Below are 57,671 nucleotides of genomic sequence, written 5' to 3'. Positions count from 1 at the left end.
CCAGCGTGACATGACCGGCCCGGCCCGTCCGGGCGGGTGCGTCGGTCGTCAGGGGCGCGACGGCCCGTAGCACGACATCGAAGCAGCCCTCGTCCACGGGTGCCGTGACCCAGGTCAGACGCCGACGGAGGGCGAGGTCCTCCAGCGCGGCGCACACGGTCGGCGCTGCGACGGTGACAGATGCACCCTCACGCAGCAGCGCAGCGACCGTGGCAATGGCGCGCGGGCCCCCGTCGAGGACGAGCACGCTGCGACCGGTGACGTTCAGTTCCATGCGACGGTGAGTCCCAACGTGGTGAGCAGATGGCGGGTGGCGGCCGGCTCGCGGACGGCGATGCGCGCCCACGAGCCGTCGAGACCGGGGAAGACGTCGGTCCGGCGCACGGCCACGCCCGCGTCCCTGAGGCGCGCGTGCGCTCCGGAGCCCAGACGGGCGAGGACGAACGGGGCGTTGGACTCCGCGACCGTCAGGCCGAGCTCGCTCAGCCCGTCCACGAGCGTGCGCCGCTGCCGCACGCACAGCGCGGCCCGGCGCCCCGCCTCGGCCTCGGCCTGCGGCCCGGTGGTCGCGACGACGGCATGCAGCGCCGGGGTGCCGATCGACCAGGGCGGTTGCTGGGTTCGGAGGTCGGCGACCACGGCGGCGTCGCCCACGACGTACCCGGCGCGGATGCCGGGAATCGACCACAGCTCGGTCAGGCTCCGCACCACGACCAGCCCGGGTAGCCGGTGCGAGGTGAGCGTCTGCGGCTCGCCCGGCACGAAGCCCATGAACGTCTCGTCCACGACGACAATGCGTCCGGGGCGGCACAGGGTGCGCAGGGTCGCGGCGGCGTGCAGGCGTCCGGTCGGGTCGGCGGGGTTGCCCACCACGACGAGGTCCGCGTCGTCAGGGACGGCGCCGGGATCGAGGGCGAAGTCGTCCTCGGTCCGGCACAGGACATGGGTGACGGTGTGGCCCGCGGCGCGTAGCGCGACGTCGGGCTCGGTGAACTGGGGGTGCACGACGACCGGGCGTCGCCAAGGACGTGCTCGGGCGAGCAGGAAGAACGCCTCGGCGGTGCCGGCCGTGACGAGCACCTCGGACTCGTCACGGCCGTGGCGACGCGCCACAGCGACGTGAGCCGCGGTGGCTTCGGGGTAGGTGTCGGAGGTCGCGATCGCGTCGCGCAGCGCCCGCTCGAGCCACTCCGGGCGGGGCAGACGGCTGACGTCGACCGCCAGGTCCAGCAGATCGGCGGACAGCTCCAGGTCGCCGTGGTGGCGCAGCGGGGCTGCGGGCGGTTCGGGACCCAGCGGCACGGCGACGGCGTGCGTCCGTGGCACACCAGGTGCCGCGATTGCGTCCGCCTGGTGCACCGCGTCCGCGAACGACTGGGCCAGGCGCGGGTGCCCGGCCCAGTGCACGTGCAGATAGGACGCGCTGAGCGTCAGGCCCGCGAACCCGACGTCGCCGCCTTCCAGCGTCCACGCGGGACGCTCGCCGTGCACGGGAGTGACCATGGTGCGGTGGAATTCGTGCGCCGTGGCACCGGTCCCACGTGCGCCGAGGAGCTGGTCCGAGCCGAGTTCGGCCCGGCGGTACGCGAGGGTGAGCCGGGGCGTCATGACCGCGTCGGCGTCGAGCGCCCCGACCATGGGGTACCCGTCGACGGAGCGGCACAGGTACAGCAGTCCGGCGCACTCGGCCACCGTCGGGACGCCGTCGAGGACGGCCTGACGCAGCTCGTCGCGCAGGGCCGTGTTGGTGCTCAGCGCGGCCGCGTGCACCTCGGGGAAACCTCCGCCGAGATACAGACCGCGCGTCCCGGCGGGAAGCCGCTCGTCCCGGGCCGGGTCGAACGGCACGACGGTGCAGCCCGCCGCCTGCAGCAGCTCGGTCGTCTCGGCGTACCGGAAGGTGAACGCACGCCCGGCCGCGACCGCGATGATCGGGGACCCGGTGCCGGAGGATCGGACGTGCGCGGCCGGGTCCCACGGCTCGGAGTCGAGGTCGGGCGCGGTGTGCGCCACCTCCAGCACGGCGTCGAGGTCGACGTGGCGGGCGACCTGCTCGGCCAGCCTGTCCAGCGAGGCGGCGGCTTCGTCGCGCTCGGCTGCGGGGACGAGCCCGAGATGGCGCGAAGGCGCGCTGACACCATCGTCGCGCTGCAGGATCCCGAGCACGGAGACGCCGACGGACTCCACCGCGCGTGCCACCTCGGAAGCGTGGCGGGGGGAGCCGGCCTTGTTGAGCACGACACCCGCGATCGTGATGCCGGGCTGGAACGTCGCCATCCCGTGCACGACTGCCCCCACGCTGCGCGAGGCGTGTGAGACGTCCACTACCAGGACGACCGGCGTCCGGGTGAGCGTCGCGACGTGGGCGGTGGAGGCGAACCCGTCGCCGCCGATGCGGCCGTCGAACAGACCCATGACCCCCTCGACGACCGCGACGTCCGCGTCCTGGGCGCCGTGAAGCAGCAGCGGGACCACAAGCGAGGGGTCGGTCAGGTGCGGGTCGAGGTTGCGGCCCGGACGCCCGGTGGCCAGCGCGTGGTAGCCGGGGTCGATGTAGTCGGGCCCGACCTTGTGCCCCGAGACGGCATGCCCGCGGGCGGCCAACGCGGCCATGAGCCCGGTCGCGACCGTGGTCTTGCCGTGGCCGGAGGCCGGTGCCGCGAGCAGCACTCGTGGCAGCCTCACCACTCGATGCCTCGCTGACCCTTCTGGCCGACGTCCATCGGGTGCTTGACGTGCAGCATCTCGGTCACCAGGTCGGCTGCCGCGACGAGGCGGGGGTCGGCGCGGCGTCCGGTGACGACGACGTGCTGGCGGCCAGGACGGTTGGCGAGTGTTTCCACGACGTCGTCGACGTCGACCCAGCCCCACTGCATCGGGTAGGTGAACTCGTCCAGGACGTACAGCTGGTGCCGTTCGGCCTGGATGCGCCGCTTCACCTCCGCCCAGCCCTCGGCGGCGTCAGCGGCATGGTCCGCCTCGGTGCCGCCCTTGCGGCTCCAGGACCACCCCGAGCCCATCTTGTGCCACTCGACGGGCCCGCCCTCGCCGGTCTCCTCGTGCAGGCGGCCGAGCCGTTCGAGCACCGTCTGCTCCCCGATGCGCCACTTGGCCGACTTGACGAACTGGAAGACCCCGATGTCCCAACCCTGGTTCCAGGCGCGTATCGCCAGGCCGAAGGCGGCGGTCGACTTGCCCTTGCCGTTGCCGGTGTGGACCATCAGCAGCGGGCGGTTGCGCCGTGCGCGGGTGCTGATGCCGTCGTCCGGGACGACCAGCGGCTTGCCCTGCGGCATCAGGCCACCCCCTCGCGCGGCGCGGTCGCCGTGTGGACGACGCTGGTGAGCCCGTCGGCGGTCACCTCACCGAGCGGCACGTGCTCGGCCTGCAGGTACGCGGCCAGCTGCGCGGCAAGGCCGAGCCGGAACCGTCCGGTCTCGCAGTCGACCACGACGCTCTGCACGCCGGTAGCGGCCAGGTGCGCCGCGGCGCGGTGGGCACGACCGAGCGCGTCCGGCCCGAAGGTCGCACGGCCGTCGGTCACCACGACCAGCAGCGGCCGGCGGGACGGGTCGCGCAGCGCCTCGCGGCGCAGCACCTCCGCAGAGCGCTCCAGGCCCTCGGCGAGCGGCGTACGCCCGCCGGCCGGCAGGTCGGCCAGGCGCCGGGAGGCGACATCGACGGACCCGGTCGGCGGCAGGGCGACGTCGGCGGTGCGCTGGCGGAACGTCACCAGCGCGACCTTGTCCCGGCGGCGGTAGGCGTCCAGCAGCAGCGCGAGCACGGCGGTCTTGACCTGCTCCATGCGACGTCGCGCGGCCATCGAGCCGGACGCGTCGACGCACAGCAGGACGAGGTTCGACTCCCGCCCGACGGTTTCTGCGCGGCGCAGGTCGCCCGGGGCGAAGACGAGACCGCGGCCCTCGGCCAAGCCGCCACGGGAACGCTGGTGCGGTGCCGCCTCGGTGATGGTGCCCGGCAGGTGCAGGCGGCTGGCGACGGACGATCCGCGCTGCTGCCCGACGACCCGGCCCTGAGGTGTGCGGGCCCGGGACCGGCGGCCGGCCTGGCCTTCGCCGGTGCCCCGTACGACGAGCAGGCGGGCGCGTGCCGGCTCGCCGGCGGACGCGACCGATCCGGCAACGGCAGGCTGCGGCGCGTTGTCCGGCGCGGGCGATCCTGCGGCGTGGGAGTCGTGGGCGTCCCGGGACCGGTCTTCCTGTGGGGCGTCGTCCGGCGGCCCGCCGCCGGGACCACCGGGGCCGTCGTCGGGCCCGTCGTCGGGCCCGTCCGGTCCGGGGTCCGGGTCGTCGTTGCCCAGCAGGTCGTCGAGCCGGTCCTCGTCCAGGCCGGGCTCGTCGAACGGGTTGCGGCGCCGGCGGTGCGGCAACGCGAGACGGGCGGCGACGCGGACGTCCCCGCGGGTCACGTGCGCGCGTCCCTGCCAGGCGGCGTGCGCCGAGGCGGTGCGGGCGGTGACGAGGTCCGCGCGCAGGCCGTCGACGTCGAACGCGGCGCACACCTCGGCGATGGTCGTCAGCGTCCGGTCGTCGAGCACGACGTCCGGCACGAGCCGCCGGGCTGCCACCAGCCGCGCGCGTAGGGCGTCCTGCTCGTCGGCCCAGCGTGCGGTGAAGCCCTCCGGGTCGGCGTCGAACGCCAGCCGGCGACGCACGACCTCCACCCGCAGGGAGGGGTCGCGCGGTGCGGCGACCTCGACGGTCAGGCCGAACCGGTCGAGCAGCTGCGGGCGCAGCTCGCCCTCCTCGGGGTTCATCGTGCCGATCAGCACGAACCGGGAGGCGTGCTCGACTGAGAAGCCGTCGCGCTCCACGCTGACCCGGCCGGTCGCCGCTGCGTCGAGCAGCAGATCGACGAGGTGGTCGTGCAGCAGGTTGACCTCGTCGACGTAGAGCAGGCCGCGGTGGGCCCGGGCGAGCAGGCCCGGCTCGAACGCCACTACGCCGTCGCGCAGCGCCGCGTCGAGCTTGAGGGAGCCCGTCACCCGGTCGTCGCTCGCACCGACGGGCAGCTCGACGAGCCGCACCGGCCGCTCGACGACGGGCGTGGACGCGTCGATGGGCCCGTCGGGGCAGACCGCCAGGGAATCGTCCGGGTCGACCGAGAACCGGTCGCCCGCATACGTCCGCACCAGCGGCAGCACTTCGGCGAGGCCGCGCACGGTGGTGGTCTTGGCGGTGCCCTTCTCCCCGCGGACCAGGACGCCGCCGATGAGCGGATCGATCGCGACCAGGGTGAGGGCGAGAGTCATGTCGTCGGAGCCGACGACGGCACAAAAGGGGTACTGCGCTGGCATATAGGGCTCCCGCTCGATCTGCCATGACCGTCCACGACGCGGACGCGTCGCGGCTCGGATCGAGGCCGGTCTTCGGACTTCCCAGGTCTGTGCCTGAGTCACCGCAGCGGGCCCTGTGCCGGATTCTCACCGGCTTCCCAGATTCTCCCCGTGACCATCGGCCGTGGGGCACCTCGAACCTTCGCATCACCCTAGACGCCGTCCTGACGGCCCAGACAGCGGTCCGGCGGCCGGGCGGACCGGGCTAGGGTGCAACCATGGAGGCGCAGGTGACCGTTGTCGGGCTCGGGGCCGACGGCTGGGCGGGCCTGCCGGAGCCGTCTCGGACGCTGGTGCACGGGGCTGCGACGCTGCTCGGCGGGGCCCGGCACCTCGATGCGGTGCCGCCGGTCGACGGCCAGGAGCGCGTGGCGTGGCCGTCGCCGCTGCGGGAGAATCTGCCGGGCCTGCTGGGCGCCGCGCGCAGGCCCGTCGTCGTGCTGGCGTCGGGCGACCCGCTCGTGTCGGGCGTCGGCACGACGCTGCTGGACATCCTGGGCCCGGAACGGGTGACGATCGTGCCCGCGGTCTCCTCCGTGGCGCTCGCTCGGGCACGTCTCGGGTGGCCGGCGGAGTCCGTCACAACGGTGAGTCTGGTCGGCCGGGACGTGCGCCTCGTCGTCCCCGCGCTCGCCCCCGGGCGGCGGCTGCTCGTGCTCTCCAGCGACGAAACGACGCCTGCCGCCGTCGCTGCGCTGCTCACCGGACTCGGCTGGGGAGAGTCCAGGCTGGCCGTGCTCGGCGACCTCGGCGCCGCGGGTGAGTCGCGTGCCGAGTCGACCGCGGCTTCGTGGAACGTCGTGGACGTGCCCCGGCTGAACGTCCTGGCCGCCGAAATCCGGGGCACCGGACCGGGCTGGGCCGCGGGCGGGGTGCTCCCCGACGACGCGTTCGAGCACGCCGGGCAGATCACCAAGCGCGACCTGCGTGCCAGCGCCCTGGCCCGGCTCGCGCCCGCTCCCGGTCAACTGCTGTGGGACGTCGGCGCCGGCAGTGGCTCGATCGGCGTGGAGTGGATGCGTGCGTGGCCGACGGCGCGGACGATCGCGATCGAGTCCCGCGCCGACCGCGCCGCGCTCGTGCGTCGCAACGCCGCCACGCTCGGCGTTCCCGGCCTGCGTCTCGTCGAGGGCTCAGCACCCGACGCCCTGGCCGGTCTCGAGCGCCCTGACGCGGTGTTCGTCGGCGGGGGAGCGACCGTCCCCGGCGTGCTCGAAGCGTGCTGGGACGCGCTCGGCACCGGTGGCCGACTCGTCGTACACGGCGTCACGGCCGAGACCGAGGCGGTGCTGCTCGAGCAGTACCGTCGCCGTGGCGGCGAGCTCGTCCGCCTGCACGTCGAACGCGCCGAGCCGCTCGGCAGCTTCACCGGCTGGACGCCCGCGCGTGCCGTCAGCCAGTGGACCGTCACCAAGGGAGAGTCATGACCGTCCATTTCGTCGGGGCCGGACCCGGTGCCGCCGACCTGCTCACGCTGCGCGCGGTGCGCCTGCTCGAGGTTGCGGACGTGTGCCTGTATGCGGGCACCTACCTCGACGCCGACGTGCTCGGCCACTGCCGCGACGACGCCCGGCTGGTCGACACCCAGCACCTCGACCTGGACGAGATCACCGCCCACCTGGTGCAGGCGCACGCCGACGGGCTGGAGGTCGTGCGGCTGTGCTCGGGCGACCCGTCGCTGTACTCGGCGGTACATGAGCAGGCGCGCCGGCTCGACGCGGCGCAGGTCCCGTGGGACGTCACGCCCGGTGTGCCCGCCTACGCGGCTGCCGCGGCGATCGTCGGCGCCGAGCTGACCGTCCCCGAGCTCGCCCAGTCGGTCGTGCTCACCCGCGCTCAGGCCCGTTCCACGGTCATGCCGCCGGGGGAGCAGCTCGCCGCGTTCGCCGCGACCGGCGCGACCCTGGCCCTGCACCTGGCCATCACCCGCAGCCGCGAGCTGGCCGCCGAACTGGCCGAGCACTACGGCGACGGGTGCCCGGTCGTCGTCGTGTCCAAGGCGACGCAGCCGGATCAGCTCGTCCTGCGCGGCACGCTGGCCGACATCGGCGACCAGGTCGAGGCCGCGGGCCTGCGCCAGGCCGCGGTCATCCTGGTCGGCCCCGCGTTGGCTCCCGACGTCCGCGGCGGTGAGTCGTTCCTGTACGCCGCCAGCCGCGAACGTCGCGCCCGCGGCTGACTAGGCGACGAAGCGCGGGCTCCAGACACGGCCGGCCGCCGTGACGCGCGTCGACGAGGCGCCGACGAGCAGCAGGCACTTCATGTCGATGGTCTCGGGGTCGAGCTCGCCCAGCGTCGTCACGGTGAGGCTCTCCCCGGCGCGGCCGACGTCGCGACCCACGACTACGACGGTCTCGGGCGACTTGTGCTCCAGCAGCACTGCTCGGGCCTGCGCGACCTGCTCGGTGCGCGAGCGCGAGCGCGGGTTGTAGAGGGCGAGCACGAGGTCCGCCTCGGCGACGGCGCGCAGCCGCTTCACCACGACGTCCCAGGGCTTGAGCCGGTCCGACAGGCTCATCACCGCGAAGTCAGCGCCGATGGGGGCGCCGGCACGCGCCGCGACCGCTTGGACGGCAGAGATTCCGGGCACGACGCGCACGGCGACGTCCGCGTAGCGCGGGTCCTCCGCGGCCTCGAACACCGCCGACGCCATACCGAAGATGCCCGCGTCGCCGCCGGAGACGACCGCGACGCGCTCGCCGGCGAGCGCCAGCTCGAGCGCCTCGCGGGCCCGGTCCACCTCAACCGTGTTGCCGGACGCGTGACGCACCAGGCCCGGGCGCTGCGGGACGCGCTGGACATACGGTCCGTAGCCGATGACGTGGCCGACCTCCGCGAGCACCTGCGACGCCTCGGGGGAGAGCCACTGGTCGGGACCGGGACCGAGGCCCACGACGACGACTTCGGCACCGGCGACGGGCTCGGTGACCGCACTCGCCGAGCGGTCGTAGCGCGCCACACCGGGACGGGTGTCGCCGGGGACCAGGACGATCGAGAAGTACGGCACCGTATCGGGGTCCACGTCGGCGACCGGGAGCACCCGCTGGGCGTCCATCGACGCCCGCTCGACGTACCAGGACCCCTCGACGCGTCCGGCCTGTTCGAGCGCCGAGCGGACCTTGGCGAACGTGCGGCCGAGCTTCATGATCACGGCGCCGTCGGTGTCGGCGAGGCGCCGGGCCAGCTCCGGCTCGGGAAGCGTGCCGGGCAGCACGGTCAGCACGTCGGTCTGCCGGACCAGGGGCAGGGCGGTCGTGGCCGTGGCGGCCGCGAAGGCGGGTACGCCTGCGACGACCTGCGTCTCGAACTCGTCCGCGAGCCGGTCGTGCAGGTACATGAACGAGCCGTAGAGCATCGGGTCGCCCTCGGCCAGCACGACGACGTCGCGGCCCGCCCTCAGGTGCGCGCGGAGCCGCTCGCCGCACTCGGCGTAGAAGTCCGCCATCGCGCCGGCGTACCCGCCCGGGTGGTCGGTGGTCTTCGTCGTCACCGGGTAGACGAGCGCCTCCTCGATCACGTCGTCCGGGAGCAGGCCGGCGGCGATGCGGCGCGCGTTGGACTGCTTGCCGACGCCCTGGTGGTAGGCGACGACGTCCGCCGCGCCGATCAGCCGGGCGGCCTTCAGCGTGACGAGCTCGGGATCCCCCGGGCCGACCCCGACGCCGAACAGCCGGCCGCTCACTCCGCCTCCTGGGCCAGGGCGTTGAGCGCCGAGGCGGCCAGCGCCGAGCCGCCGCGACGCCCGGTCACCACGAGATACGGCACGTCGAGCCCGGGTGCCTCGGCGGCGAGGTCGATGAGCGCCTGCTTGGACTCGGCCGCACCGATGAAACCCACCGGCGTGCCGATGATCGCGGCCGGCCGCGGTGCGCCGTCACGCAGCATCTCCAGCAGGTGGAACAGGGCCGTGGGGGCGTTGCCGAACGCGACGACCGCACCCTCGATGTGCTCGGCCCACAGAGACACCGCCGCCGCGGACCGGGTCGTGCCCCACGCGCGGGCGAGCGCCGGGACCTCGGGCTCGCGCAGGAAGCAGCGGACCTCGTTGTCGCGGGGCAGCCGGGCGCGGGTGACGCCGGCGGCGACCATGTGCGCGTCCGTCAGGATCGGCGCTCCCGCGTCGAGCGCCGCCCGGGCCGCCGTCACAAGACCGGGATGGATCACCAGGTCCCGCGTCAGGTCGGTCTGCCCGCACGCGTGGATCATCCGCACCGCGACCTTCTCGGCGTCGGTCGGGACGCGCGTCAGGTCGGCCTCGGCGCGGATGGTGGCGAACGAGTCGGTGTAGATCGCCGCGCCGTCGGTGACGTAGTCGTAGCGGCGCGTCGGTGGGGCGAAAGTCATGCATTCTCCAGATCGGGGACGAGCAGGGTGCGCCGTGGCGTGACGACGAGGTCGCCCGCACCGAGGGCGCGGACCTCGTCCATGAAGCGAGCATCCACCCGGCCGTCGGGGACCGCGAGGTGCAGCGCGACACGGCCGTCGTCCTGCGCGATCCTGCCAAGCGGGGGTGGTGGCGTGCTCACCCGGGTCCCCGCGGCACGCTCGAGCACGGTGCCCAGCACTGCCGCGCCGGAGCCGGGCAGCTCCTCGACGTGCCAGGGAGAGCTCGGTTCGCTACCGGCGAGCCCGGCGAACCGCACGGCGAGTGTCGTCAGCGCCGCAGCGGCCTCGTCCAGCGGGACCACCGGTCCCCACGACGTCCCGGCGCGTAACTGCGCGGTGCTCGCGTCGAGCGCCACGAGACCGAGGTCCAGGTCGCGCTCGACCAGGTCGCCGCGGCCGTCGTCGAGCACGAACAGGAACCGGCCGGCCAGCGCGGCGAGCAGGGGCTCCGCGCACAGCCGGGCGTCGAGGCCAGCGATCACCGGACGCAGGTCGGCGCGGCCAGCGCGGCGTCCGGTGAGCGGTGAGGCCAAGATGTTGCGCACCCGCTCGTGCGACGTCGACGGCACGAGCCCGGTTGCCATGATCACGTCCACGACCGCGTCCGGCAGGCACCCGTCGTCGTGCTCGATGCCGCGCACCTGGAGGTTGGCGCGGCTGGTCAGGTGGACCGCGCCGTCGCCGTGCTCACCCGCCACGCGGACGAGTGCGCCGAGCGCCTCGGTCGTCACGGCGCCACCGGGGACGCGCACCCGGACGAGCGCGCCGTCGTCGGCGATCCAGGGGCGCAGCAGACCGGGACACAGGTCACGGCGGGTCCTCTCGGTCACGGCGCCATCGTGCCAGAGCCCGTCTCGGGCACCGTCGGTCGGCGGTGCTACGTTCGTCACGCCAGCCAAACTCAGCCATGAGCCAGGGAACCCGGTGAGAGTCCGGGACTGACGCGCAGCGGTGAGGGTGACGGGCGGAGCACGACGCCACTGGACCAACGGTCTGGGAAGGCGCTCCGTCCGGTTGATCCCAAGTCCGAAGACCTGCTGGCCGCAGACCCCGTCTGCGACACCTGCCCATCCAGGCCTCGCGCACAGGCCTCCGGACGAAGGAAGACCGTCGTGGCTCGTTATCCTCGCTCGCACCAGACCGGATCCTCCCACCAGGTTCTGCCCAACTGGCTCGTCCGCTCCTGACGTCGTGAGCGTCCTCGTCCACGTCGCGACCGCACTGCCCGACGCCGCCCGATCAGCGGTGCTGCGCCGGGAGGCCGAGGCCGCCGGTGCCCGTCTGGCATTCCTGCAGGTCGGCGAGCCGACACTCACCCACGTGCTCGACCTGGTGCACGCCGACGGCGTCCGAGAGGTTCGCCTCGAGCCGGTGAGCACCGACGACCTGACCTACGCCCGCTCGTGGGTGGGACGCGTCGCCGGCCACTGGCACCGCCAGCAGATCAACCCGCCGGTCATCCGGTTCGGAGAGCGGACCATCACCGGCCGCGAGGCGCCGTTGTCGTCACCGGCGTGGGACGCGCCCCCGCCGTACCGGCACCATCTGCTGCTGTGCCGTGGCCCGCGCTGCAGCGCCCGAGGTGCGGACGAGACCTACCGCGCGCTCGTCGGCGCGCTCGTCGAGCACCGGCTCACTGACTCCGACGTCCTCATGGCGCAGACCGGGTGCCTGTTCCCGTGCAACCACGGCCCCGTGGCCGTCGTCCACCCCGACGGCGCCTGGTACGGGCCGGTACGACCCGGCGACGCGGCACGGCTGGTCCGTGAGCACCTCTGCGCCGGTCGCCCGGTCGACGACCTGCGCCTCGACTCCCGGACCAGCTCCACCGAAGGAGAAGCATGACCCGCATCGCTCTCATGTCCACGTCGGACACCGACCTGTTGTCGGCGCGTGCCAGCGGCTCGGACTACACCTGGGCCAACCCTGCCCGGGTGACCGACGAGCGCCGCGACGCCCTGACCGCCGAGGCGGACCTGGTCGTGCTGCGCGTGCTCGGTTCACCCGAGGACGTGCGGGATGTCGCCGCCCTTGTGCGCGAGGCCGGGCGTCCCCTGGTCGTCCTCGGCGGGGAGCGGACGCCGAACGCCGCACTCATGGAGCTGTCAACCGTGCCGATCGGCGTGTGCGCCGAGGCACACCGCTACCTCGCCGAGGGAGGCGCGGAGAACCTGGGTCAGCTGCACGCCTTTCTCTCCGACACGGTGCTGCTGACCGGCGAGGGCTTCGAGCCGCCGGCCGTTCTGCCCGAGTGGGGCGTCGGCCGGCAGGCAGCCGGGAGCGATGTGCCACGGATCGGCGTGCTGTACTACAGGGCACACGAGGTGAGCGGCAACAACGCGTTCGCGCACGAGCTCGCCGACGCGATCGACGCGACCGGCAAGGCCGTCGGCGTGCCGATCTTCGTCTCCTCGCTGCGGGCGGCGCCCGACGAGCTGTTCACCGAGCTCGCCACGCTCGGCGCGATCATCGTCACCGTACTCGCCGCAGGCGGCTCCAAGCCCGCCACCGCCGGCGCCGGTGGCGACGACGAGTCCTGGAACGTCGAGCGGCTGCGCGCGTTGGACGTCCCGGTGCTGCAGGCGCTGGCGCTCACGTCCAGCAAGGCCGAGTGGGAAGCATCCGACGACGGCGTCACCCCGCTCGACTCCGCGACCCAGATCGCCATCCCCGAGTTCGACGGCCGGCTCATCACCGTCCCGTTCTCGTTCAAGGAGGTCGACGCCGACGGTCTGCCGCGCTACCAGACCGACGCCGAGCGGTGCGACCGCGTCGCGGGCATCGCGGTGAACCACGCGCGGCTCCGACACGTTCCACCGGCCGAGCGCAAGGTGGCCCTTGTCCTGTCGGCCTACCCGACCAAGCACAGCCGCATCGGCAACGCCGTCGGCCTCGACACGCCCGTATCGGCGATCCGGCTGCTGCGCGCGATGCGCGACGCCGGCTACGACCTCGGCGCGCCCGGCGAGATCCCCGGGCTCGACCCGCTCCCGCCGGTCGAGAGGGAGGACCCCGACACGACGGCCGGCAACGCGCTCATCCATGCGCTGATCGAGGCCGGTGGCCAGGACGAGGAGTGGCTCACGCAGGCCCAGCTCAGCGGGTCGCACGTGCGCATCGGCCGCGACGACTACCTGCGCTGGACCGCCCACCTGCCGGACGAGCTCCGTGACGCCATGGTCGAGACCTGGGGCGAGGCCCCCGGCTCACTGTTCGTCGACGACGCCGGTGACATCGTGCTGGCCACGCTGCGCGCGGGCAACGTCGTCATCCTGATCCAGCCGCCACGCGGCTTCGGCGAGAAGCCGGTCGCGATCTACCACGACCCCGACATGCCACCGTCGCACCACTACCTGGCGGCGTACCGCTGGCTCGAGCACGGCTTCGGCGCCGACGCGGTCGTGCATCTGGGCAAGCACGGCTCGATGGAGTGGCTGCCGGGCAAGAACGCCGCGCTCTCGGCCGGGTGCGCCACGGACGCGGCCATCGGCAGCATGCCGCTGATCTACCCGTTCCTCGTCAACGACCCCGGCGAGGGCGCCCAGGCCAAACGCCGCGCGCACGCCACGATCGTCGACCACCTCGTGCCGCCGATGGCGCGCGCCGAGAGCTACGGCGACATCGCCCAGCTCGAGCAGCTGCTCGACGAGCACGCCAACGTCGCGGCCATGGATCCGGCGAAGCTGCCCGCGGTCCGCCAGCAGATCTGGACGCTCATGCAGTCCGCGCAGATGCACCGCGACCTCGGGCTGGAGGAGCGACCCGACGACGAGGAGTTCGACGACTTCCTGCTGCACGTCGACGGCTGGCTGTGCGAGATCAAGGACGTCCAGATCCGCGACGGGCTGCACGTGCTGGGCCAGGCGCCGACGGGGGAGGCGCGGGTCAACCTCGTACTCGCCGTGCTCCGCGCCACGCAGGTGTGGGGCGGCCAGAACCGCGCTCTGCCCGGCCTGCGCGCCGCCCTGGGGCTCGCGGAGGACGCCCCTGTCCCCGCGGTCGACGCCGTGGAGGGGCAGGCCCGTGCCCTGGTCGAGGCGATGGAGAAGTCCGGCTGGGCCGTCGACGCGATCGACGCGCTGCACGACGACCCGGTCGTGCGCGACGTCCTGCGGTTCGCCGCCGAGCAGGTCGTCCCGCGCCTGACCGCCACCACCGACGAACTGACCAACGTCCTGCACGCGCTCGCCGGCGGCTTCGTCGAGGCCGGGCCGTCCGGCTCCCCGCTGCGCGGCCTGGTCAACGTCCTGCCGACCGGTCGCAACTTCTACACCGTCGACCCGCGTGCCGTCCCGTCGCGCCTCGCGTGGGAGACGGGACAGGCCATGGCCGAGTCGCTCGTCGCCCGGCACCTCGCCGATACCGGCGTGCACCCGCGCTCGGTCGGCCTGTCCGTGTGGGGGACGTCCGCCATGCGCACGTCCGGTGACGACGTCGCCGAGGTGCTCGCGCTGCTGGGCGTGCGCCCGACCTGGGATCCGGCCTCGCGACGCGTCAACGGCCTGGAGGTGATCGACCTCGACGAGCTGGGCCGGCCGCGCATCGACGTGACCGTGCGCATCTCGGGCTTCTTCCGCGACGCCTTCCCGCACGTCATCGAAATCCTCGACGACGCCGTGCAGATCGTCGCCGGGCTGGACGAGCCCGACGAGCTCAACTTCGTCCGCGCGCACACCCGCGAGGACCTCGCCGAGCACGGCGACCTGCGGCGGGCCACCACCCGGATCTTCGGCTCGAAGCCGGGCTCGTACGGTGCCGGCATCCTCCAGGTCGTCGAGTCCGGCACGTGGCGCGACGACGCCGACCTGGCCGCGGTCTACACCGCGTGGGGCGGCTTCGCGTATGGCCGCGGGCTCGACGGTGTCACGGCCACCGACGACATGCGCACCAGCTACAAGCGCATCGCCGTCGCGGCGAAGAACATCGACTCGCGCGAGCACGACATCGCCGACTCCGACGACTACTTCCAGTACCACGGCGGCATGATCGCCACGGTCCGCGCGCTGACCGGCGCCGAGCCGAAGGCGTACGTCGGGGACTCGACCACGCCGGACGCCGTGCGCACCCGCACCCTGCAGGAGGAGACCAACCGCGTCTTTCGCTCACGCGTCGTCAACCCGCGCTGGATCGCGGCGATGCAGCGCCACGGGTACAAGGGTGCGTTCGAGCTCGCCGCGACCGTGGACTACCTGTTCGGCTTCGACGCGACCGCCGGCGTCGTCCACGACTGGATGTACGAGTCTCTGGCCCGCGAGTACGTCCTCGACGGGACGAACCAGGAGTTCATGCGCCGCGCGAACCCCTGGGCGCTGCGTGGCATCGTGGAACGGCTGAACGAGGCTGCTGACCGCGGGCTGTGGTCCGACCCGGACACCGAGATCATGGCGGAGATGGCGCGGGTGTACCTGGAGGTCGAGGGCGACCTGGAGGACGACGCGTGACACGACGCCTCGCGCTCGTCGGGCTGGGCCCGGGCGACCCCGAGCTGGTGACGGCCCAGGCCGCCCGGGTGCTCAACGAGGTCGCCTACTTCCTCGTCGCCGACAAGACCGCGCAGCACCCGGGCACGGCCGACCTCATCGCGATGCGCGAGGCGATCTGCGAGCGGCACGTCACAGGGGAGTGGCGGCTCGTGCACGTCCCCGACCCCGAGCGGGACCGTGCCGACCCGGCCGACTACGCCACCGCGGTGCGTGACTGGCACGAGGCGCGGGCGCAGGTCTACGAGCAGGCACTGCTGGACAACCCGGGAGATGCGGCGGTGCTCGTGTGGGGCGACCCGGCCCTGTACGACTCGGCGATCCGGCTGGCGGACCGCATCGTCGAGCGCGGACGCGTCGACGTCGCGGTGGAGGTGGTGCCTGGCCTCAGCAGTGTCCAACTGCTCGCGGCCCGCCACCGACTCGTGCTCAACGCGATCGGCGGCCCGATCACGATCACGACCGGCCGGCGCCTGCTCGAGGACGCGGCAGACGGCGACAACCTCGTCGTCATGCTCGACGGGGCGTTGACCTGCCGCCGGCTGCCCGAGCCCTCGACCTGGCGGATCTGGTGGGGCGCGAACCTCGGCTCGTCCGACGAGCAGCTGGTCGCCGGCCGCCTGGACGAGGTCGCCGACGCGATCTGGTCACGACGAGCGGAGGCAAAGCAGGGGCGGGGCTGGGTGATGGACACCTACTTGTTGCGTCGACACTGAGAAACAAGCGGCCGTGATGCCCCAAACGCCTGCTCTCGGCGGCCGTGCCGATGGCATCTCGTGCCCGCTCGTGACCACTGGGCCGCATGGTTACCGGCCCGCCGATGGCCCAGCTACGGCTGGCCGTGGTGGAGGGCAACAGCTCCCTGCCGGTGGGTCGCCACCGGGTCCCTGACCCGCCGTGCCAGCATCGCCTTGTGCGCAACGAGCAACGCCTACGAACACGGACGCCCGAGTCACGAGCCTTCGCGGAACGCGTACAGCTCGTCATGGACCTGACCTCGCGACTCAACGGGCTGCCGTTCGGCGACCTCGAGGCGCGCAGGACGGTGCTCACCGAGATCTTCGGTCAACCGATCCCTGGCTCTCTGTCCATCCTGCCCCCGTTCTATTGCGACTACGGGCTCGGCGCATCGTTCGGCGAGCGCGTGTTCATCAATCAGGGATGCTTCTTCCTCGACTACGGGGGCATCACCATCGGTGACCGCGTCCTGATCGGTCCCCGAGTGACTCTGAGCACGGCTGGACACCCCGTCGAGCTCGACGAACGGTACGACTTCATCACGCACGCGCCCATCGTCATCGAGGATGACGTGTGGATCGGCGCCGCAGCCACGGTCACCCCCGGAGTCACGATCGGTCACGGCTCGGTCGTCGGCGCAGGCGCCGTCGTCGCGAAGGACGTGCCGCCGCTGAGTGTGGTGACGGCAACAAGCGTTGTCGAGCGGAAACGTCTGAAGCCGGCATCTACTGCAACCGCCTGAGGTCTGCGGGCCTCACCCGCGCACGGCGGCAGATCAGTGCGGCCCGGTCCGGACCGGCGGCGCGCAGTCGCCGCCGTCCGGCGAATGGGCCGGCGCCCGGTGGCGTCGCTTGTCACCGCACCCGCGACAACTGCCCTGGGCGGGCTCGGCAGTGCGCCGAGCCCGCCGCTTCGGATTCACCCGCTCCTGATCGTGAGTCGTGACAACGTGCGCCCGATTCGACACATGCCGTTGCCCGTGATCGTCAGGAACTTCCGGGCCGGACCTGCGTCACGCCATCAGCGCTGTAGCGTCAGCAGACCTGGCCGGTAGGGCAGGAGGCCGTAGTCACCGCCGGAGTTGGGGGAACGTCCCTGGTAGAGGAACTGCAGCTTGCAGGCGTCAATGGTCATGGTCTGGTCTGCGTTGCTGCGAATCAGTTCGCCGTGGCTGATGTCGTTGGTCCAGGTGGCGCCACTGTTGGCCTTGCCGGCGAAGGGGTTGCTCTCGGTTGCGGCCTGCGGGGTCCACGACCCCCCCAGACTGGTGGCCGTGAACGAGCGGAAGTAGCGACCCTGCGAGCCGATCGCCTCGACGATCATGAGGTACTGGTTCTGGCCCTGGACCTTGTAGACCTGAACCGCCTCGAACAGGTTGTTCGTCGTGTCGCTCATGACCACTGTCGACGTCGTGCCGAAGCTGCCGGGGAAATTGCCGATGGGCATGCTGGCCCGGTAGATCTTGCCATTGTCCCCGGCGAAGAACAGATACATGTTGGTGCCGTCACCGATGATGGCCTGGTCAATCGGTCCAGTGCCGGAGCCGGAGATGCTTCCAGAGAAGAGCGTCTGCGGCGAGGACCACCCGTTCGGGTTGGTGGGGTCGCTCGACGTCCGGTAGGAGAAAGCGGACCCACCCCACTGGTACGCGAGCACCCAGATGTTCCTCGGGGCGAAGTAGAAGAGCGTTGGCGCGACAGTGGCGGAAGACATCGGGTTCTGGCTGGCCGTGGCCATGTCGGACCAGTTGGTGAAGAGGCCGAAGTTCATCGAGCCCCACGACGTTCCCGTGTCGTGTGTCGTCGCATAGACGAGTTGCCTGCCGTTGTAGGGCGCGACGGTGAAGTCCTTCAGCGAGACCCAACCCGACCGCGGGTTCGCCAGCGAGCCCGTCGACGTCCAACGGTACGTCGACGGAAGAGTGCACGTGCCGGTAGGAGTCGGCGTCGGCGTCGGCGAGGTGGGAGGTCCGCCGACCCGGACCAACTGCCACTGCTGGTTCGTGCCGTTCCAATCGGTGTACTGCACGACGGGGGCACTGTCAGCGGTGGACGAGTTCTGGACCTCCACCGCCTTGCCGCTGCCCTGGTTGATCAGCCGGACGTAGCCGCCCGTGTCGACCAGCCGGAACCGCTGGTTCGTTCCGCCGTGGTCACCGTACTGCACGATCGCGGCACCGTCCGCGGTCGAGTAGTTGGACACGTCCAGCACCTTGCCCGAGTGCCGCGCCCGGATCCGGTAATAGCCACCACCGGAGTCGACGAACTGCCACTGCTGATTCTGCCCGCCCGAGCGGGCGTACTGCTGAACGCAGGCATTGTCCGCCGTGGACGAGCCACACACGTCCAATGCCTTGCCACTGTTCCGGTTCACCAGTTCGTACCACGCGCCCGGGTCGATGGGCCCCGGCGGCGGTGTGGCCGTGGCCGAGGGGGTGGGAGAAGGAGTCGCGCTGTTCAACGCGTCAAGGGTGGAGGTGTAGGCGGCCTTCTTGTTGCCGTTGCAGTCGAAGAGCAGCGGGGTGCCGCTGGAGCGCCACGAGTCGCAGTCCCGTACACCCCACGCCGTGACACCGTTGCAGCGGGCCACAGCCAGGCAGTCGTTGATCACGTTGCGAAAGGCGGTGGCCTGCGCGCTGCCGGAACCCTCGATGTCCAACTCGGTGATCTGCACGTCCACACCGAGGGCCGCGAAGCTGGACAGGGTGGTGCGGTAGTTGCTCGGGTACGGTGAGTTGGCGTTGAAGTGCGACTGGAACCCGACGCAGTCGATCGGTACGCCACGCTGCTTGAAGTCGCGCACCATGTTGTAGACGGCCTGCGTCTTCGCTTGGGTCCAATCGTCGGTGTTGTAGTCGTTGTAGCAGAGCTTCGCGCCCGGGTCGGCGACGTCTGCGGCCCGGAACGCGGCCTCGATCCAGTCATTGCCGGTACGCTGCAGGTTGGAGTCACGCCGCGCGCCACTGCTGCCGTCGGCATACGCCTCGTTCACCACATCCCAGGCCACGACCTTGCCCCGGTAGTAGGTGGCCACCCGGGTGACATGGTTCAGCATCGCCTGGCGCAGGGCGCTGCCGCTGATGTTCTGCATCCAGCTCGGTTGCTGCGAATGCCAGGCCAGGGTGTGGCCGCGTACCTGCCAGCCCCGGCTGAGGGCATGGTTCACGATCCGGTCGGCATTGGTGAAGGTGAAGTTGTTCTGCTGCGGCTCGGTCGCGTCGATCTTCATCTCGTTCTCGGGAGTGACGCTGTTGAACTCCCGGTTCAAGATCGTTGTGTACGCGCCGTCGCTGAGCTTGCTCGCGGCGACGGCGGCACCGAAGTACCGACCCGACTGGGCCGCAGCCGCACCCAGGGTGGTCTCGGCGGCCTGGGCGAGATTGGGAAGCAGGGACACGACGAGAGCCGCGACGACGGCGGCGATTCCGGAGACCGAGAGCGTTCGAAGCCGACGCCTGGCGGGACGGGTCCGGGAGACCATGCTGATCCTCCAACGGGTGGGTAGGGTAGCTTTCCAGAGCGATTCGGACCATCTCGCCTCAATGCCGGCGTCGGCCTGGGCGCTTTCGCCCAACGTCCGCCCCGGCGACACGACCCATGCCGGGCGCGCCTACCGGGATGCGGTTCGCCCTGGGCTGTGTGACCAGCGAGTACGGCTCGCGGTGAGGGTCCAGCCGCCCGGCCGGCAGGGGTGGTGGCGACGGGCGTCAGGCTCTCCCCGCGTAGTCGACGCGAGTACCTCCCGAGTTCTGTGGGTTGACCGTTACGGACATGGACCGCCTCGCCCGGGCTGTTGGCCGGGAGTCGAGGCGGTACCGCGACTGACCTGGTTGTTCCGTGGTGGGTCCTGGGCCGATCAGTTTGTGTTAGCGTTCACACTCATCGACGGCTATAGGTTTCCAGAAAGTTGCGAGATTCTCAAGCGATAGTTTCGAGATGATCGCCAGATCGTCAACGCAGTCCGGGAACTCCCAGCTCACCGGTGGCCTTACGCCGACGCGGGGCGTTCGCCGGAGGACGAGGATTCCACCAGGATCCGCCGCCCCTCGCGCTGCGCGTCCGACAGCCGCTGCCCCACGACGGGTCAGCCCACCAGGGCCAGGCCGGCCAATGATGTGGCCGCCAGGACGGCAGTACCGATGGCACCGGCACTCACCGCAGAGCGGCCACTGCGGGCGACGGCCCGCAGGTTGACCGCGGCGCCGAGCGCGAACATGGCTGTGGCCAGCAGAAGTGTGCTCGCCGTGGATGCGGCAGTGAGCACTCCGCCGGGCAGCCAACCGGTGGTACGCAGCGCCACCATCGCGAGAAATCCGGCCACGAACCACGGAAGGACTGGTGGAAGCTCAGCGCCGTCGTCCTCCTGCGCCGCCGAACGGCGACCGATCGCGACCGCTGCGACGAGCGGCGCGAGGAGCGCCACCCGGAACAGCTTCACCACCACCGCGGTGGACAACGCGGCCGCGCCAACCGCTCCTCCTATGGCCACCACCTGACCGACCTCGTGCACGCTCGCCCCGATCCACATGCCGAACGTGGCCTCGTCGAGCCCGAGCAGTAGACCCAACACGGGCAGGAGCGCCAGCGACAGTGTGCCGAGCACGGTAACCACGGCGACCGCTGTGACGGCGTCGTCATCCTCTCCGTCGGCAACCTGGTTCATCGCGGCCACCGCCGACGCCCCGCAGATGGCCACCCCCGTCGCGACGAGCAGTGAGCGGGCCGGGGTCAGGCCGAGCCGCCGCCCGACCCAGCGGGTGACGACGAACGCGGTGGCGACACTCACGAGCACCACGACGATTGGCCCGACCCCGAGCCGGTGGATGTCGGAGACGACCAGTTGCAGGCCGAGCAGCACAATTCCGGTACGTAGGAGCGCCGATGAGGCGAGCCGCAGGCCGTCCCGGAGCCGCGGACGGTATCCGCCCAGCGCACTCAGCAGCATGCCGAGCGCGATCGCCACCACCAGCGGGCTGGCCGCTCCGATCCGGTGGTTCACGGCGTACCCGATGGCGGCGGCCGCGCCGGCGACGAGCAGGCCCGGCAGCACGGCGGCGAGCCGGTCAGAGCCTCGCCGAGCCCGGGTACGGTCGTCGCCCGCTCTGGTCGGATTCTTGATCGCCATGAAGACAGCCTGAAGCCAGCGCATCGTGACCAGTAGTCCTCAGGTGCAGTGCACGTCATAGCCTGTGGCTATGAGCCAACTTCCTGATCTGCTGTCGCTCCGCCTCCTGGCCTGGGTGGCAGAGTTGGGCAGCGTCGGCCAGGCCGCCCGCGCGATCGGGATGGCCCAACCATCGGCCACCAAGCGGCTCGCCGCACTGGAGCGCCAGGCCCGGCTTCCGTTGCTCACCCGGACGCCGCGTGGGTCGGTGCTGACCGACGACGGCAAGGTCGTGGTGACCTGGTCACTACGGCTGCTGGCCGCCGCCGACGAGTTCCAGAGCAGCCTCACCGCGATGCGACAGGCGCGGGCGGCCCAGCTTCGCATCGCTGCCAGCATGACTGTCGCCGAGGCGTTGCTTCCCCGTTGGCTGCACAGCCTCGGTCAGCGGGAGCCCGACGTGCGGGTCGGCCTGACCGTCGTCAACTCCGCCGAGGTCGCCCGGATGCTGGTATCCGATGAGAGCGTCGACATCGGGTTCGTCGAAGGCCCGACGGTGCCGGACGGGCTCGACCACCGCATCGTCGGGCATGACCACCTTGTCGTCGTGGTGGCGCCGCAGCATCTGTGGGCTCGGCTCAACCGCCCACTGCGGCCAACTGAGCTTGCGCACACCCGGCTGGTGGTCCGGGAGGCAGGTTCCGGCACCCGCGAAACACTGGAGTTGGCCCTGCGCGACCTGGACCCGCTGCCGCCCCACCTCGCTCTCGGCTCCAACGCCGCCGTCAAGGGAGCCGCCATGACCGGCACCGCGCCCGCAGTGCTCAGCAGGTACGCCGTCGAGACGGAGTTGACCTCCGGCCAACTGGTGACCGTGCCGGTGGACGACCTGCCGCTGAGTCGGACGTTTCGGGCGGTCTGGCCGTCTGGCAGGCGCCTCACCGGGTCCGCGATGGCCCTGTTGCAGGCGATCGACGCGTCGCTCATGGCCCCGTCGCCGGCCAAACCCAGTTGAACGCTTCGGCCATCGGGTTGTCGTAGGAGCCGCCTCTGGACCCGACCGAGGCGACGACACCGGCCTCCGGGGCGGGACACGCCTCGGTCAGGGAGTGATCCCGGCGTCGCGGGCCAGCAGCGCGGCCTGCACGCGGTTGGTGACTTCCAATGCGGCTAGGATGCGGCTGACATGGGCTTTTACGGTGCTTTCGCGCATGGCGAGCCGGACGGCGATATCGGCGTTGGTGTCGCCTTGCGCGAGTAGGGCGAGGACGTCCCGTTCGCGATGGGTGAGCCTGTTGATCCGGTGCTGCGCGGCGGCTGTTTGCGGCTTGGTGGTGGCGTGGTAGCGGTCGAGCAGGCGCCGGGCTGCGGCGGGATGCAGCATGGCCGAGCCGGCCGCGACCACGTGGACGGCGCGCAGGATCTCGGCGGGGTCGGTGTCCTTGAGCAGGAACCCGTCGGCACCGGCCGCGAGCGCGTTGTAGACGTAGTCGTCGAGGTCGAAGGTGGTCAGTGTGATGATCCGTGGTGCTTTGGGGAGGGCCCGTAGCTTCGACACGGTGATGATGCCGTTCATGCGGGGCATGCGGACGTCGACGAGGGCGACGTCAACGCGCTGGCGGGTGGCCTGTTCGATAGCTTCGATGCCGTCGGCGGCCTGGGCTACGACGTCGATGCCGGGGTCGCTGTTGAGCAGGTCGGACAGGCCCAGCCGGACGAGGGCGTCGTCGTCGACGATCATGGCTCGGATCACGGGGTGGGCCTGTTCTGTGTGGTGCCGGTGGGGTGGGGGAGGTGTGCGGTCAGCCGCCAGGAGCCCGCGCCGCCGGGACCGCTGCGCAGATCACCGCCGAGGCCGGTGATGCGCTCGCGTAACCCGATGAGTCCGTAGCCCGACGCGACGGCCCCGGCCGCGGATGTCGCGGCCGCGTTGGTGACCTCGACCCGCGTTGCCGGTGTCCGGTAGTCGATGTGCACGGTCACTGCGGCCCCGGCGGCATGCTTGCGGGCATTGGTCAGCGCTTCCTGGACCACACGGTAGACCGCGAGCCGGTGCGTCGTCGGTACCAGGTCGGGGCTGCCGTCGACGGTGACCTCGACGTCTTGCCCGGCGGCGCGCGCTTCGTCGACCACCTGTTGCACCTGCCCGGGGACTGGCGTCAGGTGGGAAGACATCTTGGGTTGGTGCAGAGCGCCGAGCACATCGCGTAGGTCGGTCAGAGCCTCGGTGGATGCGGCTCGCAGCAGGCGCAGGCGGTCGGTGACCCGCGGGGATAACGCATCGCCGCTCGCGACGAGTACCCCGGTGTGTAGCGCGATGAGGCTCAAGCGGTGCGCCAGGATGTCATGCATTTCCGCGGCGATGCGGGATCGCTCTTTGCTGCGTGCGGCCTCTTCGCGCAACGTGCCTTCGATCTGCAGGTGCTTGACCTGGTCGGCCAGGAGTTGGACCATCCGACGCCGGCTACCACGCCACAGGCCGCTGACGATGGACAGCAGTGACAGCAGCGCCAAGGAACTGTACTGGTCGATCTGCCACGTAGCGGTCGCGAGATCGACGAGCGCCCGAACACCTGCGACAGCGGCGACGCAGCCCAGAGCCACCCGGACGTGTCGATCGACCGCCAGGTCGAAAAGAGCGACACACAGCAGCAGAAAAAGCAGGCCACCCCAAGCCGCTGCGGCAACGGAAACTACGACGGGCGCGACGAACCAGGGAATCCGCCGGGCCAGTAGCACACCGGCACACAAAGGGATGGCGACACAGAGAAGCACCAATTCTGGGCCTTCGGTGATGGTCGCCGCGTTGTGCAACCCGAATACCGCTAGCAAAACCACCAGCACGGCACGCCCGTACCACGTCTGCCGCAGCCCATCGGTACTTCCCACCCTGCCGATCCTAGAGGTGAACACAGCGCCACCGATCCGGCCGTCGACCACGCGTACCCCCTACCAAGGTAGGGGATACGCGTCGTACATCGGCGGATCTGCTGCGCGCCGCCGGCGCATAGCGTCACCGACATGATCGGCTACACCTCTCCGCTCGACCGCCGCACCGGCCGCCGGGCAGACGACCTGACCTTTTTGCGCGAGGCGGCCCGCGACCTGCGATCCGTCGGCGCGGTTGCGCCCAGCACCAAAGTCCTGGCCAGGGCCTTGGTGCGGCCGGTGCGCCGCCATGCTGCCCGGCCGATGGCGGTCCTCGAAGTGGGCGCCGGCACCGGCGCGGTGACGCGTCACCTGCTGCCTGAGCTCCCCCGCGGAAGCCGCCTCGACGTCGTGGAGGCCAATCCACGTTTCACCGGTTCGCTGCATCGGATCAAGCGCGAGAGTTGCCTCCTGGCCGACCGGGTGCTCACCGTGGAAATCCACGACACCGTTGTTGAGGAATTCGATGCCGGCCAGCGCTACGACGTCATCATCTCCGGTCTCCCGTTGACCAATTTCGCGCCTGGTGACGTCGAGGCCATCATGTCCCGGCTCATGGCGCTCCTGCATCGCGGCGGCACTCTGACCTATTTCGCGTATTTCGGAACCCGAACCGCGCGTGCCCTTGTCGGTTCGCGCACGGAGAGGCGTCGGCTTGCTGCGGTCGATGAGGTCATGAACGCCTATCAGCACCTTTATGGTGCCGGTCAGCACAAGGTGTGGGCGAATCTGCCCCCGGCCCGGGTCTGGCGTCTGCACCGGCCGGACAGGGGCCACGCAGAGGGCCTGGATGCCACGGCAGTCCAACAGTAGAGGGCCGGCACCACGATGGGTTGGCTGACGGACGTGCTCACCGCGGTGCCACCACTGCTGGTGTATGCCATCGTGGCGGTGCTGGTCTGCGCTGAGACAGCGCTGCTGGCGGGCGTCGTGGTGCCGACGTTGTCCACCCTGCTGCTGGTGGGGTTTCTCAGTCGGACAGGCAGCCTGGACCTCTGGGTGGCGCTCCTGGTGTCGGTGCTGGCCGGCTTGCTGGGCGATCATCTCGGCTACTGGACGGGACGGCGACAGGGCGTACGGCTGCGCGCCACCGTGCTGGGCAGGCGGATCAGCGCCGGCTTCTGGGATCGAGCCGACGGGATGATCAAGAAGCACGGTGGGCGGGCGGCGTTGGCCGGTCGGTTCGTGACCGTTGTCCGGACACTCGTGCCGCATCTGTGCGGAGCCGCAGGAATGCCGTACCGGTCATTCGCCAGATGGAACCTTCCCGGCGTGGTCGGGTGGGCGAGTCTGGAGATTCTGGCCGGCTATGCCGCCGGCAGTTCCTACCAACAGCTCAGCGACTCCTTCGGTCACGCGACTGGGGCTCTGGCCCTCCTGGCAGCGGTCGGACTGTGCGTCGTGCTGGCCGGGCGGTGGCTGGCGCGCAACCCCGACCCCGTCCGCCAGGCATGGCAGCTGCTGGCGAGTTCGGACGTGGCACGCCGCCTGTCTGACCGTTACGGCAGGGTGGGTGACGGGTGGGGGCCGCGTCGTATCACCGCTCTCACCCTTGGTATCGGGTTGGCTGTCGTGCTGGCCGCCGGCTGGGCGATGACGGAAGTCGCCGTATTCGCCGTACGACTCAGCGGCCTGGACTCGCTGGACGGCCCGGTCGCTGCCTGGTTCGCCGACCGGCAGGAAGTACGGAAAGCGGGATCGGCGATCGCCGTGGGTTCCATGACGGTGACCTGGTTGCTCCTGGTGGGGGCGTTCTTCGCGGCGCTTGTCGTCACCCTGCGCAGACTCGACCGGCGTCCGACGCTGCTTGATGCCCTCGCCGCGCTCGGCCCCGTCATCCCCCTGTTCCTGCTCGACAGAGTCCTGACCCTGACGGAGGACCGCACCGGTCCGACGGTGTTCTTCAGCTTCGATGCCGTGGTCACCGCCGCCTTCGCTCTGCTGGCGTGGTCGTGGCCGCGTGGCACCGGTCGGGTTCGCTCCTTCGCAGTGTGGATCAGCGCCGGGACGGTGCTCCTGGTCCTCACCGGATCGCGCCTCTACGTCGGATGGGGCCGGCTCAGCGAAGTGATCACCTCCCTGCTTCTCGGCTCCTTCTGGGCTGTGGCGACGATCGTCGTCATCAGGATCAGGCAATCCGAAAACGGCTCCTCGGCCCGAGATGTCCAGGACTTGGCTGCACCGGATGCACAGCGACAGGTGTCCCGGCTGCCACGGTGATCGTGCGGGCATGATGAACGCTGTTCTGTATCACCGCGCCGTGCGGACGGTGGAGACTTCTCGGGCAGGGGCCAACCACTCGCGTCGCACTGGGAGTCCGTCAGTCCCACCGTGATCATGCGCTGGACGCACTGCCGGGATGCGGACGTGGTCCCGGGTCTGCGAGAAGCCAGCGATAGCGGAAGCCGCTGCCGAGCAGTTCGACCGGCCCTGCCTGCTCCTGGTGTTGTATCTACGGCCGGCCATCGTCGGCGGCGTGGACGCTGCTGCGCGGCCTGGCCGACACCGGCGTGCGGCTGCTGGTAACGGCAGACAGGGACGCCGCCGGCGGCCGGCACCGGTCGGGTCTCGTCCACGCACGTGTGATCCCCCGCTCAGCGGGCCTTCTTCGTCGCCCGCTTGCGGGGCGGCGTCAACAGGTCGGCTACCGCCGCGATCGCGGACGGCACCAGACGGTAGTACGCCCAGACGCCGCGCTTCTCGCGCTCGAGCAGGCCAGCCTCGGTGAGGATCCGAAGGTGGTGACTCACGGTCGGCTGGGAGAGGCCCAGCGGCGCGGTGAGGTCACTCACGGACGCCTCGCCCTCCGGAGCGGACTGGATCAGACTGAGCAGTCGCAGCCGGGCGGGGTCGGCGAATGCCTTCAGCACTCCCGCGAGCCGCTGGGCATCGGCACGCTTCATCGGCTCGCCGGCAAGCGGCGAGATGGCAGGTGTACCAGTTTTCGCAGTTCCCACGTCTTCTATCGTTCCACCAACACCATCGATAGTCCGGCGGAACCGAAACCCGGGTCACCATCAGTTTGGTCCGTCACCCGTCCGACGCCGACGTCCGGCGGTTCACCATGCCCGCCGGACGGCATCCCGGAACGCTGCCGGTGCTGCCCCTCGGTTCCGACACCCACCACGCCGTCCCGGTCAGGCGGCGCGCCTGGCGAGGCCGCCCATCTTCACCGCGGTGAAAACCGCGGCGGCCAGCGCGACATCGGAGAGCAGCATCAGGCCGATGGCGTAGGAGCCCTGCGACCCGTACACCCAGCCCATCACCAGCGGTGGGACGAAGCCGCCGAGGCCGCCGGCGGCACCGACCAGGCCGGTGACCGCACCTACCTGGTCGGCGGGGGCGACCTTGCCGACGAGGGCGAACACCGCGCCGCTGGCCGCGCCCAGCAGCACTGCCATCCCGAGCAGTGCGACGGTCGCGACGGGCATCAGGGCGGGCTTGAAGGCCTGCACCACCGCGAAGGCGGCCACCCCGCCGAAGCACCACACCAGCACCGGCACCGGGTGCAGCCGGTCGGAGAGCCAGCCGCCCACCGGGCGGGCGAGGACGGCGAGGACCACGAACCCGGCGGTGCGCAACGCGCCGTCCCCGGCGCTGAGGCCGTAAGCGGTGCGCAGGTAGGCGGGAAGGTACACGCTGAAGGCCACGAATCCGCCGAACCCGACGGCGTACAGGAAGCACAGTTGCCAGGTGACGGTCAGCCGGCCGACCGTGGAGAGTCGCTGCCAGGCCGACCCCGCGGGCCGGGCCCGGTCAGGGGCCTCGCGCAGCAGCAGGAACGACAGGGCCGCGTACCCGGCCAGGATCGCGGCGACGAGCAGGAACGGCATCCGTTCCCCGTAGGCGCCGGCGAGCCGGACGGTGGTGAAGTTCGCGATCGCGGTGCCGCCCATGCCGATGCCGAACACGCCGATGGCGAAGCCGCGCCGCTTGGGCGGGTACCAGCCGGAGACCAGGGGCACGCCGACGGCGAAGGCAGTGCCGCCGACGCCGAGGAAGAACCCGGTCACGATCAGCGCGGCGTAGGAGGAGACCACGCTCAGGGTCAGCACGGGCACGATCGTCGCTAGCGTGACCAGTGGGAACACCACCCGTGCTCCGTACCGGTCGGTGAGGGCGCCGACGGGGATGCGGCCCAGCGACCCGACCACCACCGGTACGGCCACCAGCAGGGACTGCGCGGCGAAGCTGAGGTCGAGGCGTTCCTTGATACCCGGGCCGAGCGGACCCAGCAGCGCCCACGCCCAGAAGTTGACCAGGAAGCCGAGAGTCGCCAGGGCGAGCTGGAAGGTGGCCCCGGATCTGTCGGGCGTCGACGTGCTCCGGGCGCTGCCGGAGGCGTCGCCCGGTGCGGGGGTGGTGTCCACGGCCTGGCTGTCACGGGCGATGGTCATCGCTGCTCTCCGTCGGATCGTGGTGCCGAGGCGGGTCGGCCTGAGGGCGTTGCGGATTCGGCTCTACCGGTACGAGCCTCGACCCGCCGATCTGGCCCGGGGAGGGCCGGAAGTCCCGCATCGGCGCGATGTCGGCCGGCCAGGTTCTGCCGGCCCGGGCGGGGGTCATGGCAGGGTGAGCAGGCCCACGCCGTCGCCGGGCTGCCACCCGGGGGGCACGACGGCGAAGGCGTCGGCGGTCGCGGCGGCGCCCAGGTAGCCGGGATGGGCGCCCTCGACGAGCCGCAGTTGTCCGTCCCGGCGTTGTACGGGCACGATGCGGGTGTTCCGGTCGTCCGGACGCAGTGGACCGGCCAGCACCGCCGCGTCGAGCTCGGCCAGCGACCGACCGGCGAGAGCCGCGAGCACGGGGTCGACCAGGGTGAGCGCGGCGACCAGCGCGGCGTAGGGGTTGCCCGGCAGCCCGACGATCCATCTCGGCCCGACCTGCGCCAGGACCTGAGGGTGTCCCGGGCGGCACGCCACGCCGTCGACGTGTACCACGGCGCGGAGGCGTCGCAAGGAGGAGTGCAGTCCGTCCGCGGGGCCCACCGACGACGCCCCACAGACGATCGTCACGTCGGCGTCGGCCGTGCTGTCCGCGATCGCCTCGGCGAACCAGTCGGGGTGATCGCCGACCATCCGGGAGTCCAGCAGAACCGCTCCCCAGGCCGGCACGAGCGGGCCGAGCATCGGTCCGATGGCGTCCCGGACCCGGCCCCACCGGGGCAGACCGGTGTGAACCAGCTCGTCGCCGCTGACCACCAGCCGCACCCGGGGCCGGGCGTGGACAGTGAGCACGTCGAGTCCCACGCTGGCGGCCAGCCCCACCGTCGTCGGAGTGACACGCGAGCCGGCCGGCGCGAGTTCCTGTCCCGGCCGGGCGTACTCACCGGCGTGGCGGATGTGCCGACGGTCGCCCGGGGTCGCGCGCACCACGTCACCGGTCCGGTCGGCGGCCTCGTAGGGCACGACGCGGTCCGCGCCGTCCGGCACCGGAGCGCCGGTGGCGACCTCGACAGCGGTGTGCGCGACCAGGGATGCCACGGCGTGGGTACGCCCGGCGAGAACACGGTCGACGACCCGCCACGGACCGTCACCGCGAACCGCGTACCCGTCCATGGCGGAGTTGTCGAAGCCGGGCAGCGGAACCGCCGCCCGTAACGGAGCCGCCAGGGTACGTCCGGTCGCCGCCGCGAGCGGCACCGACTCCGGCGGCAGGGCAGCCGGCAGCGTGTGCGCCAGCATCCGGGCCGCCGTCCACTGCGCGGCCGGTCGCGCGGGACGGTCGTGGCGAGGGCGGTCAGGTGCGATCGTCACGGCGCCTCCCCGGCCGGTGCGTCCCGCGGAACCAGCGCGGCGACCGCGAGGCGGGCGGCGGTGGGGTCGGCGCCGCGGCCGACGGCCACCCCGATGAGGTACGCGGCCAGCGGCGCCGCCGGCCGCTGCACCCCGTGTGCCACCTCTCGAACGATGTCCAGCACGGCGCGGGTGTCTTCGGTCGACGGCGCGTCGAGGTCGAGCGTCGCCGCGGCCCGGGCGAGCCACTCGTCCAGCCGGAGATCCGGGGTCATCGGTTCCTCTCCTTGGTCAGTGTCGTTCGAGCAGCTCGGCCAGGGGGTGGCCGGATGGCCCTCCGGCGGCGGCCCGGGTGCCGCCGAGGTACCGGACCCGTACGGTGTTCACCGGCGCGAGCGGGGCCGGCCGCCGCGGGGGACGGGCGGCTTCGGCGGGCCCTCCCAGCCGGGCCGGGTCGGCCGCAGCCCGGGCCGGTCGTCCCGGCTCCGGTACACCACGTACGGGCGGGTGGCGTAGCCGACCGGTGCGCTGAAGGCGTGGACGAGCCGGGTGAACGGCCAGAACGCGAAGAGGGCGAAGGCCGCCAGGATGTGGATCTGGAAGCCCACCGGGACGCCGGCCATGATCTCCGGGTCGGGGCTGAGGTAGAACAGCGACCGGAACCACGGGGAGACCGTCTCCCGGTAGTCGTAGCCGCCCCCGGCCGCGTTGGCCCGTACGGTGGCCAGCAGCCCCAGCACGATCACCCCGGCGAGTACCACGTACATGGCCTTGTCGTTGCGGGTGGTGGCGGCGAAGACCGGCCCGGTCCGCCGGCGCCGGACGATCAGGATGCTCAGCCCGATCAGGGTGCACAGGCCCGCCACGGTGCCGATGAACACGGCCATCAGGTGGTACATGTGCTCCGTGATGCCCACCGCCTCGGTCCACGCCTTCGGCACCAGCAGACCGCCGATGTGACCGACCAGCACCATCAGCACCCCGAAGTGGAACAGCGGGCTGCCCCACCGCAGGATGGCGCTCTCGTAGAGCTGGGACGAGCGGGTGGTCCAGCCGAACTTGTCGTACCGGTGGCGCCAGATCAGACCCCCGACCAGGACCGCCATGGCCAGGTACGGGTACACCGCCCACAGCAGCATGTTCATCGGTGCCACCCTTCGTTCGCGACTGCCGTGCTCCGCCGTGCTGCGTTCCTCGCGCTCACCGACGGCCTCCTGTCGTGTCGACGAGCCCGAACGGTTCCAGGCCGACCTGCTCCACCGGCGGGCCGGTGCGGGCCAGGCGGGCCGCCGCGGCGAGGTCGCCGGGCTGGGCGGGCGGCAGCATTTCGCAGACCGCGGCCACCGCCTGCCGGTAGACCGACTTCTCCCGCCCCAGCGCCGCGACCAGCAGGTCGAGGCCGACCCGGTTCTCCCGCAGCAACCGCCACCCGCCGTCGTCGACGGCGGCCAGGTCGAGCACCGCGGGCAGGAAGTCGGGCAGCTCGCCATCGACGACGGTCAGCCCGGCCTGCCTGTACGCCGTGGAGAACCCGACCAGCGCCTCCCCGCGGCGGCGGGTGTCACCGCAGGTGTAGTAGGTCAGGTGCAGACAGCAGCGGCGCCGGAAGTCGAACAGCTGCACGTAGGCGGACCGCAGCTCGACGGGCTCGGTCGCCTCCCGGTGGGTCACCACCTCGCGCAGCGGCGCGGCCACCTGGGCCGGCAGGCCGTCGAGCGCGGCGCGCACGGTGGGCAGCGCCGCGAGCACCTCCTCGTCGGGGTAGCGCAGCAGCAGGGACGCCGCGCGGGCGGCCACCGCCCGCCAGGTCGGCTGGCTCACGGGTTACCTCCGTCGACGTGTCCGGATCCGGGGTGACGAGGCGGGAAGAGCCCCTTCGGGCTGCCCTTGCCGTCCCAGTTGAGCAGGTTGACCCGGCGCGGTTCGTCGCCCGGGTCGGTGAAGCCCTCGGCGGTCTGCCGGTCGCGGAGCATGTGGAAGGTCTCCACCTGCACCGGCACCGGCGTGCCGGACGACTCCCCGAAGGGGCCCTGCCCGTACGGTCCGCCGCCGCCCATCCCGGGGCCACCCTCGTAGTCCAGGCTGCACTCGGTGGCGATCTTCTCCAGCCGGTGGGCGTCCTCGGCGTGCGCGGCGGGGATGACGTAGCGCTGCTCGTACTTGGCGATGGCGAGCAGCCGGTACATCTCGTCCACCTCCGCGCCGGTCATGCCGACCGCGGCGGCGATCGACTCGTCGGGCGCCTCACCCAGGTTGATCCGGCGCTGGTACGCGCGCATGGCGGCGAGCCGGTTCAGCACCCCGCGCACCGGTTCCGGGTCGCCGGCGGTGAACAGCTCGGCGAGGTACTCCACCGGGATGCGCAGCGCGTCGATGGCGCCGAACAGGTTGCCGGCCTCCTCCGCGTCGTGGCCGGTGTCCCGCAGCACGTCGGCCACCGGCGACAGCGGCGGGATGTACCAGACCATCGGCATGGTCCGGTACTCCGGGTGCAACGGCAGCGCCACCTCGTACCGCATGATCAGGTCCCAGACCGGGGAGCGTTGCGCCGCCTCGATCCAGTCGTCCGCGATGCCCGCCTCCCGGGCGGCGGCGACCACCTGCGGGTCGTGCGGGTCGAGGAAGACCGAGCGCTGTGCGTCGTACAGGTCGTGCTCGTTCTCGATGGCGGCGGCCTCGGCGACCCGGTCGACGTCGTAGAGCATCAGCCCGAGGTAACGCAGCCGCCCCACGCAGGTCTCGGAGCAGATGGTCGGCTGGCCGATCTCGATGCGCGGGAAGCAGAAGGTGCACTTCTCGGCCTTGCCGGTGCGGTGGTTGAAGTAGATCTTCTTGTACGGGCAGCCGGTGACGCACATCCGCCAGCCCCGGCAGCGGTCCTGGTCGACCAGGACGATGCCGTCCTCGGCCCGCTTGTAGATCGCGCCGGACGGGCAGGAGGCCGCACAGGACGGGTTGAGGCAGTGCTCGCAGATCCGCGGCAGGAAGAACATGAAGGTGTTCTCGAACTCCTGCTTCACCTGGCCGGATATCTTCGCCAGCACCGGGTCGCCGGCGGCGATCTCGTTGCCGCCGGCGAGCGAGTCGTCCCAGTTGGCGCTCCAGGTGATCTTCGTGTCCTCGCCGGTGAGCAGCGACTTCGGGCGGGCCACCGGGGTGTCCTCCCCGGCCGGCGCGTTGATCAGGTGCTCGTAGTCGTACGTCCACGGCTCGTAGTAGTCCTGCATGGACGGCAGCTTCGGGTTGGCGAAGATGCTGAACATCTTCTTCACCCGACCGCCGGATCGCGGCTTGAGCTTGCCGGAGCGGGTCCGTACCCAGCCGCCCTGCCAGCGCTCCTGGTCCTCGTACGTGCGTGGGTAGCCCTGTCCGGGGCGGGTCTCCACGTTGTTGAACCAGACGTACTCGACTCCCGACCGGTTGGTCCACGCCTGCTTGCAGGTCACCGAGCAGGTGTGACACCCGATGCACTTGTCGAGGTTCATCACCATCGCCATCTGCGCCATCACCCGCATCAGTACTGCACCTCCTGGGAGCGGCGGCGGATCACGGTGACCTCGTCGCGTTGGTTGCCGGTGGGGCCGAGGTAGTTGAAGGCGAACGACAGCTGCGCGTACCCGCCGATCAGGTGGGTGGGCTTGACCAGCAGCCGGGTCAGCGAGTTGTGGATGCCGCCACGGCGGCCGTTGGTCTCCGACTTCGGCACGTCGATCACCCGCTCCTGGGCGTGGTACATGTAGACCGTGCCCTCGGGCATCTTGTGGCTGACCACGGCCCGGCAGACCACGACGCCGTTACGGTTGACCGCCTCGATCCACTCGTTGTCCCGTACGCCGATCTTCTCCGCGTCCGCCTCGCTCATCCACATCGTCGGGCCGCCCCGGGAGAGGGTCAGCATGATCAGGTTGTCCTGGTACTCGGAGTGGATGGACCACTTCGAGTGCGGGGTGAGGTACCGGACGGTGATCTCCAGCTCCCCGTTGCGGCCGAGTCTCGGCTCGCCGAAGAGCTTGTGCATGTCCAGTGGCGGCCGGAAGATCGGCAGCCCCTCGCCGGCCTCGTGCATCCAGTCGTGGTCGAGGAAGAAGTGCTGCCGGCCGGTGAGCGTGTGCCAGGGCTTGAGCCGCTCGGTGTTGATGGTGAACGGGGAGTAGCGCCGGCCGCCGTGCTCGCTGCCCGACCACTCCGGGCTGGTGATCACCGGCACCGGGCGGGCCTGGGTGTCGGCGAAGGTGATCTTCTTTCCCTCGTGCTCGGCGGCCAGGTCGGCCAGGCGTACCCCGGTGCGCTTCTCCACGTCCTGAAAGCCGACGGTGGCCACCCGGCCGTTGGTGGTGCCGGACAGCGCCAGGATCGCCTCGCAGGCGTGCACGTCCTTGGCCAGCGACGGCCGCCCGTCGGCGACGCCGCCGTGCACCTCGCCGTTCTTGCGGCGCAGGTACTCCACCTCCGGGCGGACGTCGACCGAGAAGCCCTTCACGGTGGTGCCGAGGGTGTCCATCAGTGGCCCGAGCGCGGCCATCTTGTCGGCGATCGCGCCGTAGTCCCGCTCGACCACGATGAGCTTCGACATGGTCCGGCCCGGCACCGGGGTCTCGCCGGTGGCCGCCCAGTCGCGGACCCGGCCGTGCGGGGTCGCCATGGCGTCCGGGGTGTCGTGCAGCAGCGGCGCCGCGACCAGATCTTTGCGTACGCCCAGGCGGGTGGCCGCCATCGACGAGAACGCCTTCGCGATGCCGTGGAAGGCGTCGAAGTCCGTCCGGGTCTGCCACGGCGGGTTGATCGCCGGGGTGAAGGCGTGCACGAACGGGTGCATGTCCGTGCTGCTCAGGTCGTGCTTCTCGTACCAGGTGGCGGCCGGCAGCACGATGTCGGAGAAGAGCGTCGTGGAGGTCGTCCGGAAGTCCAGCGACAGCAGCAGGTCGAGCTTGCCCTCCGGCGCCTCCTCCCGCCAGGTCACGTCCTTCGGCCGCAGCTCCTCCGGCGCCTCCTCGGCGCGCAGGTTCGCGTCGGTGCCGAGCAGGTGGCGCAGGAAGTACTCGTTGCCCTTCGCCGACGAGCCGAGCAGGTTGGCCCGCCACACCGTCAGCACCCGCGGCCAGTTCTCCGGCGCGTCCGGGTCGGTGCAGGCGAACTTCACGTCTCCCTGACCGAGCCGCTCCGCCACCCAGCCCGCCGGGTCGTCCGGCCGGGCCGCGAGGGCCTCGTCGGCCAGGTCGAGCGGGCTGCGGTCGAAGGTCGGCATCGACGGCATCCAACCGGCGCGCGCCGACTGCGCCAGCAGGTCCATGGTGTGCTTGCCGGCGAACGCACCGGTGCCGGTGGGGGAGGAGACCACGTCGGCGGAGTACGTGTCGTAGCGCCACTGGCCGGTGTGCACGTACCAGAAGGCGGTGCCGATCATCTGCCGGGGCGGGCGCACCCAGTCCAGGCCGGAGGCGAGCTGCGTCCACCCGGTCGCCGGGCGGCACTTCTCCTGCCCGACGTAGTGCGCCCAGCCGCCGCCGTTGACGCCCTGGCACCCGGTGAGGGTCACCAGCGCCAGGATCGCCCGGTAGGTGGCGTCGGAGTGGAACCAGTGGTTGGTGCCGGCGCCGAGCAGGATCATCGACCGGCCGCCGGAGCGTTCCGCGTTGTCGGCGAACTCCCGCGCCACCCGGGCCACCTGCGCCGCCGGCACCCCGGTGATCGGCTCCTGCCACGCCGGCGTGTACGGCACCTCGCCGTCGTCGTACCCGGCCGGCCACTGGCCGGGCAGGCCGTCGCGGCCGACCCCGTACTGGGCCAGCAGCAGGTCGAAGACGCTCGTCACCAGTTGACCCTCAACCGTCCGGGTCGGCACGCCGCGACGCAGCACCTGCGGGGTGTCGGTGTCGAACCGGGGCAGCTCCACCTCCACCGCGTCGCCCGTCCCGAGGCAGGTCAGCGCCGGCTCCAGGTCGCCCAGGTCCAGGTTCCACTCACCCTGCTTCTCGCCCCAGCGGTGGCCGAGGCTGCCCCGGGGCACGGCGGGCGCGTCGGTGGCGGAGTCCCAGAGCACCGTCTTGAAGGCCGCCTCCTTCCCGGTTTCGCCCAGGTCCTCGGCGGTGAGGAACTTGCCCGGCCGGTACGCCCCGTCGGCGCCCGCCTCCAGGGTCACCAGGAACGGCAGGTCGGTGAAGCGGCGTACGTAGTCGACGAACCTGGGGGTGCGCCGTTCGACGAAGAACTCCTTGAGGACGACGTGTCCCATCGCCATCGCCAGGGCCCCGTCGGTGCCCGGCTGGGCGGGCATCCACTCGTCGGCGAACTTCACGTTGTCGGCGAAGTCCGGGCTGACCACCACGACCTTCTGGCCCCGGTAGCGGGCCTCGGCCATCCAGTGCGCGTCGGGGGTGCGGGTCACCGGGACGTTGGAGCCCCACATGACGAGGTAGGAGGCGTCCCACCAGTCCCCGGACTCGGGCACGTCGGTCTGGTCTCCGAAGACCTGCGGGGAAGCCACCGGCAGGTCGGCGTACCAGTCGTAGAACGACAGCATCGAGCCGCCGAGCAGCGACATGAAACGGGCGCCCACGGCGTGCGACACCATCGACATCGCCGGGATCGGCGAGAAGCCGGCGACCCGGTCCGGGCCGTACTCGGCGATCGCGTGCACGTGCGCGGCGGCGATCATCTCCTGCGCCTCGTCCCAGGAGATCCGCACCAGGCCGCCCTTGCCGCGCGCCCTCTGGTACCGGCGGCGGCGCTCCGGGTCGGCCTGGATCTCCGCCCAGGCGGCCACCGGGTCACCGAGGCGACTTCTGGCCTCCCGGTACATCTCCAAAAGCACGCCCCGGGCGTACGGGTAGCGCACCCGGGTGGGTGAGTAGGTGTACCAGGAGAAGGCAGCCCCGCGGGGGCAGCCGCGCGGCTCGTACTCCGGCCGGTCCGGTCCGACGCTCGGGTAGTCGGTCTGCTGCTGCTCCCAGGTGATGATGCCGTCCTTGACGTACACCTTCCAGGAGCACGAGCCGGTGCAGTTCACCCCGTGCGTGGAGCGGACCACCTTGTCGTAGGACCAGCGGTCCCGGTAGAAGGCATCCGCCTCCCGGCCGCCGATCTGGTGCAGCGTCCGGCCGTCGGCGGAGACCTCGGCCCGGCGCACCAGGCCCCCCACCGCGAGCAGCGCCCGCCCCGCACTATCGGTCGCTCGCGACATACGTCCCATTCCTTCGCTAGACAGCCGTAACGCCCCGCATTTCCTGCAGCCGCGCCGGAGCGCAACTCGCGAGCGGGGCGTCCCGGTCATCGTGCCGACGCGTTACTTCGCGCAACCAGGCCGAAGGTCCCGAGATCATCCGGCGCTGTGTCCGGTCGCCGCCGTGGAGGCCAGCAAAACGGCCAGCACGCGGTCCCAGGTCCCGTCCCCCGCCCACCGGCGGTGGCGCGCCCACACCGTCTTCCAGGACCCGAACCTGCCGGGCAGGTCTCGCCAGGGGATCCCGGTGCGGTACCGGTTAACGATCGCTGCCACGATCCGACGGTGGTCGGCCCAGGGCCTGCCCCTACGTCCGATGTCGCTGGGCAGCAGAGCAAGGATGCGGTCACTGCTCGTCGGTGAGGCGGCCGTGACGGGACATCGGGAACAGGACGCCCGTCCAGGCGAGCGCGCCGGCAGGAACTGCCTGCCGGCGCTCGCCCGGACGGGTCAGTCGATCGCCTTGACCACCCGCGCGGGCACTCCCGCGACCAGCATGCGGGCAGGCACATCACGGGTGACGACAGCGCCGGCTGCGACCACCGAGCCCGCACCGATGGTCACGCCCTGGGTGACCACGGCGGCCGCGCCGATCCAGACGTCGTCCTCGATCACGATCGGGGCGCTGGTGACGTACTCGCGCCGCTCGGCCAGGGGCAGCGGGTGCCCTCCGGTGAGGAGGCTGACCTTCGGGGCGATCATGACGTTGTCGCCGATGCGGATGCCGCCGTGGTCCATGAACGTGCAGCCCTGGTTGACGAAGACGTTCTTCCCGAACCGCGTGTTCATGCCGTGCTCGGTGAAGAACGGCGGGTAGATCGTCACCGACTCCGGCAGCGGACCACCGAACACAACCGCCAGTAGTTCCGCACGCGCCTCGGTATCGCTGAACGGCAGCACGTTCAGCCGCGAGGTCGCGTCGGTCACCTGTGCGATTCGCTCCGCATAGCGCGCGAACTCGGGCGTCTGGACATACATGGCCTGGTCTGTGGTGGTGGGCATGCGCTGATCCCAGCACCTCGGCGAGGCGCGATCAAACAACCCCGGATGCGCCCAGACACAACCACTGGTTGTGGCCGTAGAGTGGGGTGTGGATGTCGAAGCGCTGCGCACGTTCGTGGCCGTGGCCGGGGCCGGCCAGTTTCAGGCCGCGGCAGACGAGCTCGGGATCAGCCAGCAGGCGGTCTCCAAGCGGGTCGCGGCCCTGGAGAAGTACCTGGGGGTCGCGCTGCTGGTACGCACCTCCCGCGGCTCCCGGCTGAGCCTGGACGGGCAGGTCTTCCTGCCGCACGCCAAGAAGGTCCTGACCGTCGCCGAGCAGGCCGAGCAGGCCGTGCGCCCCGGGGTACGCCCGCTGCGCGTGGACGTCCTCAACCGGCGCATCGCTCCGGCCCAGGCCGTCTACCGCTTCTACCGATCCCGTCCGGAGGCCAGCCTGGACGCGGTCGTGCTGGCCGAGGAGAACGCCGTCCAGGCCGCCCGGGCCGTGCTCGAAGGAACCATCGACGCCTCGTTCCGCGCCCTGCCGGCGGACCAGGTCCCGGCCGGGATCAGCGCCGAACGACTCCTGGACTCGCCCCTGGAGCTCCTGGTCGGGCCCAGTCATCCGCTGGCCAGCGCGACCTGGGTCAGGCCCACCGACCTGGCCGGACACCGCATCTGGATCCCCGGAATCAGGCCGGGCACCGAGTGGGCGCAATTCTACCGGTCGCTGTCGCAGGCCTTCGGCCTGAGCATCGACGCGCTCGGCCCCAACTTCGGCGACGAGGCCCTGATGGACGCCCTGGCGGACTCGGCCTCGCTGGCAACCCTGGTCGGCAGCGAGGACCGCTACCTGTGGCCCCAGAGCTACTACCTGCGCCGCATCCCGCTGCGCAAACCGACCCCGCTCTACCCGCACATGCTGCTCACGCGCACCGGGGACCAGCACCCCGTGCTGACCGCGTTGCGAGACCACCTGCGAGCCTCAAGACCGCGGACCACCGATGAGGTGTGGGTCCCGGACTGGGTGGCCCACTGACCGGCCCCCCGATTCAGCAGGCATGTCCTAGCGGGCCCGGTCGGCCGTCGGGGTGATCCGGTCCCAGGCCGAGATCGGCAGCGTGATCACCGCGGCCGGGAAGAGCCCGTGCTCCTCGTTGTCGATGTGCCGGTGCAGCCGGTCGAGGGCGGCCAGCACCGCCGGCCAGTCCGGCGCGGTCCGGTCGACGCCGCCGAGCACGCCGTGGATGTCGTCGTGCTCGGCGCAGAGCTTCGCCACGGCCTCGGCCAGGCTGCCCTCGGCCCGCAGCTCCGCGAAGAGACCGTCCTCCTCGGTGGTGGTGTGCGGCAGCAGGAGGGCGACCAGCGCGTCCAGCGCCGGCAGGGCGTCGTCACCGCCGGCCCGGACCGCGACGCGGAGCCGACCCGCGGCGTTCGCGATCGCCTCGTGCTCGGCGGAGAGCTGGCCGACCAGCGGAAACTCCCGGCAGCCGCAGTAGTTGCACACGATCGTTCACCCCCTGACGGATGCCATCGTGCGTACGGCGTCGGCGTCGCCGGTAGGGCCGAACGGCCCGGTCCGCCGGGACGGCGGGCCCTGCCCCGACCGTCCGGCGCCGAACAGACTGCTTCAGACCGTGACCCCCGTAGAGCGCGAGGCGGACATGGAACCCTCCAGGGTTTTGGGGCTGAACGACGTTGTAACGTCATTCAACGTGGAAACCCCGAGAACGGGGCCGACCGGCGAGACGATCGACCCCCACCGACACCGGGCCCTCGGCACCCCCAGCCGGGCCTCGATCCTGGAGATGGTGCGCGCCGCCGACACCGGCATGACGATCGCCGAGGTGGGGGAGCGGACCGGCCTGCACCCCTCCACGGCCCGCGCCCACCTCGACCGCCTGGTCGACGCCGGACTGCTGGTCAAGGCGCGGGCCAGCGGCGGCCAACCCGGACGGCCGGCGTGGCGCTACCGGGTGGCCATCGCCGAGGCCCCGGCGCCCGCGCCGTACCGGACGCTCACCGCCGCCCTGCTCGACTACCTGTCCCGCCGCGGTCGCAGCGACGTCCGGGCCGAGGCCACCCGCGCCGGCCACGACTGGGGGCGCCACCTCGCCGCCGCCACCGCCCCCGGCGGCGACCCGGTCGACACCCTGCTCGACGTCCTGCGCGGGCTGGGCTTCAGCCCCCGCCTGCACGAGACGGCCGACGGGACGACCGAGATCCACCTGCACACCTGCCCCTTCCTGGAACTGGTGAAGCGCAACCCCGACGCGATCTGCGCACTGCACGTCGGCGTCGTCCGCGGCACGCTCGAACACGCCGGCGCCCCACCGGCCGGCGCCGTGCTCGAGCCGTTCGGCGCCCCCGACGCCTGCGTGGTGCGGCTGGCCCTGCCGCAACTCCGGAGAGACCGGTGACCAGCCGTCGCCGGATCCGCCGCTTCCTGCCGCCGCAGCACGGCGCATGGGCGATGCTTCTGCTGCCGTACGCCGTCGGTGTCGTGCTGGTCGGCCCGCACTGGCCGCAGGTGCCGCTGCTCGGCGCCTGGCTGGCCGGCTACCTGCTTTCCTACTACGCCTTCCAGGCGATCAAGAGCCGTCGACCGCGCCGCTTCGCCGACCAGTTGCTGGCCTACGGCCTGGTGACGACGCCGCTCGCGCTGATCGTGCTGTTCGCTCGGCCGACGGTGCTCTGGTACGCCCCCGTCTACGCCGTGCTGCTGACGGTCAACGCCGGGTACGCCTGGCGGCGGCGGGAGCGCGCCCTGCTCAACGACCTCGCCTCCGTGGCGCAGAGCTGTCTGCTGGTCTTCGTGCTCGCCACCCTGTCCGGGGTGCCGCTCGCCGAGGTCGTCCCCGCGTTCCTGGCCGTGATGCTGTACCTGGTCGGCACCGTCCTGTACGTCAAGACCATGATCCGGGAACGTGGGGATGCCGGCTATCTCCGCCTCTCCATCGGCTTCCACGTGGTCGCCCTGATCGTGGCGGCCTGGCTCGACGTGCTGCTCGCACCGGTCTTCGTGCTGCTCCTGGCCCGGGCCGGGATCCTGCCGGCGCGGCGGCTGCCGCCGGTGCGGGTAGGGGTGATCGAGACCGTCTGCTGCCTGCTCGTGCTTGCCTCGGTGCTGGTCGCGCTCTAGGAACAGAATGATCTAGGGACGGGCAGGTCAACCCTGCGGCGTCCGTTCCGGGGCACCGGTGCCCGGGATCAGCACGGCGGTGCTCCAGTCGCCGAGGAACGCGCTGGCATCCAGGTCCAGGGCGATGTCCTGGTCGCCGCCGAAGCTGATGCCACCCAGCCTGCTGACCTCGATGTACCAGGGCGACAGGCCATCGCGTATTCCGTCGGGGGACATGCCGGTGCCGCCCAGGTGCTCGACGTGGAAGACGTCGTACACGTCCGGTACGTCGACGTAGACGTCGTTGTCGGACGGGAAGGCCACCGGCGGCACGCCCGCATTGGGATCGTCACGGGGAACCAGCCACAGGGGACCGTACTGGCCGTGCCGTGCCCTCCATGAGGCGTTGTCCACCTCGCCGTCGGCGAGAGAAGGAGCCGCAGCGGGGCGAGTTGCTCGTGGTCCGTTGAACTCCGCCTCGGTCAGCCACACCATGGCCAGCAGCGACGCCACCCCGTCGTCGGCGATCTGGAGCCAAGGGTGAGCCTGGGCCTGGGCAAGCTCGGCCCAGAACGGGTGCTCAGGCTGCGCGACATCGGCGGATTGTCCGGCGACAACCGCCGCGACCTCCGGCAGCGGGTCCTTGAAGTAGAGCTCGTCCTGCCATTGGAACACCGCGACGGCCACCAGGTCGGGTCCGCGCCGCCGGTACGACTCGGGCAGCCGTAGCGTGAAGCAGTGCAGCATCGGTTGACCGGTACGGGGGGAGCGGGGCCAGGTCCGAACATCGATGCTGGGCCCGGCGTGGTCGGCCCACCCCGCCGGTAGCCTGGGCCGGTCTCCGGCCATGTCGGTGACGTTGTCGGCGGTCCAGATGTCGAATGCCTCGATGGCCATGGGCCGGACAGTACCCCGGCAGGGGTTTCGACCCGGAACCACCATGATTCAGACGGACGTCGGCCTTTCAACCTCTGTAGCATCGCTGCGACGACGAAGGGGCGCCGAGTGAACGACATCATCCCGACCCTGCCCGATCTGGGGCTGGAGTTCCTCCCCCTCGACCCGGGCGATCCCGGTACGGTGGGCGACATTCGGCTGCTCGGCCGGATCGGCGAAGGCGGCATGGGCCGTGTCTACCTTGGAGTGACCCAGGCCGGCCGGGCTATGGCGGTGAAGGTCGTCAAGGACCCCTACTCGGCCGACCCCTCCTTCCGCGCCCGCTTCGCGCGCGAGGCCGCGATCGCCAAGCGGGTCGGCGGCGTCTTCACCGCCCCCGTGCTCAGCCACGACTCCGAGGCCGTCCGCCCGTGGCTGGCGACCGCCTTCGTGCCGGGCCCCAATCTCTCCGTCGCCGTCGCGCGCCACGGAACCCTGCCGCTGCACGGCGTGTGGCGACTCGCCGCCGGGGTGGCCGAGGCCCTCAAAGCCATCCACGCAGCCGGCATCACCCACCGCGACCTCAAGCCCGGCAACGTGCTGCTCGCCGCCGACGGACCCCGCGTCATCGACTTCGGCATCTCCCGGGCCGACGGCGAGCTCGACCTCACCCAGACCGGCGTCCGGATGGGCACCCCGTCCTACATGTCACCGGAGCAACTGCGCGGGGAGCGTTCCACCCCTGCCACGGACGTCTTCGCCCTCGGCTCTGTCGTCGCCTTCGCCGCCACCGGGAGGGCTCCTTTCCGCGCCGGCAGCGACGCGGAGCTCGTCTACCGCGTCACGCAGGGCGAACCCACTCTTGACGGCATCACGGATCCGGGGCTGCGGGAGCTGATCAGCCGGTGCCTGGCCAAGGAGCCGCATCTGCGCCCCACGCCGCAGGACGTCATCGCCGCCTACGTCGACCGCAGCGCGGCAGCCGCCGGGCAGGACTGGTTGCCGGAAGGCCTTGAGGAAACCCTCACCCAGGCGGGCATCGCCTCGACCATCCCTATTGGATCGCCCGGCGTCACACTGGCTTCGACCGCCGTGCTGACCGCCACCGCGTCGACCGGTCCGGACCGGCCTACCGTCACTGATGCACGAGATACCGTGCCCGAGGTCGCTGATGCACGGGATTCCGCTCCCGAGGACGCCGGCGCGAAGTTGACCAAGCTCCCGGATCTGACGACCTATGCCATGTCGCCGACCGACACCCGGCGCCGGAGATGGCGTCGACCGGTCATCGCCGGGGTGATCGGCGTGCTTGTGGTGATACTGGCCGGGGCCTATCTCGCCGATGGCAGCGCGACACCCCGTGAGCCCTCGGCCGGTAGCTCCCCGACCGAGGCTGCCGCCGTGGCCGCCCCCGCCCCGCCTGCCACCGGGGCCTCCCGCCCTTCCAGTGTTCCCCGCGCCACCGGTACGACCGGCGCATCCGATGGCGGCCCTGCCGCGGCTACCAGCCTTCCGGTCGGTCCGACGCCGGCCAAGGCCGATCCGGGCATTCCGGCACCGACCAAGGCCCATCCGGGCGCCGGGGTGCCGAGCAAGGCCGACCCGGGCACCCCGGGGTTGCCCTCGGGTCCGTTCAGCACCGACAACATGGTGATCGTGAGCTCCGACGGCACCGTGCTCAGCACCACCGGCACGAACGACGGCTCGAAGGTGGTGACCACCGCCTGGCGGAACGTTCCCGGCCAGAGGTGGAAACTCGCCGGCAAGATCATGGTCGTGAGATCCTCTCCGTCCAAGCAGCACACCATCGGCTACGACGGGCTCGGCGTGCTGTCGCCGGCCAGCAGCGGAAATGTCTTCGGGTGGGTCTACGACTCGGCGAAACGTCAGCTCCACAACGGGAACTCGAGCGGGTGCCTGACCTCCCACGGCCCCGGCCGGCAGGTCACCTACGGCATGTGCGACGGCAGCGAGAACCAGCGTTGGCGAATAGTCTCGTGATCGCTGCACCCCGCGATGCGCTCACAGGCGGTTCTTGCTGTTGCGGGCTTCCTCGCCCACGTGTCGGGCGGCCTGGGTGCCCTGGTCGCGGACTTCGGCCGCGCCCCGCGTCGCGGTGCTCTTGATGGCTTCGGTGGCCTGGTGCGCGGGTTCGCGCAGGTTGTCCTGTGCCTGGTGGGCGATGTCCGCAGCCTGTTGCTTGACCGGGCCGGAGTGTGCCTGAGCCTGCTGCTTGAGGCGCCCGGCGACCTTCTGTTCGGGGTTGCTGGGCGGGATCAGGGACGAGGCGAGCAGCCCTACTCCGAAGGCGATCAGGCCGGCGGCGAGAGGGTTGCCCTGGGCCTGCTGCCTGGACGCCTCGGGTAGGGCTCGGGCGTGTTGCCCGGCGGAGGACAGGGCATCGGCGGTCTGGTGGGCCGCTGTCGCGGCGTGCTGGCTTCCCGCTTCGCGGGCGTGCTGCGTGCTGCCCATGACCTTGTCGACGGCGCGGGTGAGTCGCCCGCGGGCCTGGTTGATCGGTGCCGTCATCGCCCGTTTCGGATTGGCCTTGTGGGTGAGGGCGTCGACGTTGGCGCTCAGGTCGGTTCTGGTGGCCTCGATCTCGGCACGAATCTGGTCGGGATCGCTGGTCATGCCGGTTCACCTCTTTCCGTTCCTAGCGGCCCCGCAGGGCGTCGGGTATCTCCTGTGCGGTCTGCTTCGTACGCGGTAGGGCGCGGATCGCGCTGAGTTGCTTGCGTGCCCGGACGGCCAGTACGCCGCCGACGACGGCCCACAGCACGGCGACGATCAGTGCCGCCCAGCCTTGGTCCATGACGTTGGACAGCCCCCACCACAGCGCGTTGGACAGGAACAGGAGGGTCAGCAGCGCCGCGATCACGGCGGCGACGACCATCGCGGCGACGGTGCCAGCGGTACGGGCTTCCTGCCGAAGCTCGGCCTTGGCCAGCTGGACCTCCTGCCGTAGCAGGGTGGACAGGTCACGGCTGGCGTCGGCGAGGAGCTGGCCGATGGACTGCTGCGCCTTGTCGTTGCCGTCGCCCCGGGGCGGTGGCGTGGTCACGGCCCCACCTCACTGCCCGTCGGCCCGTGCCGCACCGGAGCCCGCGCGCTGGCGGAAGGCGGGACGTGCAGCGCGCCGCCGGGATGCTCCTCGGGCTGTCCGGACGGTTGGGCGGTCGAGCCGTCCTGACCGCTGGAGAGGGCGCGGCCCAGGCGGCCGGCGAGTAGTCCGGCGATACCGGCAGCGGCGAGGAAGGTGCCCGGGTGGCGGCGGCCGTAGTCGCGGATCTCGTCGAGCAGATCGCCGGGTTCGCGGTTGTCCAGCCAGCCCGCCGCCTGCTGGGCGGCGTCGGCGCCCCGGCGGACCAGATCGGCGGCGACGCCCTCCTGGTGACCGTCGTCGGCCATCGACCGCAGCTGGGTGCCGAGGGTACGCAGACCGTCGGCGGCCCGTCGCTGTTGCTGTTCTGCCTGTTGCCGGGCCTGGGAGGTGGCCTCCTCAACGAGGTTGCGCGCCTGTCGGCGGGTCTCGGCGGCCACCTCCCTGCCCTGTTCCACGGCCTGGTGCGACACCTGGCCGGCGGCCTGCGTTGCATCGCGGCCGACGCCGACGGCGGCATCCCGGGCCTGCCCGGTCTTGCCGTCCGGCCCGTCTGGCCGATCTTGCAATCCCCTCGTCATCCGGTCTCCCCTCGTCGGTCAGGCCCGTGAAGTCGGTACGCGCGGTTACCCACGCCAACCGGCTTCATGCCTCGCTTGTCTCGTCCCGGCATCGTTCTGGCGCGGTCAGCCGAATCTCGTCCGACCGGATCGACGGTTGGACCAGACCGAAGGTGCGGGCGCCGGAGCGAGCCGGCAGGGTCGGTCATCTCCGTCCGCGCCATCGTCAACCCGTCGCGCACCGGACGGGTGATCTGTTGCGTGGCGCGCCGCAGGCGAGGGCACCGAGATGACGGCCAACGCGCGACGCCCCTGAACCGATGGGTCAGCCGTGCTTGGCCCTCGACATGCTGACCTAGCCATGCACAGGGGCGTCGAGGCGGGCGCTCACGGGCGGGACAGCGGTCTCGCCCAGCGGCCCTGCGACGTCGTTCCCGCTGAGGGAACCGTGGACAACCTCCCCAGGCATGCCGGTGTCGTGCCGGCGGCGGCGCAGGGTCAGCATGCTCGCAGCTCCGGTCACCGCACCAGCCGCGAAGGCAAGGACGAGTGCTTGCTGAGCGGCGGACTTTGTCTTGCGTGCCATGACTACCCCCTCAATCAACCTGAGCGCACAGTCTTGATTGTCGGACTCGGCGGCCCGAACCATGCACCTAATCGGCGGACCTGTATGGACGCGACAGAAGCTGCAAGTCCTGTCGGGTGATGAGTTCGGGGTGTCAGGGAGCCGGGCCTGGTTCGACCGCTGGCCCCTGCCCTGAGTCGTGGGTGAGTCGCATGCTCGGACTGCTGGGAAGTGGTTTCGGCGACTGCTGGACCGCCTCGGGTTGGGTCGGGCCGGCGCGGTTCGGTCAACTGCCGCCGCCCCGGCCACCGACCTCCCCTGCGTGACCTGGGTCACCATTTCACCTCGCCGCGGATCGTCGTCCGGCCGTCCGGGCTGTACCCGAACCAGCCGGACCTGCGACTCCCGCAGGTCCGGTCCTTGTCGTCCCGCCGGCCCGACCCCGGTACGCCCGCCGCCGCCCGGCCGACGGGCCCCTGTCGTGTCGGTCACTACTGTTAGCGTGCCCTGCGTCGTCGATCGCGGCCGATTCCTTATGAAATCTGACTAATTTGTCGCTGCGGAGGGTGTTCCTGATGAGCTGGCTACCGGCGGGAGACTCGTACGAGATCTCTCTCGTGGACGGAAAGGTGGCGGCCCGGTCCACCGGCCCGCGGGCAGCCGGCCGTCCACTGAAGACCCTGCCGAAGGCGCTGCGCGACAACCCCGAGGTGGACCGGCTGCGCCAGCTCGCCCAGTGGCTGGACCGGCACACCGCCGAATGCCTGGCCCGGGTCGACGCCTGGGTGACGTCCTCGCTGCCGGTGCCGACCGGGCTGCTGGCCCGGGTCTGGCCGGACCCGGCCTGGCGGGACGCGCTGCGTGACCTCGTCGTGCTCGGGGACGATCCGGCCGAGCCGGGCTTCCTGCGGGACGTCACCGACACCGGTGACCTGCGCGTGGTCAACCTCGACGGGGAAACCGTCCGGTTCTCGCCGGCCAGCGCCACGCTGCCCCACCCGGTGCGCCTGCCCGACCTGGCCGACCTGGCCGAGTTCGCCGACGAACTGGACGTCATCCAGCGGGTCGAGCAACTGCACCGGGGCACCTGGGGCAGGCCCGCCAACCTGAAGGACCGTGACACCACGATCACCGACTTCCGCGGCGCCACGGTCCCCAACCGGCTGGCCGCCCGGGCTGCCACCCTCGGCTTCCGGGTCTCCGGCTCGCAGGTCAGGTGCCGGGTCTGGGAGGCAGGCCGCACGGTCGAGGCTGCCATGTGGTTCGACGAGGACTACTGGGACTCCGAGGCGACCCTGGGCGTGCTCTCCTGGTCGGTCGTGGATGGCCCGACGCTGCGGTTGACCGAGGTCGGGCCGGTGGCCTGGTCGGAAGGAATGCGGATGGCGACGGCCCTGTCCGGCGCCGTGACCGGAACGGGGAAGAAGGGGTGACCGGGATGACGACCATGTCGGGCGAGAATTCGGCCGAGAGCCTGCTGACCGCCGGCGCGGTGCTGCCGACCGGCACCGCAGGGGCCGGCGACCGGGCGGTGCCCCTCACCGCCCGCACCTACCGGCACCCGGCCCTCGACGATCGTGTGGTGGTCCGCCTCGTCGACGCAGCCCTGGGCGAGGGCGAGGACATCGCCGTCGGGTTCCTCGGCCTGGCGCCGGGTGCCGAGCCGGTCGTCGTCGGGCTGGGCCCGCGCCGCCCGTTGGCCTTTCCGGAGTGGGTGCTGGTTCACCACCCGGCGGACGGCCGGCACGCGTTGGCGGTGGTGCCGGAGTTGCAGAAGCTGGCCAAGCAGGTGCGGTCGCGGCCGAAGGCCGCCCTGGACGGGCACCAGAGCATGGCCGACCGGTTCGTCCGTACGCTGCCGCACCTCCTGCCGACGTTTTTCGAGCAGGCGGCGCGGGTGTTCCTGGCCGCCGGGCAGGACACCTACGCGACGCAACTGTTCAACAAGGCGCGCAAGGCGGAGGCGCAGCACGGCCTGCCGGTCGACCTGAACCGGCTCGACGAGGTCTACGTGGAGTTCGCGTCGGCCAGGGTGGTGTCCGCGACCGCGTTGGCCGGCTACGCGAAGGAGCTGTCCGCCCAGTTGCCGGCCGAGGAGGCGCTGGAACGGTTCTGCCGGCTGGCGCTGCGGTCCGCGGCGGCAGGGGTGGTGCCGTCCACGCAGTCGGCCAACGCGGTGAACCGGCTGGTCCGGGCCGCCACCAAGGCCGCTGGCAGGGCCGGCGCCACCGCCGTCGCCGACCGCGAGGCGGCCTACCTGACCGAGCTGCTCCGGCTGCCGGTGGCCGTTGAGGCGCCGGCCGGCTGGTGGAAGGCGCACCTGCCGGCGGTGACGGCGCTGGCCGGCCGCGACCCGGCGATCCGCGGCAGCCTGCTCGATCTGATGCCCACCGACCGGGACAACCTGGTCACGTGGCTGGCCCTGTTGACCGACACCGGTGCGCTCGCCGGACTGTTCGACCCGGACGCGCCGGACACGGCCCGCCCGCAGGACGGCCCCGTCGGCTGGCTGCGCCGCTTCGTGGGCCGGGTCAACTCCGGCCACCACCGCGGCCGGGTGTCGGAGCTGTACCCACTCGTCGAGCGGATGGCCGACCGGCTGCGCGTTGAACTGGCCGACAGCGGCGAGACCCTCGCCGCCGACGGCGACCTGGACCTGCTCGACCTGCTGCTCGCCCTCAACCTGCCGGTGGCCCCGCCGAAAAAGGGCGACTCCCTGGACCTGGCCCATTGGGCCACGGTCGAGGGAACGCGGGATCTGCTCGCCGTGGCCGGTGACGACCGGTTCACCGGGGCCCTGCGCCGGGGCCTCGACCAGCTCGACGACCAGCAACACGCCCTGCGCCGGATGGCTGGGACGCCGGGCATCCGGCCGTTGCTGACCGACTGGCTGCGGGCCCGGATCCGTGACCGGTTCGCCACCGGACTGCCGTATCTGCCGGAGTCGGTGGACTGGCTGGACCGGCTCCCGGTCGAGGCGCTGCGCCTGGTGTCCGACGACCTCGGCCGGGCCGGTGACCCCGGTCAGGGCGACGACCTCGGCCACGCCCTCGGCGTCGACCTCGCTGAGCGCGTCGCCCGCACCCTGCGCGGCGGGCTCATCGACGAGCTGGGCTGGCCGGACTGGGAGCTGGCCTGGCAGGAGGTGACCGGCGGCGACCACCGGGTCGAGCTGACCCGGCAGGAAGCCTGGCCGTACGTGATCCTGGGCGGGCCGACCACGGTGCGCGTGCTCGGCGCCGAGGGCATCGTGCTCCGCCACGACCTGCGCATCCCGGCCGGCGACATGTGGGACCAGCCCGGCTACCACTACGTCGACGGCCACCTGCTGGTCTTCTGGCGTTCCCGGGAGCTTCGCTACGACCTGCGCGGCTACTGGCACTCGTCGCCCGGCGACCCGCAGCCCATCCTCGGTCGCCAGCAGCGCAGGAACCAGATCACCCTGCCGCTGGCCGGCGGCGGGCGGACCACCGGCGACGGCGTGCTGCACGTCGGTGACACCGCTGTCCCGGCGCAGCTGCCGGTCATCACCGACGGCACCTCCCACTGGGTCTACCGCTCCAGCGAGGACGACGGCAACTACGGTTGGCACGAGTACGATCCGGCCAGCAACACCCACGGCCGGCGCAGCCTGCCCCGGTTCCTGGCCGACCTCCCGATCGGTGGAAGCCACCTCAAGGAGTCGGCCAGCTGGCTGCGGCCGGCCCTGTCCGACCGGGCCACCCCGGCAGCCGTGCCGGTGGACGGCCTGCTCGGCTGGCGGGTGGTCACCCTGCCGGACGGCTCGGTACGCGGCGAGGACCTGGCCGGTCGCACCGTCACCGTGGCCCCGGGACAGGAACCGATCGCGGCGTTGGTGCTGCCCGGCGACGACCGGCCGCGGGCCGTCCTCAAGGGTCTCGTCCTGGTCGACCCGGACGGGGCGGTGTCGGCCGCCGCCGGGCGGCCGTCCAGCCGGAACTACACCCCCGCCGCGGTTCCGCTGCCCGAGCTGAGTTTCCTCGGCAACATGCTGCCCCGGGACCCGGCCGGCTCCACCGCGCTGCGCCGGATGGACCGGGACACCGCCGCCGTGCTGCTCAAGGTCGCCCTCGACGAACGCCGCGCCGCCCTGGCCGAAGAGGCCGCGCGGGCCGCCGCCCAGGCGGCGACCCGGCCCCGGTTGACCGCTGCCACGCAGGCCATCACCGGCCTTCCCGTCACCGTCGGGGCGTCCATGATCGGCGCACCCGCCGGCACTCCCGGTTCCGGACCATCCACCTCCGGCGGGGACGACAAGGACGCGCTGGTCGAGCTGGTCCGCTCGACGTTGCCGGCAATCAGCCACGACGCGGTGCTGGCCGGGGTCGCCGGGGTGCTGCGGCTGGCCGCCCGGGTGCGCACCGACCTGGACACGGCGACCGAGCGACTCGCCAGGTCGTTGTCCGCCCCGAAGACGGTGGCGCCGGCGGCCACCGCGACCGGACCCACCGACGAGCAGCTCAACCTGGCGCTGGACGGTCTGCGCGGCTCGGTCCACAGGGCGGGCGGTTCGACCCACGCCTTCACCCAGTTCCAGGCGTTCGCCGCCCAGCGGTCCGCCACCACCGGGAGTGAACCCGCCGTACGGCTGCACCTCGACGGGCCGTCGCTGCCGGCCGCTCTGGACTGGTGGCCCCTGCTCGGCGGTGTCGCGGCCGTCGCCTACCGGGCCGTCACGGCGGTCACCCCCGACGAACACCGGGAGACGCTGCGCGCCCTGCTCACCGAGCTGGACCGGCTCGACCTGAGCGCGGCGGCCGAACCGGCCCGGTGGCGCCGGTTCACCCTGCACCTGCTGGACGACGACCTGAACAACCCCGACGGCACGCGCCGACACCCCAGGTCGGGCATCCTGCCGTTGCCCGACGGGGCGTTCATCGCCATCCTCAACTCCAGTGGCACGGCCACCGGCTACCGCTTCGAGGCGCTGCACCACGACCCGGCCGGCGCGTTCGCCGTGCCCGAGCCGTACACGGTGCAGTCCTCGGCGCCGGTCGGTGACGAACGGTCGGCCGGCTGGCTGGCCGGTTTCCTCACCGAGTGGGCCGCGCGCGGCCCGCTGCCCTGGCGGCCGGAGGCGGCCGAGCAGTTCGCCGAGCTGACCGGCGTCACCCCCACCGCCGCGAAGCTGGTGCTGGCCGGCCTGCCGTACGCGGACTCGGCGAACACCGTGCCGACCGAGTTGCGCAGGGCGCTCGGGGTCAAGCAGGCCGGCGAGGTCAAGCTGGCCTTCGGGATCCTGAAGGAGGCCGGCCCGCAGCTCCGGCGGGCCGTGGTCTCGGCGCTGCTGCCGGACGACCCGGCCCGGCTGTGGACCGACGGTCCGGCCGTGGCCGCCGCCGCGGCGGTCTGGAACACCGCCCTGGGTCGGCGGGTGGTGGTGCCCGAGCAGTTGCTCGCCGAGGCAATGCGCGCGGTCCGAACCGGCTGGGGACCGGCGAAGGCGTTGCCGGCGCTGCTCGATCCGGCCCGCTCGGTCGAACTGCGCACCGACCTGGCCTTCGAGATCAGGGGCGACCGGGCCCGGCAGGTCGACGGCCGGGCAGCGGGCTTCACCGGTGAGGTGCTGCGCTCCACGATCGCCCTGGCCGCCTGGGTCGCCCACCACGCGCCGGCCGGCGACCCGTGCCGGGCCGCGTTGCCGGCCGCGCTGGCCGTGATCCGGGACCGGCTGGCCAACCCCGGCCTGCTGCTCGACCTCGACCAGTACGTCTCCCTGCCCGACTTTCGCCAGGTGGCGGGCACCCCGTCGGAGACCGGCCCTGGCTGGGAACGGTACGGCGCCATCGTCCTGGCCACCCACGACAGCCAACCGTCGCCCGCGCTGCGGTCGGACCTGCTCGACGCCGACGGGACGGACCCGTACCTGCCTGCGCTGCGGTCGGACGCGGCCAAGCCGTACCCGATGGAGGTGGCGCTGCGCCTGGTCCGCGACCCGCGGTTCGCGGCGCTGCTCGGCGACCCGGGGGAGCCGGGCGCCGACGCGCGGGCGGCGGACGGGACCTGGTGGCCGCAGGATCCGACCCGGTCGGTGCCCGACCTCGTCGCCGAGGCGGCCGGGGAGCACGGCCTGGACGCCGACGCGGCGGCGGTGTACCTGATGCTGTTGGCCATGCCGGACCCGACCGACCGCAACACGGCGAAGTGGACCGGCTGGAAGCCGGCCCGGCTGAAGACGGCCCGCGCCGAACTGGCCGGCACCGACCTGGTCATCGAGGCCAGCCGGTCCCGGGCCGGACGGTCGCTGTTCCTGCCCGGCCCGTGGCTGGAGCGCGGCAGCGGACAAGCGCCGATCGAGGGCTGGAAGACCGCCCTGTTCGACCTCGCACCCGACGGTACGGCCGGGCTCGGCGTGACCGTGCCGCTCGAACCGGCCGCCGACCTCTACCGGCGGGCCTGGCAACGCCTCCGCGACGGCGACCGGCCCCGGTTCGACAACCTGCCCACCCGCGGCACCCGCCGCTGACCCCCCGTCCGAACCAGAAAGAGATCGAGGAACATCAGTGACCGTGACGGAACACGTCCGCCCCGCCGCGGCGGCGGAGATCGCCGCCCAGGTCCTCTCCGCCGAACAGCGGTACGCCGACGAGCTGGACTTCCTGGCCGCGTACGACGACGGGGCCCGGCCGCCGGGATGGGCGCTGACCCCGCGCGCCGTGGTCACCTTCATCCAGGGCAGCGACGGCGAGGCGTTGAAGCTGCCCGCCGACCGGCGCGCCGGCCCGGCCGACACCGAACTGCCGGCCAGCATGACCATTCCGGCGAAGTTCGTCGGTGAGCGGAGCCTGGTCGAGCGGTGCGTGGTCACCCTGGCCGGCGAGCGGGGCCTGCTGCTGGTCGGCGAGCCCGGTACCGCCAAGTCCATGCTGTCCGAGCTGCTGGCCGCCGCGGTCTGCGGCACCAGCGCGCTGACCGTGCAGGGCACCGCCGGCACCACCGAGGACGCGTTCCGGTACGGCTGGAACTACGCCCTGCTGCTCGCCCAGGGCCCGACCCCGCAGGCGCTGGTCGACTCGCCGGTGCTGACCGCGATGCGTACCGGCCGGGTGGTCCGGATCGAGGAGGTCACCCGCTGCCTGCCCGAGGTGCAGGACGCGCTGGTGTCCCTCCTTTCCGACCGGCGGATGAACGTGCCGGAGCTGAGCGGCACCTCCGACGGCCTGATCCGCGCGGCACCCGGGTTCACCGTGATCGCCACCGCCAACCTGCGGGACCGGGGCGTGTCGGAGATGTCCTCGGCCCTCAAGCGCCGGTTCAACTTCGAGACCATCCACCCGATCTCGGACGTGGACACCGAGACCGACCTGGTCCGTCGGCAGGCCACCGCCGCCGTGCAGCGCGCCGGCGCGGCCTACACCGTGGACGACGCGGTGCTGGACGCCCTGGTCACCGTGTTCCGCGACCTGCGTTCCGGCCGGTCGGGCGAGGGCTGGGACGTGGAACGGCCCGGCACGGTAATGTCCACCGCCGAGGCGGTGCAGGTGGCGGCGTCCCTCGGGTTGGCCGCCGCGTACCTGCCCGGCGGGGACGCGCTCGACCTGGTGCCCGGGCACCTGCTCGGCGTGGTCCGCAAGGACGACCAGAACGACCACGCCCGGCTGCTCGGCTACTGGGACGGCCCGGTCCGCCGCCGCGCCGAGGACGGCTCGGCGATGTGGCGCCGGCTCTGGGACCTGCGGGAGAACCTGCGGTGACGACCCTCCCCAGCACGTCGACCGGTGCGGTTCCGCCGACCGTCGACCCGGTGGCGGTCGAGCCGACGACGGCCGACCCGCGAACCGTGGTCGACGCGCTCGCCGGTTCGGTCCGGCCGTACCTGATCGGGGTGCGGCATCACAGCCCGGCCCTGGCGGCGGTGCTCCCGGCACTGCTCGACGCCGCCGGGGCCGAGGTGGTCTGTATCGAGCTGCCGGCCGACTTCCAGCGTTGGCTGCCGTACCTGTCCGACCCGGCCGCCCGGGCCCCGCTGGCCCTGGTCGGCAGCACCGGCGCGGACGGGCCGATGGGCTTCTACCCGTTCGCCGACTTCTCCCCGGAACTGGCCGCGATCCGCTGGGCCCGGCAGCGCGGCGTCGAGGTGGTCTGCTGCGACCTGCCGCTGGCCGACCCCGGCTGGACCGCCGACACCACCGACCCGGCTCCCGGCTCGGACCCGGCCCCCGGCTCGGAGCCGACTGCCGGGTCCGGGCCGACCGCCGGCGGCGACCCCGCCCCGGACGCCGGTGAGCCGGTGCCCGGCCTGCGCCGGTCCGGCTACGCCGCCGCACTCAGCGCCAGCGGCACCGGTCGGGACGGCGACGACCTGTGGGACCGGGTGGTCGAGGTGCGTGCCCCGGGCTGCTCGCCCGAGGCGGTCCGCCGGGCCGCCCTCGCCGTCGGCTGGGCGATGCGTACCGACAGCGGCGACGGCGTACCGGCCCGGGACCTGGCCCGCGAGCGCCACATGCGCCGGGTGCTGGCCGAGGCCGGCGCGGACGGTCGGCGGGTCGCCGCCGTCATCGGCGCATTCCACGCCCCGGCCCTGCTCGTCGCCCCGTCGACCGACACCGACACGGATGCCGACGCCTGCGGCGGTCCGGCCCGGACGGCCGGCGGTGCCGCCCCGGCCGGTTCGGTCCGGTCCGTGACGACCCAGCGCGGGCCGGCCACCACCCCCGACGGCGGCACGGCGGTCACCTCGCTGGTGCCGTACGCGTTCGACCTGCTCGACGCCCGGTCCGGCTACCCGGCCGGGATCCGCGATCCACGCTGGCAGCAGTCCGTCTTCACCGCCGCCGGCGACCCGGAACGGATCCGGGCCGCCGCCGCCCGGGCGGTCACCGACCTGTGCCGGGAACTCCGCTCGGCCGGTCACACCGCCGGTACCGGCGAGGCCGCCGAGACGGTACGCCTGGCCGGCGACCTGGCCCGGCTTCGGGACCTGCCCGCCCCCGGCCGGGGCGAGGTGCTGGAGGCGGTGACCACCGTGCTCGGCCAGGGTGAACTGCTCGGCCGCGGCCGAGCGCTGGCCAGGGCGCTGGAGACCGTGCTGGTCGGCGCCGAGCGGGGCCGGATCGCCCCCGGTACGCCCCGGTCCGGGCTCGGCCCCGCGGTCGAGGCGGAACTCGCCGCGTTGCGGCTGCCCAACCCGGACAGCCCGAAGTCCCGCGAGGTCCGGCTCGACCCGCTGCGTACCGAGCTGGACGGGCGGCGGGAGATCCTGCTGCAACGCCTCCAGGTCTGCGGCGTCGGCTACGGCGAGCCGATCGCGGTGTCCGGCACCGGCGACGGCGCCGCCCTGACCACCCGCTGGCAACCGGCCTGGACGCCGTCCGTGGCGGCCCGGCTGGACCTGGTCGGCGTACGCGGGGTGACCGCGGCGCTGGCCGCGGCCGGCACCTTGCGGGAGCGGTTCCGCCGGGAGGTCGCCGACGGCGGCCCCACCGCCGAGCGGCTGCTGACCGGGCTACGCGACGCCGCCCGGTGCGACCTGCCCGAACTGGTCACCGACCGGCTCGAGCTGGCCGCCACGGTGCTGCCGGGCACCGGCACGCTGCCCGAGCTGCTGGCCGCACTGGACCTGCTGGAGGCGCTGCGCCGGGAACACCTGCCCGGCACCACCGCCGACGGCCGGGCCCGGGCGGCCGAGCTGGCCGTCGTGCTGCTGGACGCGGCGGTCCGCGGGCTGCCCGGCCTGGCCGGCAGCGACGCCGCAGCCGACGCCGCCGCGCTGGTCGACCTCGCGGTCCGGGCCGGCGAGGACCGGATCGGCCTGCGCCTGGACGAGGCCCTCGGCTACCTGGCCCGGGCCGGTTCGTCGCTGATCCAGGGCGCGGCCCTGGCCGCCCGGGTGCTGCTCGAGCTGACCGATCTGGAGACCCTGGGCACCCGGGTGGCCGGCTGGATCGACGCGGCGACCGGACCGGACACCCGCCGGCACCTGCACCGGCTGCTCGGTGGGCTGCTCACCGCGGCGCACCCGCTGCTGCAGTCCGCCCCGGCCGCGCTGGACCCGCTGCTGGAGCGGATCGAACGGCTCACCGACACCGAGTTCCTGGACCGGCTGCCGGCCCTGCGTGGCGGGTTCGACGTGCTCACCCCGGCGGCCCGGGGTCGGCTGCTGCACACCGTCACCGAACGGCTGGGTGACCGGCTCGATCTGGTCCTGTCCGCCCCGCCCGAGCTGCTGGCCCGCTGGGCCGCCGCCGACGCGGCCGGCCGGGCCGCCCTGGTCGCCCGCGACATCCCGTTCCCGGGCACGCCGACCGGCTCCGCCGACACCCCCGCCGCCGACCCCGCCGGCGTTGAACCCGGGCCGGAGACGCCGGCCGCCCGGCTCACCCCCACGGACCGGTGGCGGCTGCTGCTCGGGCGGCAACCCGACCGGTTGCCGGCCGATGCCCGCCGCTATGCCCGCGCCCTGGACGAGCTGTACGGGGCGGGCCAGGGCGAGGGCGTCACCGACCTCGGCCAGGCGGCCGGCGGCGGCCAGGAGGCATCCTTCCCGACCGCGCGCGAGTGGGCCGACGAACTGGAGGCGCTGTTCGGCACCGCGGTACGTGAGGAGGTCATCGCCCGAGCGGCCGAGAGTGGCCGTACCGACGTGCTCGCCGAGCTCGACCCGGCCACGGTACGCCCCTCGATGGAGCTGCTGACCTCGGTGCTGTCGCTGGCCGGTGGCCTGCCCGAGGGGCACCTGGCCAAGCTGCGGCCCCTGGTCCGGCGGCTGGTCGAGGAGCTGACCAAGCAGTTGGCCACCCAGGTGCGTCCGGCGCTGACCGGGCTGACGAACCCGCGTCCGTCCCGTCGTCCCGGTGGCCGGATCAACCTCGCCCGTACGCTTCGGGCGAACCTGGCGCACACCCAGCGGCTCGGGGACGGCCGGACGGTGGTGGTGCCGGAACGTCCAATCTTCAACACCCGGACCCGCAAGGAGGCCGACTGGCGGCTGGTGCTGGTGGTCGACGTGTCCGGCTCGATGGAGGCGTCGGTGGTGTGGTCGGCGTTGACCGCCGCCGTGCTGGCCGGGGTGCCCACCCTGTCCACCCACTTCCTCGCCTTCTCCACCGAGGTGGCCGACCTGACCGACCGGGTCGACGACCCGCTGTCGCTGCTGCTGGAGGTGCGCGTCGGCGGCGGTACGCACATCGCCGCCGGGCTGGCCCACGCCCGCTCGCTGGTGACCGTGCCGAGCCGCACCATCGTCGCGGTGGTCAGCGACTTCGAGGAGGGCTACCCGCTGGCCGGGCTGCTCGGCGAGGTCCGCACGCTGGCCAGTTCCGGCGTGCACCTGCTCGGCTGCGCCGCGCTGAACGACAGGGGAGTGCCCTGCTACTCGGTGCCGGTCGCCGAGCAACTCGTCGCGGCGGGGATGCCGGTCGCCGCTCTCAGCCCGCTCGAACTCGCCCGCTGGGTGGGCGACCGCATCCGCGGAGGATCACGTTGACGGACCGCACACCCACCGCCGTGGACACCGACCGGTTGCCGCCGGTGCTGCCGGGGGTCGCCGCCGCGGCGGTG

General features: G+C 72.2%; 44 protein-coding genes, 1 pseudogene and 2 riboswitches (2 of these 47 only partly in view). Of the genes and pseudogenes, 18 read left to right on the top strand and 27 right to left on the bottom strand.

The genetic code is table 11. The features are described 5' to 3' along the window. From cobA to ACH4T9_RS24895, 5 genes and pseudogenes are all read right to left on the bottom strand, one after another. A protein-coding gene (gene cobA, locus ACH4T9_RS24915) for a uroporphyrinogen-III C-methyltransferase (RefSeq protein WP_396673755.1) crosses the window boundary here: on the bottom strand, positions 1–274 show its 5' end (the start). 779 nt of this gene lie to the left of the window's left edge; 274 of the gene's 1,053 nt are visible here — the first part of the coding sequence; its start codon is at positions 272–274; the stop codon falls past the left edge of the window. Beyond that, positions 265–1,302 carry an Rv2231c family pyridoxal phosphate-dependent protein CobC gene (gene cobC / locus ACH4T9_RS24910; RefSeq protein WP_396673791.1) on the bottom strand — a complete coding sequence of 346 codons (1,038 nt, stop codon included), beginning with the start codon at positions 1,300–1,302 and terminating at the stop codon, positions 265–267. The genes cobA and cobC overlap by 10 nt, the downstream gene beginning before the upstream one ends. Positions 1,303–1,359: 57 nt before the next feature. Continuing rightward, positions 1,360–2,688: pseudogene (locus tag ACH4T9_RS24905) on the bottom strand (cobyrinate a,c-diamide synthase); the annotation flags it as partial. Next, positions 2,682–3,296, bottom strand: a complete 615-nt coding sequence (gene cobO, locus ACH4T9_RS24900; protein WP_350884770.1) for a cob(I)yrinic acid a,c-diamide adenosyltransferase — start codon at positions 3,294–3,296, stop codon at positions 2,682–2,684. The gene cobO and the pseudogene ACH4T9_RS24905, both read right to left, overlap by 7 nt. Further along, the gene (locus ACH4T9_RS24895) at positions 3,296–5,317 is read right to left on the bottom strand and encodes a VWA domain-containing protein (RefSeq protein ID WP_396673754.1); all 2,022 of its coding nucleotides are present in this window, start codon (positions 5,315–5,317) and stop codon (positions 3,296–3,298) included. Before ACH4T9_RS24895 ends, cobO begins: the two co-directional genes overlap by 1 nt. Before the next feature lie 45 nt (positions 5,318–5,362). Next, positions 5,363–5,508, bottom strand: a riboswitch (cobalamin riboswitch). Between the two features lie 66 nt (positions 5,509–5,574). Here ACH4T9_RS24895 and cbiE point away from each other — a divergent pair. Continuing rightward, positions 5,575–6,783, top strand: a complete 1,209-nt coding sequence (cbiE, locus tag ACH4T9_RS24890; RefSeq protein ID WP_396673753.1) for a precorrin-6y C5,15-methyltransferase (decarboxylating) subunit CbiE — start codon at positions 5,575–5,577, stop codon at positions 6,781–6,783. Further along, on the top strand, positions 6,780–7,535 hold the full coding sequence (gene cobM / locus ACH4T9_RS24885; protein ID WP_396673752.1) for a precorrin-4 C(11)-methyltransferase: 756 nt from the start codon (positions 6,780–6,782) through the stop codon (positions 7,533–7,535). The genes cbiE and cobM overlap by 4 nt, the downstream gene beginning before the upstream one ends. On the opposite strand, the gene ACH4T9_RS24880 is transcribed toward cobM, so the two are convergent. The 3 genes from ACH4T9_RS24880 to ACH4T9_RS24870 are packed head-to-tail and all read right to left on the bottom strand — an operon-like array spanning position 7,536 to position 10,572. After that, complete coding sequence (locus ACH4T9_RS24880) at positions 7,536–9,038, bottom strand: precorrin-2 C(20)-methyltransferase (protein WP_396673751.1); 1,503 nt, start codon at positions 9,036–9,038, stop codon at positions 7,536–7,538. It abuts the gene before it with no gap. After that, complete coding sequence (locus ACH4T9_RS24875; protein WP_396673750.1) at positions 9,035–9,700, bottom strand: precorrin-8X methylmutase; 666 nt, start codon at positions 9,698–9,700, stop codon at positions 9,035–9,037. The genes ACH4T9_RS24880 and ACH4T9_RS24875 overlap by 4 nt, the downstream gene beginning before the upstream one ends. Then, entirely contained in the window at positions 9,697–10,572 is an 876-nt protein-coding gene (locus ACH4T9_RS24870; protein ID WP_396673749.1) for a sulfite reductase subunit beta, read from the bottom strand. Before ACH4T9_RS24870 ends, ACH4T9_RS24875 begins: the two co-directional genes overlap by 4 nt. Before the next feature lie 45 nt (positions 10,573–10,617). Continuing rightward, a riboswitch (cobalamin riboswitch) is annotated at positions 10,618–10,799 on the top strand. Between the two features lie 134 nt (positions 10,800–10,933). On the opposite strand from ACH4T9_RS24870, the gene ACH4T9_RS24865 reads away from it, so the two are divergent. From ACH4T9_RS24865 to ACH4T9_RS24850, 4 genes are all read left to right on the top strand, one after another. Next, complete coding sequence (locus tag ACH4T9_RS24865; protein WP_396673748.1) at positions 10,934–11,587, top strand: (2Fe-2S) ferredoxin domain-containing protein; 654 nt, start codon at positions 10,934–10,936, stop codon at positions 11,585–11,587. Next, on the top strand, positions 11,584–15,183 hold the full coding sequence (cobN, locus tag ACH4T9_RS24860) for a cobaltochelatase subunit CobN (protein WP_396673747.1): 3,600 nt from the start codon (positions 11,584–11,586) through the stop codon (positions 15,181–15,183). Before ACH4T9_RS24865 ends, cobN begins: the two co-directional genes overlap by 4 nt. Continuing rightward, on the top strand, positions 15,180–15,938 hold the full coding sequence (cobF, locus tag ACH4T9_RS24855; protein WP_396673746.1) for a precorrin-6A synthase (deacetylating): 759 nt from the start codon (positions 15,180–15,182) through the stop codon (positions 15,936–15,938). Before cobN ends, cobF begins: the two co-directional genes overlap by 4 nt. Positions 15,939–16,042: 104 nt before the next feature. Then, positions 16,043–16,702, top strand: coding sequence for a sugar O-acetyltransferase (locus tag ACH4T9_RS24850; protein WP_396673745.1), 660 nt, complete (start codon positions 16,043–16,045; stop codon positions 16,700–16,702). A 278-nt stretch (positions 16,703–16,980) separates the two neighbouring features. Here ACH4T9_RS24850 and ACH4T9_RS24845 read toward each other — a convergent pair whose 3' ends face one another. Beyond that, positions 16,981–19,440 (bottom strand): non-reducing end alpha-L-arabinofuranosidase family hydrolase, encoded by a 2,460-nt coding sequence (locus ACH4T9_RS24845; RefSeq protein WP_396673744.1) that lies wholly within the window; start codon positions 19,438–19,440, stop codon positions 16,981–16,983. Positions 19,441–20,043: 603 nt separating this feature from the next. Further along, positions 20,044–21,009, bottom strand: coding sequence for a YeiH family protein (locus ACH4T9_RS24840; RefSeq protein WP_396673743.1), 966 nt, complete (start codon positions 21,007–21,009; stop codon positions 20,044–20,046). 145 nt (positions 21,010–21,154) lie between these two features. Between ACH4T9_RS24840 and ACH4T9_RS24835 the strand changes: the two genes are divergently transcribed. After that, entirely contained in the window at positions 21,155–22,078 is a 924-nt protein-coding gene (locus tag ACH4T9_RS24835) for a LysR family transcriptional regulator (RefSeq protein ID WP_396673742.1), read from the top strand. 87 nt (positions 22,079–22,165) lie between these two features. Here the strand turns inward: ACH4T9_RS24835 and ACH4T9_RS24830 are convergent, their stop codons facing one another. Beyond that, on the bottom strand, positions 22,166–22,804 hold the full coding sequence (locus ACH4T9_RS24830; protein WP_396673741.1) for a response regulator: 639 nt from the start codon (positions 22,802–22,804) through the stop codon (positions 22,166–22,168). Between the two features lie 8 nt (positions 22,805–22,812). Beyond that, positions 22,813–23,952 (bottom strand): sensor histidine kinase, encoded by a 1,140-nt coding sequence (locus ACH4T9_RS24825; protein WP_396673740.1) that lies wholly within the window; start codon positions 23,950–23,952, stop codon positions 22,813–22,815. Positions 23,953–24,084: 132 nt separating this feature from the next. On the opposite strand from ACH4T9_RS24825, the gene ACH4T9_RS24820 reads away from it, so the two are divergent. Together ACH4T9_RS24820 and ACH4T9_RS24815 are read left to right on the top strand one after the other, a co-directional pair. Continuing rightward, complete coding sequence (locus ACH4T9_RS24820; protein WP_396673739.1) at positions 24,085–24,804, top strand: class I SAM-dependent methyltransferase; 720 nt, start codon at positions 24,085–24,087, stop codon at positions 24,802–24,804. A 33-nt stretch (positions 24,805–24,837) separates the two neighbouring features. Then, positions 24,838–26,211 (top strand): DedA family protein, encoded by a 1,374-nt coding sequence (locus ACH4T9_RS24815; RefSeq protein ID WP_396673738.1) that lies wholly within the window; start codon positions 24,838–24,840, stop codon positions 26,209–26,211. Between the two features lie 374 nt (positions 26,212–26,585). Here the strand turns inward: ACH4T9_RS24815 and ACH4T9_RS24810 are convergent, their stop codons facing one another. The 10 genes from ACH4T9_RS24810 to ACH4T9_RS24765 all read right to left on the bottom strand — a co-directional run bounded on the left by ACH4T9_RS24810 (position 26,586) and on the right by ACH4T9_RS24765 (position 37,947). Further along, positions 26,586–26,948, bottom strand: a complete 363-nt coding sequence (locus ACH4T9_RS24810; protein WP_396673737.1) for an ArsR/SmtB family transcription factor — start codon at positions 26,946–26,948, stop codon at positions 26,586–26,588. Between the two features lie 180 nt (positions 26,949–27,128). Further along, positions 27,129–28,388 (bottom strand): nitrate/nitrite transporter, encoded by a 1,260-nt coding sequence (locus tag ACH4T9_RS24805; RefSeq protein ID WP_396673736.1) that lies wholly within the window; start codon positions 28,386–28,388, stop codon positions 27,129–27,131. A gap of 165 nt (positions 28,389–28,553) precedes the next feature. Further along, positions 28,554–29,747: a molybdopterin molybdotransferase MoeA gene (locus tag ACH4T9_RS24800; protein WP_396673735.1), complete on the bottom strand. Its 1,194-nt coding sequence runs from the start codon at positions 29,745–29,747 to the stop codon at positions 28,554–28,556. Beyond that, positions 29,744–30,001, bottom strand: coding sequence for a DUF6457 domain-containing protein (locus ACH4T9_RS24795; RefSeq protein WP_396673734.1), 258 nt, complete (start codon positions 29,999–30,001; stop codon positions 29,744–29,746). The genes ACH4T9_RS24800 and ACH4T9_RS24795 overlap by 4 nt, the downstream gene beginning before the upstream one ends. 108 nt (positions 30,002–30,109) lie before the next feature. Beyond that, the gene (narI, locus tag ACH4T9_RS24790) at positions 30,110–30,871 is read right to left on the bottom strand and encodes a respiratory nitrate reductase subunit gamma (protein ID WP_396673733.1); all 762 of its coding nucleotides are present in this window, start codon (positions 30,869–30,871) and stop codon (positions 30,110–30,112) included. A 55-nt stretch (positions 30,872–30,926) separates the two neighbouring features. Then, positions 30,927–31,547 carry a nitrate reductase molybdenum cofactor assembly chaperone gene (narJ, locus tag ACH4T9_RS24785; protein ID WP_396673732.1) on the bottom strand — a complete coding sequence of 207 codons (621 nt, stop codon included), beginning with the start codon at positions 31,545–31,547 and terminating at the stop codon, positions 30,927–30,929. Next, entirely contained in the window at positions 31,544–33,241 is a 1,698-nt protein-coding gene (narH, locus tag ACH4T9_RS24780; protein ID WP_396673731.1) for a nitrate reductase subunit beta, read from the bottom strand. The genes narJ and narH overlap by 4 nt, the downstream gene beginning before the upstream one ends. Further along, complete coding sequence (locus ACH4T9_RS24775) at positions 33,241–36,906, bottom strand: nitrate reductase subunit alpha (RefSeq protein ID WP_396673730.1); 3,666 nt, start codon at positions 36,904–36,906, stop codon at positions 33,241–33,243. Before ACH4T9_RS24775 ends, narH begins: the two co-directional genes overlap by 1 nt. Before the next feature lie 135 nt (positions 36,907–37,041). Continuing rightward, on the bottom strand, positions 37,042–37,278 hold the full coding sequence (locus ACH4T9_RS24770) for a transposase (RefSeq protein ID WP_396673790.1): 237 nt from the start codon (positions 37,276–37,278) through the stop codon (positions 37,042–37,044). A 117-nt stretch (positions 37,279–37,395) separates the two neighbouring features. Continuing rightward, on the bottom strand, positions 37,396–37,947 hold the full coding sequence (locus ACH4T9_RS24765) for a sugar O-acetyltransferase (protein WP_396673729.1): 552 nt from the start codon (positions 37,945–37,947) through the stop codon (positions 37,396–37,398). Positions 37,948–38,035: 88 nt separating this feature from the next. Here ACH4T9_RS24765 and ACH4T9_RS24760 point away from each other — a divergent pair, with 88 nt between their 5' ends. After that, complete coding sequence (locus tag ACH4T9_RS24760; protein ID WP_396673728.1) at positions 38,036–38,965, top strand: LysR family transcriptional regulator; 930 nt, start codon at positions 38,036–38,038, stop codon at positions 38,963–38,965. Between the two features lie 27 nt (positions 38,966–38,992). On the opposite strand, the gene ACH4T9_RS24755 is transcribed toward ACH4T9_RS24760, so the two are convergent. Further along, positions 38,993–39,433, bottom strand: a complete 441-nt coding sequence (locus ACH4T9_RS24755; RefSeq protein WP_396673727.1) for a hemerythrin domain-containing protein — start codon at positions 39,431–39,433, stop codon at positions 38,993–38,995. A gap of 157 nt (positions 39,434–39,590) precedes the next feature. Between ACH4T9_RS24755 and ACH4T9_RS24750 the strand changes: the two genes are divergently transcribed. Together ACH4T9_RS24750 and ACH4T9_RS24745 are read left to right on the top strand one after the other, a co-directional pair. Then, complete coding sequence (locus ACH4T9_RS24750; RefSeq protein ID WP_396673789.1) at positions 39,591–40,346, top strand: helix-turn-helix transcriptional regulator; 756 nt, start codon at positions 39,591–39,593, stop codon at positions 40,344–40,346. Further along, a complete protein-coding gene (locus ACH4T9_RS24745) occupies positions 40,301–41,068 on the top strand; it encodes a YwiC-like family protein (RefSeq protein ID WP_396673788.1) in 768 nt (255 codons plus the stop codon). The genes ACH4T9_RS24750 and ACH4T9_RS24745 overlap by 46 nt, the downstream gene beginning before the upstream one ends. A gap of 27 nt (positions 41,069–41,095) precedes the next feature. Here ACH4T9_RS24745 and ACH4T9_RS24740 read toward each other — a convergent pair whose 3' ends face one another. Continuing rightward, on the bottom strand, positions 41,096–41,944 hold the full coding sequence (locus tag ACH4T9_RS24740; RefSeq protein WP_396673726.1) for a hypothetical protein: 849 nt from the start codon (positions 41,942–41,944) through the stop codon (positions 41,096–41,098). A gap of 108 nt (positions 41,945–42,052) precedes the next feature. Here ACH4T9_RS24740 and ACH4T9_RS24735 point away from each other — a divergent pair, with 108 nt between their 5' ends. Further along, positions 42,053–43,924: a protein kinase gene (locus tag ACH4T9_RS24735; RefSeq protein WP_396673725.1), complete on the top strand. Its 1,872-nt coding sequence runs from the start codon at positions 42,053–42,055 to the stop codon at positions 43,922–43,924. A 21-nt stretch (positions 43,925–43,945) separates the two neighbouring features. Here ACH4T9_RS24735 and ACH4T9_RS24730 read toward each other — a convergent pair whose 3' ends face one another. Genes ACH4T9_RS24730 through ACH4T9_RS24720 form a run of 3 tightly spaced genes read right to left on the bottom strand, consistent with a single transcriptional unit; the run spans position 43,946 to position 45,607 of the window. Next, positions 43,946–44,557 (bottom strand): DUF3618 domain-containing protein, encoded by a 612-nt coding sequence (locus ACH4T9_RS24730; protein WP_396673724.1) that lies wholly within the window; start codon positions 44,555–44,557, stop codon positions 43,946–43,948. Between the two features lie 22 nt (positions 44,558–44,579). After that, on the bottom strand, positions 44,580–44,987 hold the full coding sequence (locus tag ACH4T9_RS24725) for a phage holin family protein (protein ID WP_387021973.1): 408 nt from the start codon (positions 44,985–44,987) through the stop codon (positions 44,580–44,582). Further along, entirely contained in the window at positions 44,984–45,607 is a 624-nt protein-coding gene (locus ACH4T9_RS24720) for a hypothetical protein (RefSeq protein ID WP_396673723.1), read from the bottom strand. The genes ACH4T9_RS24725 and ACH4T9_RS24720 overlap by 4 nt, the downstream gene beginning before the upstream one ends. 1,119 nt (positions 45,608–46,726) lie before the next feature. On the opposite strand from ACH4T9_RS24720, the gene ACH4T9_RS24715 reads away from it, so the two are divergent. The 5 genes in view from ACH4T9_RS24715 to ACH4T9_RS24695 are tightly spaced (at most 37 nt apart) and all read left to right on the top strand, a layout consistent with a single transcriptional unit that may run on beyond the window. Beyond that, positions 46,727–47,584, top strand: coding sequence for a DUF4132 domain-containing protein (locus ACH4T9_RS24715; RefSeq protein WP_396673722.1), 858 nt, complete (start codon positions 46,727–46,729; stop codon positions 47,582–47,584). Positions 47,585–47,589: 5 nt separating this feature from the next. Continuing rightward, positions 47,590–52,638, top strand: coding sequence for a hypothetical protein (locus ACH4T9_RS24710; protein WP_396673721.1), 5,049 nt, complete (start codon positions 47,590–47,592; stop codon positions 52,636–52,638). Positions 52,639–52,675: 37 nt separating this feature from the next. Then, entirely contained in the window at positions 52,676–53,866 is a 1,191-nt protein-coding gene (locus ACH4T9_RS24705; protein ID WP_396673720.1) for an AAA family ATPase, read from the top strand. Beyond that, positions 53,863–57,597: a DUF5682 family protein gene (locus ACH4T9_RS24700; protein WP_396673719.1), complete on the top strand. Its 3,735-nt coding sequence runs from the start codon at positions 53,863–53,865 to the stop codon at positions 57,595–57,597. Before ACH4T9_RS24705 ends, ACH4T9_RS24700 begins: the two co-directional genes overlap by 4 nt. After that, positions 57,594–57,671, top strand: partial view of a hypothetical protein gene (locus ACH4T9_RS24695; protein ID WP_396673718.1) — the 5' portion only. Its footprint extends 1,836 nt past the window's final position; only the first 78 of its 1,914 coding nucleotides appear in the window; it begins with the start codon at positions 57,594–57,596; the stop codon falls past the right edge of the window. The genes ACH4T9_RS24700 and ACH4T9_RS24695 overlap by 4 nt, the downstream gene beginning before the upstream one ends.

The sequence above is a fragment of the Micromonospora sp. NPDC020750 genome (assembly GCF_044334565.1).
Classification (GTDB): domain Bacteria; phylum Actinomycetota; class Actinomycetes; order Mycobacteriales; family Micromonosporaceae; genus Micromonospora.
This window is presented reverse-complemented; position numbering and strand designations above follow the sequence as displayed.

Excerpts from the sequence above, each read along its gene's own strand:
- cobM (WP_396673752.1), top strand. The coding sequence starts at position 6,780 with ATGACCGTCCATTTCGTCGGGGCCGGACCCGGTGCCGCCGACCTGCTC.
- ACH4T9_RS24740 (WP_396673726.1), bottom strand. The coding sequence starts at position 41,944 with ATGGCCATCGAGGCATTCGACATCTGGACCGCCGACAACGTCACCGAC.
- ACH4T9_RS24720 (WP_396673723.1), bottom strand. The coding sequence starts at position 45,607 with ATGACGAGGGGATTGCAAGATCGGCCAGACGGGCCGGACGGCAAGACC.
- ACH4T9_RS24850 (WP_396673745.1), top strand. The coding sequence starts at position 16,043 with ATGGCCCAGCTACGGCTGGCCGTGGTGGAGGGCAACAGCTCCCTGCCG.
- narH (WP_396673731.1), bottom strand. The coding sequence starts at position 33,241 with ATGCGGGTGATGGCGCAGATGGCGATGGTGATGAACCTCGACAAGTGC.
- ACH4T9_RS24830 (WP_396673741.1), bottom strand. The coding sequence starts at position 22,804 with ATGATCGTCGACGACGACGCCCTCGTCCGGCTGGGCCTGTCCGACCTG.
- ACH4T9_RS24775 (WP_396673730.1), bottom strand. The coding sequence starts at position 36,906 with ATGTCGCGAGCGACCGATAGTGCGGGGCGGGCGCTGCTCGCGGTGGGG.
- ACH4T9_RS24835 (WP_396673742.1), top strand. The coding sequence starts at position 21,155 with ATGAGCCAACTTCCTGATCTGCTGTCGCTCCGCCTCCTGGCCTGGGTG.
- cobO (WP_350884770.1), bottom strand. The coding sequence starts at position 3,296 with ATGCCGCAGGGCAAGCCGCTGGTCGTCCCGGACGACGGCATCAGCACC.
- ACH4T9_RS24750 (WP_396673789.1), top strand. The coding sequence starts at position 39,591 with ATGGAACCCTCCAGGGTTTTGGGGCTGAACGACGTTGTAACGTCATTC.
- ACH4T9_RS24715 (WP_396673722.1), top strand. The coding sequence starts at position 46,727 with ATGAGCTGGCTACCGGCGGGAGACTCGTACGAGATCTCTCTCGTGGAC.
- ACH4T9_RS24805 (WP_396673736.1), bottom strand. The coding sequence starts at position 28,388 with ATGACCATCGCCCGTGACAGCCAGGCCGTGGACACCACCCCCGCACCG.
- ACH4T9_RS24795 (WP_396673734.1), bottom strand. The coding sequence starts at position 30,001 with ATGACCCCGGATCTCCGGCTGGACGAGTGGCTCGCCCGGGCCGCGGCG.
- ACH4T9_RS24765 (WP_396673729.1), bottom strand. The coding sequence starts at position 37,947 with ATGCCCACCACCACAGACCAGGCCATGTATGTCCAGACGCCCGAGTTC.
- ACH4T9_RS24845 (WP_396673744.1), bottom strand. The coding sequence starts at position 19,440 with ATGGTCTCCCGGACCCGTCCCGCCAGGCGTCGGCTTCGAACGCTCTCG.
- narI (WP_396673733.1), bottom strand. The coding sequence starts at position 30,871 with ATGAACATGCTGCTGTGGGCGGTGTACCCGTACCTGGCCATGGCGGTC.
- ACH4T9_RS24875 (WP_396673750.1), bottom strand. The coding sequence starts at position 9,700 with ATGACTTTCGCCCCACCGACGCGCCGCTACGACTACGTCACCGACGGC.
- ACH4T9_RS24730 (WP_396673724.1), bottom strand. The coding sequence starts at position 44,557 with ATGACCAGCGATCCCGACCAGATTCGTGCCGAGATCGAGGCCACCAGA.
- ACH4T9_RS24895 (WP_396673754.1), bottom strand. The coding sequence starts at position 5,317 with ATGCCAGCGCAGTACCCCTTTTGTGCCGTCGTCGGCTCCGACGACATG.
- cobN (WP_396673747.1), top strand. The coding sequence starts at position 11,584 with ATGACCCGCATCGCTCTCATGTCCACGTCGGACACCGACCTGTTGTCG.
- cbiE (WP_396673753.1), top strand. The coding sequence starts at position 5,575 with ATGGAGGCGCAGGTGACCGTTGTCGGGCTCGGGGCCGACGGCTGGGCG.
- ACH4T9_RS24710 (WP_396673721.1), top strand. The coding sequence starts at position 47,590 with ATGACGACCATGTCGGGCGAGAATTCGGCCGAGAGCCTGCTGACCGCC.
- ACH4T9_RS24820 (WP_396673739.1), top strand. The coding sequence starts at position 24,085 with ATGATCGGCTACACCTCTCCGCTCGACCGCCGCACCGGCCGCCGGGCA.